Annotated in this window: 46 protein-coding genes; 36 read left to right on the top strand and 10 right to left on the bottom strand. The window is 61.2% G+C overall.

What is annotated here, in order from left to right:
• The first annotated feature begins 114 nt into the window (after positions 1–114).
• From RDN59_RS02925 to RDN59_RS02875, 11 genes are all read left to right on the top strand, one after another.
• Entirely contained in the window at positions 115–546 is a 432-nt protein-coding gene (locus RDN59_RS02925; RefSeq protein WP_308606517.1) for a cytochrome c oxidase subunit 4, read from the top strand.
• 554 nt (positions 547–1100) lie between these two features.
• On the top strand, positions 1101–1712 hold the full coding sequence (locus tag RDN59_RS02920; protein WP_374044572.1) for a heme-copper oxidase subunit III: 612 nt from the start codon (positions 1101–1103) through the stop codon (positions 1710–1712).
• A 67-nt stretch (positions 1713–1779) separates the two neighbouring features.
• Positions 1780–2667 carry a c-type cytochrome gene (locus RDN59_RS02915; protein ID WP_029159009.1) on the top strand — a complete coding sequence of 296 codons (888 nt, stop codon included), beginning with the start codon at positions 1780–1782 and terminating at the stop codon, positions 2665–2667.
• A complete protein-coding gene (locus tag RDN59_RS02910) occupies positions 2664–3884 on the top strand; it encodes a ubiquinol-cytochrome c reductase iron-sulfur subunit (RefSeq protein WP_308606516.1) in 1221 nt (406 codons plus the stop codon). Before RDN59_RS02915 ends, RDN59_RS02910 begins: the two co-directional genes overlap by 4 nt.
• Positions 3884–5506, top strand: coding sequence for a cytochrome bc complex cytochrome b subunit (locus RDN59_RS02905; protein WP_046647943.1), 1623 nt, complete (start codon positions 3884–3886; stop codon positions 5504–5506). Before RDN59_RS02910 ends, RDN59_RS02905 begins: the two co-directional genes overlap by 1 nt.
• Before the next feature lie 1249 nt (positions 5507–6755).
• Positions 6756–7391: a C40 family peptidase gene (locus RDN59_RS02900; protein WP_046648126.1), complete on the top strand. Its 636-nt coding sequence runs from the start codon at positions 6756–6758 to the stop codon at positions 7389–7391.
• Between the two features lie 158 nt (positions 7392–7549).
• The gene (locus tag RDN59_RS02895; RefSeq protein ID WP_308606515.1) at positions 7550–8620 is read left to right on the top strand and encodes an NlpC/P60 family protein; all 1071 of its coding nucleotides are present in this window, start codon (positions 7550–7552) and stop codon (positions 8618–8620) included.
• Between the two features lie 3 nt (positions 8621–8623).
• Positions 8624–9784, top strand: a complete 1161-nt coding sequence (locus RDN59_RS02890) for a glycosyltransferase family 4 protein (RefSeq protein ID WP_308606514.1) — start codon at positions 8624–8626, stop codon at positions 9782–9784.
• Positions 9777–10733 (top strand): ROK family protein, encoded by a 957-nt coding sequence (locus tag RDN59_RS02885; protein WP_308606513.1) that lies wholly within the window; start codon positions 9777–9779, stop codon positions 10731–10733. Before RDN59_RS02890 ends, RDN59_RS02885 begins: the two co-directional genes overlap by 8 nt.
• Positions 10734–10799: 66 nt before the next feature.
• Entirely contained in the window at positions 10800–11546 is a 747-nt protein-coding gene (locus RDN59_RS02880; RefSeq protein ID WP_308606512.1) for a lysophospholipid acyltransferase family protein, read from the top strand.
• A 3-nt stretch (positions 11547–11549) separates the two neighbouring features.
• Positions 11550–12743 (top strand): acyltransferase family protein, encoded by a 1194-nt coding sequence (locus RDN59_RS02875; RefSeq protein ID WP_308606511.1) that lies wholly within the window; start codon positions 11550–11552, stop codon positions 12741–12743.
• Between the two features lie 3 nt (positions 12744–12746).
• Here RDN59_RS02875 and RDN59_RS12280 read toward each other — a convergent pair whose 3' ends face one another.
• On the bottom strand, positions 12747–12917 hold the full coding sequence (locus RDN59_RS12280) for a hypothetical protein (protein ID WP_374044570.1): 171 nt from the start codon (positions 12915–12917) through the stop codon (positions 12747–12749).
• A 126-nt stretch (positions 12918–13043) separates the two neighbouring features.
• Positions 13044–13184 (bottom strand): hypothetical protein, encoded by a 141-nt coding sequence (locus RDN59_RS02870; protein ID WP_308606510.1) that lies wholly within the window; start codon positions 13182–13184, stop codon positions 13044–13046.
• Between the two features lie 61 nt (positions 13185–13245).
• Here RDN59_RS02870 and RDN59_RS02865 point away from each other — a divergent pair, with 61 nt between their 5' ends.
• Positions 13246–13752, top strand: coding sequence for a polyadenylate-specific 3'-exoribonuclease AS (locus tag RDN59_RS02865; RefSeq protein WP_308606509.1), 507 nt, complete (start codon positions 13246–13248; stop codon positions 13750–13752).
• 73 nt (positions 13753–13825) lie between these two features.
• Positions 13826–15214, top strand: a complete 1389-nt coding sequence (locus tag RDN59_RS02860; protein ID WP_158380980.1) for a class II 3-deoxy-7-phosphoheptulonate synthase — start codon at positions 13826–13828, stop codon at positions 15212–15214.
• Here RDN59_RS02860 and RDN59_RS02855 read toward each other — a convergent pair.
• Positions 15211–16449: a protein kinase gene (locus tag RDN59_RS02855; protein ID WP_308606508.1), complete on the bottom strand. Its 1239-nt coding sequence runs from the start codon at positions 16447–16449 to the stop codon at positions 15211–15213. The genes RDN59_RS02860 and RDN59_RS02855 overlap by 4 nt on opposite strands.
• A 50-nt stretch (positions 16450–16499) precedes the next feature.
• Here RDN59_RS02855 and RDN59_RS02850 point away from each other — a divergent pair, with 50 nt between their 5' ends.
• Entirely contained in the window at positions 16500–16898 is a 399-nt protein-coding gene (locus RDN59_RS02850; RefSeq protein WP_308606507.1) for an Rv2175c family DNA-binding protein, read from the top strand.
• Here the strand turns inward: RDN59_RS02850 and RDN59_RS02845 are convergent.
• Genes RDN59_RS02845 through RDN59_RS02835 form a run of 3 tightly spaced genes read right to left on the bottom strand, consistent with a single transcriptional unit; the run spans position 16867 to position 20123 of the window.
• Complete coding sequence (locus tag RDN59_RS02845; protein WP_308606506.1) at positions 16867–18414, bottom strand: alpha-(1->6)-mannopyranosyltransferase A; 1548 nt, start codon at positions 18412–18414, stop codon at positions 16867–16869. The genes RDN59_RS02850 and RDN59_RS02845 overlap by 32 nt on opposite strands.
• A gap of 1 nt (position 18415) precedes the next feature.
• Positions 18416–19507 carry a polyprenyl synthetase family protein gene (locus tag RDN59_RS02840; protein WP_308606505.1) on the bottom strand — a complete coding sequence of 364 codons (1092 nt, stop codon included), beginning with the start codon at positions 19505–19507 and terminating at the stop codon, positions 18416–18418.
• 43 nt (positions 19508–19550) lie between these two features.
• Positions 19551–20123 (bottom strand): GNAT family N-acetyltransferase, encoded by a 573-nt coding sequence (locus RDN59_RS02835; protein ID WP_308606504.1) that lies wholly within the window; start codon positions 20121–20123, stop codon positions 19551–19553.
• Between the two features lie 253 nt (positions 20124–20376).
• On the opposite strand from RDN59_RS02835, the gene RDN59_RS02830 reads away from it, so the two are divergent.
• Entirely contained in the window at positions 20377–20820 is a 444-nt protein-coding gene (locus RDN59_RS02830) for an SAV_6107 family HEPN domain-containing protein (protein ID WP_308606503.1), read from the top strand.
• Positions 20821–20973: 153 nt separating this feature from the next.
• Positions 20974–21381, top strand: coding sequence for a DUF3040 domain-containing protein (locus tag RDN59_RS02825; RefSeq protein WP_308606502.1), 408 nt, complete (start codon positions 20974–20976; stop codon positions 21379–21381).
• Positions 21382–21454: 73 nt separating this feature from the next.
• Here the strand turns inward: RDN59_RS02825 and RDN59_RS02820 are convergent, their stop codons facing one another.
• Genes RDN59_RS02820 through RDN59_RS02810 form a run of 3 tightly spaced genes read right to left on the bottom strand, consistent with a single transcriptional unit; the run spans position 21455 to position 23891 of the window.
• A complete protein-coding gene (locus RDN59_RS02820) occupies positions 21455–22021 on the bottom strand; it encodes a TetR/AcrR family transcriptional regulator (protein WP_308606500.1) in 567 nt (188 codons plus the stop codon).
• Between the two features lie 35 nt (positions 22022–22056).
• A complete protein-coding gene (locus RDN59_RS02815; RefSeq protein WP_308606499.1) occupies positions 22057–22746 on the bottom strand; it encodes an ABC transporter ATP-binding protein in 690 nt (229 codons plus the stop codon).
• Positions 22743–23891, bottom strand: coding sequence for an ABC transporter permease (locus RDN59_RS02810; protein WP_308606498.1), 1149 nt, complete (start codon positions 23889–23891; stop codon positions 22743–22745). The genes RDN59_RS02815 and RDN59_RS02810 overlap by 4 nt, the downstream gene beginning before the upstream one ends.
• A 522-nt stretch (positions 23892–24413) precedes the next feature.
• Between RDN59_RS02810 and mraZ the strand changes: the two genes are divergently transcribed.
• From mraZ to RDN59_RS02715, 19 genes are all read left to right on the top strand, one after another.
• A complete protein-coding gene (gene mraZ, locus RDN59_RS02805) occupies positions 24414–24848 on the top strand; it encodes a division/cell wall cluster transcriptional repressor MraZ (protein ID WP_010190539.1) in 435 nt (144 codons plus the stop codon).
• 174 nt (positions 24849–25022) lie between these two features.
• The gene (gene rsmH / locus RDN59_RS02800) at positions 25023–26066 is read left to right on the top strand and encodes a 16S rRNA (cytosine(1402)-N(4))-methyltransferase RsmH (protein WP_308606497.1); all 1044 of its coding nucleotides are present in this window, start codon (positions 25023–25025) and stop codon (positions 26064–26066) included.
• Positions 26063–26917: a hypothetical protein gene (locus RDN59_RS02795; protein ID WP_308606496.1), complete on the top strand. Its 855-nt coding sequence runs from the start codon at positions 26063–26065 to the stop codon at positions 26915–26917. The genes rsmH and RDN59_RS02795 overlap by 4 nt, the downstream gene beginning before the upstream one ends.
• Positions 26918–27206: 289 nt before the next feature.
• Positions 27207–29075: a penicillin-binding protein 2 gene (locus RDN59_RS02790; protein ID WP_308606518.1), complete on the top strand. Its 1869-nt coding sequence runs from the start codon at positions 27207–27209 to the stop codon at positions 29073–29075.
• Positions 29076–29123: 48 nt separating this feature from the next.
• Positions 29124–30677, top strand: coding sequence for a UDP-N-acetylmuramoyl-L-alanyl-D-glutamate--2,6-diaminopimelate ligase (locus RDN59_RS02785; protein WP_308606495.1), 1554 nt, complete (start codon positions 29124–29126; stop codon positions 30675–30677).
• Positions 30674–32209 (top strand): UDP-N-acetylmuramoyl-tripeptide--D-alanyl-D-alanine ligase, encoded by a 1536-nt coding sequence (murF, locus tag RDN59_RS02780; protein WP_308606494.1) that lies wholly within the window; start codon positions 30674–30676, stop codon positions 32207–32209. The genes RDN59_RS02785 and murF overlap by 4 nt, the downstream gene beginning before the upstream one ends.
• A gap of 23 nt (positions 32210–32232) precedes the next feature.
• Positions 32233–33345: a phospho-N-acetylmuramoyl-pentapeptide-transferase gene (mraY, locus tag RDN59_RS02775; protein ID WP_308606493.1), complete on the top strand. Its 1113-nt coding sequence runs from the start codon at positions 32233–32235 to the stop codon at positions 33343–33345.
• Positions 33342–34733, top strand: a complete 1392-nt coding sequence (gene murD / locus RDN59_RS02770) for a UDP-N-acetylmuramoyl-L-alanine--D-glutamate ligase (protein WP_308606492.1) — start codon at positions 33342–33344, stop codon at positions 34731–34733. The genes mraY and murD overlap by 4 nt, the downstream gene beginning before the upstream one ends.
• Positions 34734–34752: 19 nt before the next feature.
• Entirely contained in the window at positions 34753–36222 is a 1470-nt protein-coding gene (locus RDN59_RS02765; protein ID WP_308606490.1) for a putative peptidoglycan glycosyltransferase FtsW, read from the top strand.
• 29 nt (positions 36223–36251) lie between these two features.
• Positions 36252–37337, top strand: coding sequence for an undecaprenyldiphospho-muramoylpentapeptide beta-N-acetylglucosaminyltransferase (gene murG, locus RDN59_RS02760; protein WP_308606489.1), 1086 nt, complete (start codon positions 36252–36254; stop codon positions 37335–37337).
• Positions 37338–37376: 39 nt separating this feature from the next.
• The gene (gene murC / locus RDN59_RS02755) at positions 37377–38867 is read left to right on the top strand and encodes a UDP-N-acetylmuramate--L-alanine ligase (protein ID WP_308606488.1); all 1491 of its coding nucleotides are present in this window, start codon (positions 37377–37379) and stop codon (positions 38865–38867) included.
• Positions 38860–39519 carry an FtsQ-type POTRA domain-containing protein gene (locus RDN59_RS02750; protein ID WP_308606487.1) on the top strand — a complete coding sequence of 220 codons (660 nt, stop codon included), beginning with the start codon at positions 38860–38862 and terminating at the stop codon, positions 39517–39519. Before murC ends, RDN59_RS02750 begins: the two co-directional genes overlap by 8 nt.
• Before the next feature lie 206 nt (positions 39520–39725).
• The gene (gene ftsZ / locus RDN59_RS02745; RefSeq protein WP_308606486.1) at positions 39726–41090 is read left to right on the top strand and encodes a cell division protein FtsZ; all 1365 of its coding nucleotides are present in this window, start codon (positions 39726–39728) and stop codon (positions 41088–41090) included.
• A 24-nt stretch (positions 41091–41114) separates the two neighbouring features.
• Positions 41115–41855, top strand: a complete 741-nt coding sequence (pgeF, locus tag RDN59_RS02740) for a peptidoglycan editing factor PgeF (protein ID WP_308606485.1) — start codon at positions 41115–41117, stop codon at positions 41853–41855.
• The gene (locus tag RDN59_RS02735) at positions 41855–42565 is read left to right on the top strand and encodes a YggS family pyridoxal phosphate-dependent enzyme (protein WP_308606484.1); all 711 of its coding nucleotides are present in this window, start codon (positions 41855–41857) and stop codon (positions 42563–42565) included. Before pgeF ends, RDN59_RS02735 begins: the two co-directional genes overlap by 1 nt.
• A gap of 69 nt (positions 42566–42634) precedes the next feature.
• The gene (locus tag RDN59_RS02730) at positions 42635–43057 is read left to right on the top strand and encodes a cell division protein SepF (RefSeq protein ID WP_046647975.1); all 423 of its coding nucleotides are present in this window, start codon (positions 42635–42637) and stop codon (positions 43055–43057) included.
• A 220-nt stretch (positions 43058–43277) separates the two neighbouring features.
• On the top strand, positions 43278–43589 hold the full coding sequence (locus RDN59_RS02725) for a YggT family protein (RefSeq protein WP_308606483.1): 312 nt from the start codon (positions 43278–43280) through the stop codon (positions 43587–43589).
• A 168-nt stretch (positions 43590–43757) separates the two neighbouring features.
• Positions 43758–44888 carry a DivIVA domain-containing protein gene (locus RDN59_RS02720; RefSeq protein WP_308606482.1) on the top strand — a complete coding sequence of 377 codons (1131 nt, stop codon included), beginning with the start codon at positions 43758–43760 and terminating at the stop codon, positions 44886–44888.
• Between the two features lie 121 nt (positions 44889–45009).
• A complete protein-coding gene (locus RDN59_RS02715; RefSeq protein ID WP_046647978.1) occupies positions 45010–45180 on the top strand; it encodes a hypothetical protein in 171 nt (56 codons plus the stop codon).
• Between the two features lie 65 nt (positions 45181–45245).
• On the opposite strand, the gene RDN59_RS02710 is transcribed toward RDN59_RS02715, so the two are convergent.
• Positions 45246–46319: an HNH endonuclease signature motif containing protein gene (locus RDN59_RS02710; protein WP_308606481.1), complete on the bottom strand. Its 1074-nt coding sequence runs from the start codon at positions 46317–46319 to the stop codon at positions 45246–45248.
• A gap of 363 nt (positions 46320–46682) precedes the next feature.
• Here RDN59_RS02710 and RDN59_RS02705 point away from each other — a divergent pair.
• Positions 46683–46898: class I tRNA ligase family protein (locus RDN59_RS02705; RefSeq protein WP_308606479.1), on the top strand; the 216-nt coding region annotated here is incomplete at its 3' end.

The raw sequence follows: 46898 nt of genomic DNA, 5'->3' as shown, positions 1-46898 counted from the left end.
GTGATGATCCTTACGCAGTTACCGCCGCTTCTTTCAATTTGTTGCGCTACATCCGCGATGCCGACAACTTTGTTTTCAAGCAGAAGGCGGCATACGAAAAGGAACTGATAGAAAATGCGTGCAACATCTAAGGTCTTTTATTCCATCGCGACCTACCTCTTCGTGTCGCTCATCGTCTACATCATTGGCGTTAACTACGTCAAGGATGATGGCTACATGTACGGCACCGAGTGGGTCGGCATCGTGGGCATGGTGCTCGCTACGCTGCTCTGCCTTATGCTGGGTGGCTACCTGCACTTCACCGATAATCGTTCCGACATCGCTCCGGAAGATTGGGAAGAAGCGGAGACCGAAGACGCAGCCGGTATTCTCGGCTTCTTCTCTCCCAGCTCCATCTGGCCGCTGTGTATGACTGGTTCGATTGCGGTTCTCGGCCTCGGCATCATCTACCTCTACTTCTGGATGATTATCCTGGGCGCAGTCCTGCTCGTCGCCTCCGTGACCGGCCTGTCACTGCAGTATGGTCTTCCGAAGGAAAAGCACTAACGCTGAACCTTTCTGCCGCGCGTCCTAGCGCCACGACTTCTCACACCTCCGCCTCGTATCGGGGCGGAGGTTTTGTCGCGTTTTGGCTTCGTCGTGCCGCGGCGCAGAAAGTTCCCGAAAACGTGAAAAAATTTCTTTAAGGGTGGAGACGTGGGGGAGAGTGCGGTTGCTGAAAGGTGTCGCTGTCGGGCTCTTCTGAGAATTCCAGCACGTTAACGGCTATTTTTACGGGGGTCATCCGAAAGTTGCAGACCTGCACTTTCGCTCGCAATACCGGGTGTGATTTATCTCATGGGGGTCGGTCTGCTCGACTCTGCATCGTGCAGGGCATGCCCTTCTGCTCGGCATGTTGCCGGCTTCACAACGTGCGTTACTAAGTCGCACTACCTGCAGGGATGGGGCGTCGTAAAGCGTGCTAAAAAGTTCCCGATTGTTTACTGAAAGACATGCAGTTCTCACCCCGGGTGAAAACTGTGAAGGTCTAGGTCGGGGACTCAAAAAAATCGGGGGGAAATGAGATGACTTATGCGGTCAGACCAGCCATACTGTTATGCGTGACGAGCGTAGTTTCTAACCAAGGTATGGCAGCACCACGTGTTGCCGCGCTGAACCGACCCAACATGGTCAGCGTCGGCACCATCGTGTTCCTGTCTCAGGAATTGATGTTCTTTGCTGGACTGTTCGCGATGTGGTTCACATCGCGCGCGAACGGCCAGGAGGGTGACTGGGCTGAGCACACGGCGCACATCAACGTGCCCATGGGCTTCCTCATTACGAGTGTCCTGGTCCTTTCTTCCGTGACCTCTCAGTTCGGCGTTTTCGCAGCAGAAAGGGGTGACGTATACAAGCTCCGACTCTGGTACTCGGTAACCATCGCGTTGGGTGTTGTCTTCTTGGGCATCATGGCGTTCGAGTGGGCAGAGTTGATCATGGCAGGTGTCACTGTTCAGGCCAGCGTCTTCGGTTCGGTCTTCTACATCCTGACCGGCTTCCACGCTGCACACGTGACTGCGGGTCTGATCGCTTTCGGAATTATCTTGGCGCGAATTGCTCGCTCCAAGTTCACGCCTGCACAGGCCACCGCGGCAATGGCAGTGTCTTACTACTGGCACTTCGTTGACGTTGTGTGGATTGGCGTGTTCGTAGTCATCTACCTAGTTCAGTAGGCCGTAGTCGCCGGAGAGTAACCGGCCTACAGTCATTCATCTCCATGTACGAGTTATCTAAAGGAAAATGATGGATAACATCCAGCAGCCCGCCGCAGTGGAAGACACCACTGCCGCGGCTAAGAAGACCCGCCGTCGCCGCAAGGCGAAGCGCACGCTTGCTGGCGTCTTTGCACTGAGCATCGGGCTTACCGGCGCAGGTGTCTTGGCTTCCGCCCTGACCCCTGACGCACAGGTGGCTACTGCTGCCAAGGATGACCAGGCACTCGTTCAAGAGGGCAAGGACATCTACGAAGTCGCTTGTATCACCTGCCACGGTGCCAACCTGCAGGGTATCCAGGACCGCGGCCCGTCCCTCGTTGGTATCGGTGCCGGCTCTGTGTACTTCCAGGTGCACTCCGGCCGTATGCCGATGATGTCTAACGACGCACAGGCTGAGCGCAAGACCCCGCGTTACACCGAGCAGCAGACCCTTGCGCTGGCTGCCTATGTTGCTGCCAACGGTGGCGGCGCTGACATCGTCTACGACGAGGATGGCTCCGTAGCGCAGGAGTCCCTGCGTGGTGCCAACTACAACGGCCAGATTCAGGCCGAGGACGTAGCCAAGGGCTCCGAGCTCTTCCGCATGAACTGCGCGTCCTGCCACAACTTCACCGGTAGGGGCGGCGCTCTGTCCTCCGGTAAGTTCGCGCCGCCGCTCGACCCGGCTAACGAGCAGGAGATCTACCAGGCAATGCTGACCGGCCCGCAGAACATGCCGAAGTTCTCCGACCGTCAGCTGACTGCAGATGAGAAGAAGGACATCATCGCCTACCTCAAGTCTGCGAAGGAAACCCCGTCTCCGGCTGGTTGGTCGCTCGGCGGCCTCGGTCCGGTGGCTGAGGGCCTGGCAATGTGGATCATCGGCATCAGCCTTCTGTGCGTTGCCGCTATGTGGATTGGATCTCGCTCATGAGCAACGTAAAGAAGAATTACTCTCGCAAAGAGCTCGATGCTATGAGCAACGACGAGCTCGCAGCCCTCGGTACTGAGCTGGACGATGTTACCGTTGCGTTCCGCAAGGAGCGCTTCCCGGTAGAGGGCGATCCCGCCGAGAAGCGTGCCGTTGCAAACGTCACCTTCTGGCTCATCATCTCCGTCCTGATGGGCATTGCTTTTCTGGCCGTTTACCTCTTCTGGCCGTGGGAGTACAAGATGCTCGGCGAGGACGGCATGTGGTGGCACACCCTCTACACGCCGTTGCTTGGCCTGACCTCTGGTCTGTGCATCTTGGGCTTGGGCTTTGCCATCGTTCAGTACGTCAAGAAGATTCTCCCCGAGGAGATCTCGGTTCAGCGCCGCCATGACGGTCCTTCCGATGAAGTTGATCGCCGCACGCTGACCGCGCTGCTGAATGATTCTTGGAACACTTCGACCCTGGGTCGCCGTTCCACCATCAAGGGCCTGCTCGGCGGTGCCAGCGTGCTGTTCGGCCTGGCGGTGATTGCTCCGCTGGGTGGTGCCATCAACAACCCGTGGAAGAAGCGTCACGAATTGAACTACATGGGTGACGGCACCCTGTGGACCTCCGGCTGGACCATGCACGAGAAGGGCGTCAAGCTCTACCTCGCACGCGACACCGGTACCATCGCCGAAAAGCACGAAGGGGAGTCCGGCTCTCACTACACCACCCGTGGTGTGACCCGCCTGGTGCGTGTGCGCCCGGAGGATCTGGCTGCAGGCGGTATGGAGACTGTCTTCCCGCTGGCTGCTGAGGATGTCAACGACGGTGCAGAGTACTCCGAGGACAAGGACGTCTACGAGAACCACATGCACTCCATCCACGGTAACCGCAACGCTGTGATGCTCATCCGCCTGCGCAACGATGACGCCAAGAAGGCTATCGAGCGCAAGGGTCAGGAAGACTTCCACTACGGCGATTACTACGCCTACTCCAAGATCTGTACCCACATTGGTTGCCCGACCTCGCTGTACGAGGCTCAGACCAACCGCATTCTTTGCCCGTGCCACCAGTCGCAGTTCGATGCGTTGCACTACGGCAAGCCGGTCTTCGGCCCGGCAGCCCGTGCGCTGCCGCAGCTGCCAATTGACGTGGACGATGAGGGCTACCTCATTGCTAAGGGCAACTTCATCGAGCCTGTCGGACCTGCATTCTGGGAGCGTAAGTCATAATGAGTAACAAACTTGCACAGATGGGTAACAACATGGACGAGCGGTACTCCGCTGCCGGCGTCCTGCGTACCCAGCTCAACAAAGTCTTTCCCACTCACTGGTCCTTCATGCTCGGTGAGATGGCACTGTACAGCTTCATCATCTTGTTGCTGACCGGTATCTACCTCGCGCTGTTCTTCGACCCTTCCATTACGAAGGTCATCTACGACGGTGGATACACCCCGCTGAACGGCGTGGAGATGTCTCGCGCCTACGCAACGGCACTCGATATCTCCTTTGAGGTCCGCGGCGGGCTGTTTGTGCGCCAGATGCACCACTGGGCAGCACTCATGTTCATGATGTCCATGATTGCCCACATGCTGCGCATCTTCTTCACGGGCGCGTTCCGTCGCCCGCGTGAGGCCAACTGGATTATCGGTTGCGCGCTTATCCTGCTGGGCATGGTCGAGGGCTTCCTCGGTTACTCCCTTCCGGATGACCTGCTCTCCGGTGTTGGTCTGCGAATCATGTCCGCCATCATCCTGGGTCTGCCGATCATCGGTACCTGGCTGCACTGGGCCATCTTCGGTGGCGACTTCCCGTCCGACCTCATGCTGGACCGCTTCTACATCCTGCACGTGCTGGTTATCCCGGGCATCATCCTGGGCCTTATCGCAGCACACCTCATCATGGTATGGTTCCAGAAGCACACCCAGTTCCCTGGACCGGGTCGCGCTGAGAACAACGTCGTGGGTGTCCGCATTATGCCGGTCTTCGCCACCAAGGCAATCGGCATGGGCATGATGGTCGCCGGCGTTCTGGCGCTCATCTCCGGCCTGATGACGATTAACGCCATCTGGAACCTTGGCCCGTACAACCCATCCCAGGTTTCCGCTGGTTCCCAGCCGGATATCTACATGCTGTGGACTGACGGTGTTGCTCGTGTCATGCCGGCATGGGAGCTCTACATCGGTAACTACACCATCCCGTCTGCGTTCTGGGTTGCACTGCTCTGTGGTCTCATGGTTGTCCTGCTCTTCGCCTACCCCTTCATTGAGAAGAAGCTGACTGGTGACGACGCTCACCACAACCTCCTGCAGCGCCCGCGCGATGTCCCGGTTCGCTCCGCTATCGGTGCAGCTGCCATCGTCTTCTTCCTGCTGGTAACGTTGTCTGGTGGTAACGACCACGTGGCTCACTTCTTCCAGATCTCGCTGAATGCGATGACCTGGGTTGGCCGTATCGGTCTGATTGTGCTGCCGCCGATTGCATACTTCATGACCTACCGCATCTGTGTTGGTCTGCAGCGCTCTGACCGTGAGGTTCTGGAGCACGGTATCGAGACCGGTGTCATCAAGCAGCTGCCGAACGGTGCCTTCATCGAGGTTCACCAGCCGCTTGGTCCGGTGGACGAGCACGGCCACCCGGTGCCGCTCGAGTACGCCGGTGCTCCGGTTCCGAAGCAGCTCAACCAGCTTGGTTTGGCCGACTCCGAGACTCAGGGAATCTTCTCTTCCGATGACTCGGCTATCGTCTCCCGAGTCAACGAGATTCGCCACGAGAACCACGCTGAGGAGGCGGAGATGTTCCGTCAGCTCAACGAGGCTAACCGCCGCGAAGACGAGGAGAATGGCCGCATCTAGCGCCATCACTCGCTGAAACACGCTCACAGAGCCCGTTCCTTTCTCCATCACACAGGAGAATAGGGACGGGCTTTTGCGTTCTCATTTCCTGTTCTCATTTCCTTTTGTAGCGTTGCGGGGAAACGGGCCCTTAGAGCTGTCTAGATTCATGTGTTCTCTTCAGCCCGAGTTGGGTCATGGGTGGGTAAGCAACGGGGCTCTTGACGCTACTAACTCGTGATTTTGGGTGGGGGAGGAATTATTCTGTCTCTGCACTAAATCGGCCGAAGTCAGGTTATGACTGGCTTGGTTGAAGAAGCATGAGATCCCGCCGCGGTCACCATAGGCCTTAAACAGCCGCCACCAGCACGCTGGGTGAGCGCGAAGGGTGCTTCAAAGGAGTTCGCTAGATACAGGGCTCTTTCACGCCCGGGCGTGTAGGGCGGGTGCTCTAGGTCGCTTGCAGCTTGTGTGAGTGCATGCGATGACAGAGGAGCGGCTTGCGGGCACCGAGCTGGCTGGGAAAGCGGGCTCGTGGCCTCCACGTTGTTTACCTGTCGAGGTGTTTACCCACAGTTAACCTCCTTGTAGGTTGTCTGATGTGCGGCGATTGCGGTGCAATGCACCAACGCGGAGGTCTCTCATTTGCTCGGGGGGAGTGACGCGGTCGACATAAAACCGCAGGAGAGAACCACTTTGTTGCATGGTTTCAGGAGGGGGCAGTGGGTCAAATGGGGTCGATGTGACGGCGAGTTACATGAGTGTGATGAAGGTTACACCGTATATTTTCGGGGGCCCTTTGGGCCTTTAGGTCGGGGTAAAGGTCTAGTGGTGTGGAGTGAAAGGCCCTCTGGGTTACTGCAGGTGAGCGCAAGTATCTGCCGGTCACATGTACGTAATGAACTGGAGCCGTTGGGGGCCGTGTCGTTTAGGTTTCCATTTGATAACGGGACGGTAACGAAGCTGGTTTTGCGTTTCTGACTCGACATCGCTCGTGATGATTTCGTAACCTATTCGAGACATTGAGTTACCGCCACGGTGTACACATCACCGGTGCTCAATACGAACTGAAGATTTAAGCGCCGCGTCTGGCCCCTCCTAAACATTCGGGGGCCGAGCGGAGATGGTCCTACAGGAACGGGTCATCGTCGAACGCTAGGCCCGCCCTTGGGTTAGAGCTTTTGTTCGCGTCATGTGGAGAGCGTGCGTATGGAATGCCTTCTCCCAGTGAGCGAAAGTAGGCGCGCAGGAAGATTTGGAGTTTAAATTCGTGGCTAAGCACCGTCGTCAGGGCAACCTGAACACCCGTCGCATCGCATCCACTGCTGCTGTTGCTGCAACCGCAGCTGTTACCGTCCCGGCCGCTGCTAATGCAGCTGAGGTTGTTGTTCCGGAGACTGATATCCGTTTCGAGGTTGCTGGTCTGGAGAACGTCCCGAATATCAAGCAGCTGCCGAACATTGACCGTTACATTCCGGCCTTCAAGGCTGACCAGGGCGCTGGCTATGCCGCTGCTGTGGAGGCTCCAGTAGCTGAGGCTCCGGCACCGGCTCCGGTTCAGTCCGTGGGTGAGAAGGTTCTCGAGGCTGCTCGCTCCGCCGTCGGTTCCCCGTACGTCTATGGCGCCAACGGCCCGAGCGCTTTTGACTGCTCTGGTCTGACCTCGTGGGCTTACCGCCAGGCTGGCGTGTCCATTCCGCGCACTTCGCAGGCGCAGGCTTCCGCGGGTACCCCGGTTTCCCTCGATGCCCTGCAGCCGGGCGACATTATTGTCTACTACTCCGGTGCATCCCACGTTGGTATCTACACCGGCCACGGCACCATCATTGACGCGCTGAACTCCGGCACCCCGGTCGGCGAGCGCTCCCTGAACTACATGCCGATTCACTCCGCTGTTCGCTTCTAAGTGAACCCGGCAGTTTGTCGAACCCCTTCCACTGCTCTTGCCATGTTGATGGCGAGGGTGGGGAAGGGGTTCGGCTATTCTAGAAGCCGTTACGCTTTTGCTTGACTGAGGGTATAGTTCAGTCAGCTATTAACCTTCTCTTAGTTTCGGGGGTATTCATGTCGCGTCGTGGCATTGCGTGTGCCGTCGCTGCAATCGTTGTGGGTGCGGCTCCGGTGGTGGTGTTGTCTCCATCCGCAATCGCTCAAGAGTTCCTCCAAGAGCAACCACAAGAAGCGGCACAGGAGCAGCCATCCGAGGATTTGAACGATCTCATTGAGCGCATGGCGGACGTCGCCCAGCGCGTTTCTGCCAAGGGTGAGGAAGTCAAGGGGCTTGAGGATGAGCTCGCAGAATCGGAGAAGGAGATCGGCCAGCTGGAACGTAAGGCTGAGGAGGCGCAGCGCAAGTTCGAAGGCGCTTCCGTGGTTGTAGCTGAGCAACAGCAGCGGATCGATTCCCTGGCACAGTCGCGCTACCGCCGAAGCGCGGCGACGCCAGTGTCGGCAGCCCTTGATGCCAACGACGTAGCTAGCGCGGTCGAGCGCATGGGGTACCTGGGGGCTTTGACGAAGGCTGCCAAGCGTGAAGAGGAAGCCATGGTGGCTGCCGCCGCCGCGGCCGATGAGGCGCATCAACAGGCAGTCGATGCTACTGAGGAAGCGCGCCTCAAGCGCGACGAATTGCAGGCACAGCGCAATGCAGTTCTCAAGGAGCAGGCTGACCTGGAAGAGCAGCAGAAGGAACTCGAATCCAAGGTTGATGGCTTGAGTCCCGAGGCGCGCCAGGCATGGGTTGAGCACTTCGGTGGCTCTTCCAACCTTGATCTAGCTGCGTTGGCCGATGGTTCGGGGTCCGCCGCTGTCCAAGCAGCACTTACCCGAATTGGCGCCCCGTATGGCTGGGGTGCGACGGGCCCTGATGTGTTCGATTGTTCCGGCCTGATGGTGTGGAGCTATCAACAGATGGGGAAGAGTATCCCGCGCACCTCGCAGGCGCAGATTGCTGGCGGCACCCCAGTACCGATCGATGAACTACAGCCCGGAGACATCGTGGGCTATTACGCCGGCATTACCCACGTGGGAATGTATATCGGCGATGGTCAGGTGGTTCACGCCTCCACCTATGGCGTTCCCGTGGCGGTGGTGCCGCTTCATTCCATGCCCGTTCAAGGCGCCGTTCGCTACTAGACTATGGCGCGCACACTCCTGGTAACGAATGATTTCCCGCCCACCATCGGCGGGATTCAGTCGTACCTTCGAGATTTCTTGACAACCCTCAACTCGGAGGATGTCGTCGTCTTCGCCTCGACCCAAGATACTGACGCTGCCGAGTATGACTCGACGCTGCCGTATACCGTGGTTCGCTGGCCACGCACTATCATGCTTCCGACACCAGCCACCGCGCGCCGGATGCAGAGCCTGATTCGTGAATACGATATCGAGACCGTGTGGTTTGGAGCGGCGGCCCCGCTCGCCCTTATGGCGTCGGCGGCCCGGGCGGCGGGCGCTCGCCGGATCGTTGCCACGACGCACGGTCACGAGGTGGGCTGGTCCATGCTTCCCATAGCCCGGCAGGCCCTGCGTCGCATTGGCCAGAATGCCGATGTCATCACGTATATCTCGGACTACACGCGCACCAGGTTGGAACCCGCGTTTGGTACCCATGCGCGCTGGGTGCACCTGCCTTCCGCGGTTAATCTAGAAGACTTCACTCCGGCCACGGGTGGAGAAAAGCAGAGCGCGCGGGAGCACTTTGGCCTCGGCCCCGGCCCCGTCATCGTGTGCATCTCCCGCTTGGTTCCCCGCAAAGGCCAGGACCAGCTCTTGCGGGCGATGCCGGCTGTACGGGCACGCTTCCCGGATGCCCAGGTACTCATCATCGGCCGCGGACGCTATGAGCAGACATTGCGCGAGCTAGCGCGTCTGTACTGCCCCGACGCAGTGTTGCAGGAGGCACGGGACACCGAAGAGTTGCAGTTGGCTCTTCATGCTGCCGATGTTTTTGCCATGCCGGCGCGCACGCGGGGTGGGGGACTCGACGTCGAGGGCCTTGGCATCGTTTACCTAGAGGCACAAGCGGCGGGGTTGCCGGTCATTGCGGGCGACTCCGGTGGGGCACCGGAAACAGTAATGCCCGAGACTGGCATCGTCGTGCGCGGCTCCTCGGTTCCGGAGCTTGAGCAGGCCCTGTGCACGCTGCTTGGCGACGTCCCCGGGGCCCACCGCATGGGGGTGGCAGGGCGCCGTCACGTGGAGGAGCACTGGACGTGGGAAATCATGGGCGCCCGATTGCGTGAGGTTCTGGAATGTGATCGTGGGCAGGTCGGGGTATATCCTACTAGTCATGCTTGAACACACTTCCTCCGCTGACGGTGGCCACAGTGGCCTCACCATCGGGTTCGATATTGGTGGAACCAACTTGCGGGCCGCGGTGATTAATCCCGCCGGAGAGATTGTGGATTCGACAAGCGTCCCCACGGCCAGGGAAGCGCAGACACTCGAAGATGATATCGTTCGCTGCGTGGACAACTTGGCCGCATCCCATGACATCGAGGCCGTGGGGCTTGCCCTCGCGGGCTTTTTGGATCCCGAGTGCGAAGTTGTACGCTTCGCCCCGCATTTGCCGTGGCGTAACGCTGCAGTACGTGAGATCCTCAGCAGCCGTTTGGACGTACCGGTCCGCCTTGAGCATGACGCCAATTCAGCCGCGTGGGGCGAATGGCGCTTTGGCGCTGGGCGCGGTGCCGAAGAATGGGTCTTCTTTGCCGTGGGAACGGGCATTGGCGCCACGCTTTTTACTGAGGGAAAAATCTACCGTGGAGCTTTCGGCACCGCCCCGGAGTTCGGGCACCTTGTTGTGTCTCCGGGCGGGCGCCTCTGCCCCTGCGGCAAGCGCGGGTGCCTAGAGCGCTACGCTTCCGGAACCGCTCTGCCGGACACCTGCGCAGAGCTGCGCGGCGAGTATGACACCACCTTGCCAGAAAATCCCTCCGGCGAGGAGATCACCGCAGCAGCTAGGCAGGGCGATCCGCTGGGGATAGCTGTCATGGAGAACTTCGGTCAGTGGCTCGGGCAAGGGTTGTCCATGGTGGCAGATGTGCTCGACCCGGAGCTCATCGTGATCGGTGGCGGGGTGTCCAAGGACGCGGATTTGTACCTGGATCGGGCGCGGGATGCCATGGCTCATCAAATCGTCGGAGCCGGTCACAGGCCTCTGGCCCGAGTCGCAACCGCGAAGTTGGGATCGGCGGCAGGTATGATCGGAGTCGCTGATCTCGCACGCCAGGAGCACCGAGGTTAACACCGCACATTTTTCTTTCACCGAGCAGTACCGCTTGCTCGGCACACACAGATAGGACTATAAGCGATGCGAAACAAGTGGTACTGGGCCTTTAAGCACATCTTTTTCGGCCCGGCCCTTCGAGTGTGGAACCGCCCATGGTCCGAAGGTATGGATCGCATCCCGGAGTCTGGTCCGGCAATCTTGGTATCCTCCCATCAAGCGGTGATGGACTCCTTCTACTTTCCGCTGTTGTGCCCGCGGCAGATCACCTTCTTGGCAAAGAGCGAGTACTTCACCACCCCCGGTTTCGTTGGCCGCCTGCAAAAGTGGTTCTTTAGCTCCGTGGGGCAGGTGCCGATCGATCGCGTCAACAAGGATGCCGGGGACGCGATGCTGGTGAGCGCACAAAAAATTATGGGCCGCGGGGATCTCTTCGGTATTTACCCGGAGGGGACTCGTTCGCCCGATGGCCGCATCTACAAGGGGCGCACCGGTATGGCCCGCATCGCGCTAACCACCGGTGAGACAGTAATACCGATCGCCATGATCAACACCCGGAAGGCTAATCCAATCGGTTCGTGGGTTCCGCGTCCGGTGCGCGTCGGCATGCGCGTTGGCGAGCCCATCGACCCCCACGCATGGGCCGCTGAGCGCAACCTTGACCCGCAGGATCACGCCACCGTGCGTGCCTTCACGGACTTCGTGATGAAGCAGTTATCTGAGCTGTCCGGTGAGCCGTACGTCGACGTCTATGCCTCCGACGTGAAGGCGTCCCTGCAAGCTGGGCACGGCTACCCGGAAGGGGCCGAGCCCAGTTCGGAGGCGCGGTAGTCAGTGACTTCCTCCCTGTCTCAACGCTTAGCGTGGCCTGATGTAGCGAAAGGGATTTCCATCCTGGGCGTCGTGCTGTTGCACATCACGCTCACCGTGCCCGAATCTAGTGACACGTGGTTGGCCGCTTTCAACGTGTGGCTCGACCCACTGCGCCTGCCCCTGTTCTTTTTGGTGAGCGGGTTCTTCGCGCAAAAGGTTTTTCGCTTTAGCTTCGCAGAACTCTTCACTCGCCGCCTGTGGTACTTTCTTGTTCCTTATGTGGTGTGGATGCTGGTGGAGCAGCAGACCAAGCGCGTGGAGTACCACTGGGTATTCGGGGATCCCGTGTTCGATTTCAGCCAGATGACGGCCAGCCTCCTCGTGGGCCACTCCATGGCCTGGTTCCTTCACTCACTGATTCTGTTTAATCTTTTTCTGTGGTGCGTACGTAAGCTCCCCGGGTGGGCGGCGCTAGCGCTGAGTTTTAGCCCTATTCTGTTCATCGCATGGCAGGCGCAGTTCACTTCGATTGCGAAGGCCATCATGTTCCTTCCCGTCTTTGTCGCCGCTGCTTATTTCCGGGATGCAATCTCCGCCTTTGCTTCCGCTATCGAGGCTCCCTTCAAAGGCGAGTGGGATTACCGGAGCTTGTGGGCGTATTCCGGCATGCTTGGAGCCTATGCCATCGGCTTCTTTATCCGCCGCGCGTGGGATAATTACGCTGGGGCCGTCGAGGTCGCGTGGTTGTTGCCAGGCACGGAGGCGTTGGTGAGAGATGACGTCCATATTCTCGTGCGCATGGTAGAGCAGTTCTTCGAAGTTCCGGTGGGAATTGCAGCGGCGGTGGCCGTGTCCTATATACCGGTCCTATCCACCGGACTGCGGTTCATCGGCTCCCACACGCTGCCCATCTACCTCGGCCACCCCATTGGCCTTACCGTCCTCTATGGCTACCCCATGGCACTCAACCCACGCGAGGTAAGCCTGGCCGGTCAGTGGCCGTTGGAAAATACCTGGTTCTGGCTCAGCATGTGCTTTGTTTATTGCGCGATTGCGTCGTTGGTGTTGTGGGCCTTGGGCAAGGTGCCCGTTGTGGGCTGGACGCTGAAGCCGCCGCCGATCGGTGCGAGTAGGCGAACCACGGAACCGCCCTCGGCAGGCTTGAGTTTGAGCCAGAAACTCACTGAGACAAGGAACGCCACGACAAAGAAATAGTCGTTACCTGGAGCCTGCTGCCACCAGGACCACTCCAGTTCCAGCTGCTCGCCGTGGGGGACAAGTCAGTGGCCGCGGCCAGGCACAGCCCCGTGAGATAGCGGCATAGAGACATGCCCCGAGCGCACCGAGCGAAGCCACAGTAAGGAGGAGAGACAGTGGCCACAGCGGCATCCACGACACCAAGGCAAAGAGCGCTGCAGCAAAAGGCGGGTAAGTAAAAGGCAGCGATACTCCGTTGCCGAGAATGTAGCTTTGGGCGTAGAGATTCTCCCCACGGAGCAGGGCCTGCCCTCCCTCTCAGTAGACATCGAGGTCAACATGGTAATACGGCACAATGCCGCCGCTGTTCATCGACGCCGCAAGATGGATAGTCCCCGACACCGTTGCCAGCCCCACCAGAAGGAGAGGAAGGAGGGGCGAGGAGAGAGCTTTCTTCACGCAGTTGAGTATAGGCCCCCAGTGGCACGGCTCCTCTAGGCAGCAGACTAGGATACGGGACGTGCGCTACTTCTACGACACCGAGTTTATCGAGGACGGATCGACCATTGAACTGGTCTCCATCGGCGTTGTCGGAGAAGATGGAAGCGAGTATTACGCCGTATCTACTGATTTTGATCCGAGCAAGGCCAACGCGTGGGTACGCGACAATGTGCTGGACAAGCTCCCGAGCCCGGCGGATCCGGTCTGGAAATCACGCGAGACCATCCGCGAGGAACTCCTGGAATTCTTGGGCCGCCACTCCACCCCCATCGAACTGTGGGCCTGGGTAGGGGCTTATGACCACGTGGTTCTCGCGCAGCTGTGGGGAGACATGGCGAGTCTGCCCAAGGGGCTACCGCGCTACACCCGGGAGCTCAAGCAGTACTGGGAATTCGCCGGCCGTCCCAAGCTACCTCCCGTGCCTAACGGTAACCACGACGCGTTGGTCGACGCCCGTCATAACCTGGCCAAGTTTCGCACCTGTGAGCAGCACTTGCCGCTGACTCGGGGCAACCGCGTGAGCTGATCGTGAATTAATACCGTGACCTAAAAGTCCATTAACTAACGCACGACAGGCCCAAGATGGTTAAATACTGGGTGTGAGTTGGACAGTAGATATTCCCAAAGAAGTGCTTCCTGATCTGCCGCCGCTGCCGGAGGGGATCAATGAGAAGTTCCAAGACGCCATTTCCCGTGAGGCCAAGCAGCAGCCGAGCTGGGATCAGCTGCAGGCTGATAACGTGCGAAAGATCCTGGAATCCGTCCCACCAATCGTTGTGGCCCCGGAAATTGAGGAACTCAAGCGCAAGCTTGCCGACGTCGCCTTGGGCAAAGCCTTCCTTCTCCAGGGCGGCGATTGCGCAGAGACTTTCGAGTCCAACACTGAGCCGCACATCCGCGGCAACATCAAGACCCTGCTGCAGATGGCGGTTGTCCTGACGTATGGCGCGTCCACCCCGGTGGTGAAATTGGGTCGTATCGCTGGCCAGTACGCCAAGCCGCGTTCCTCGGATCTGGATGCCAACGGCCTGTACAACTACCGCGGTGACATCGTCAATGGAGTGGAGGCCAACGAGGAGTCCCGCCGCCACGATCCCGCCCGCATGATTCGCGCCTACGCGAACTCCTCGGCGGCTATGAACCTGGTCCGCGCACTGACGCACTCCGGAACCGCGGACCTTTACCGCCTCCACGAGTGGAACCGCGAATTCGTGGCCAACTCCCCGGCGGGTGCTCGCTACCAGGCCTTGGCTGATGAGATTGAAAACGGCTTGGCTTTCATGAACGCCTGTGGGGTGTCGGATGAGACCCTGCGCTCGGCGGAGATCTACTGCTCCCACGAGGCCTTGCTGAAGGATTACGAGCGTTCCATGCTGCGCTTGGGTACGGACTCTAACGGCGAGACCAAGCTTTATGACCTGTCCGCGCACCAGCTGTGGATTGGTGAGCGTACCCGTGGTCTCGACGACTTCCACGTGGCGTTTGCTTCCATCATTGGCAACCCCGTGGGCATCAAGCTCGGTCCTGGCGTGACGCCGGAGCAGGCAGTGGAGTACGCGGAGAAGCTTGACCCGAACCGTGAGCCGGGCCGTCTCACCATGATTGCCCGTATGGGCCACGATAAGGTGCGCTCCGTACTGCCCCCGATCATCAAGGCAGTGGAGGACTCCGGCCACAAGGTGGTGTGGCAGTCCGATCCGATGCACGGAAACACCTTCACGGCGTCGAACGGCTACAAGACCCGCCACTTCGACAAGATTGTCGACGAGGTCCAGGGCTTCTTCGAGGTACACCGCGAGCTGGGCACCCACCCGGGCGGCGTGCACCTGGAGTTCACCGGTGAGGACGTCACCGAGTGCCTCGGTGGCGCTGAAGACATCACGGACGTGGATCTGCCGGGCCGCTACGAATCCGCCGTAGACCCGCGCCTGAACACCCAGCAATCGCTGGAGCTGTCCTTCCTCATCGCAGAAATGCTGCGCAACTAGTACGGTCTCCAGAGAATCGGCCAGGTGCCGTATTCTCCGGAGCCAAACCACCAGGCGGCCACGGCGACAGCCAAGGTGGCTAGGCCGACGAGGACGAGGAACCCGATGAACCCGACTGCGCTGCGGTTGCTCAACGGACGTTCCTCCGGCTCCTCCTCGGCCCCGGCCGCAAATGGTTCTGGAACGGCGGGGGAGGGTGCCGGGGTTTCTACCGGTGCGGCAGGCGGGGGGAAAGCGTCCTCGCGGGTTTCTGCCCGCGTTTCACGCGTGGGGGAATCGGGCGAGGGGATCGCAGAGGTTGCTTCGAAGACACGTGTGTTGTCCGTTCCCGAAAAGTCTGTGGGCACCGCGGCGGTACGCGCGGCAGCCGAGTTCCGCGGGACGGGGACCGTGAATTGCGGCAGTTGCAGTTCACGGGAAACGTCATCCAAAGCATCGAGGAATTCGCCAGCATCTGCGAAGCGTTCGGCTGGGTTACGCGCAGTGGCGGTGGCCACGAGGGCATCGAAAAGCATCGGCACCCCCTCGATGCGGGAGGAGGGTGCCACCACATCCGCGTGCACGCGCGCGGTGGCGTGCGCCAGCGGGGTGTCACCGTGGAAAGGGACCGTGCCCGTCAGCAACTCGAACAGAACGATTCCGGCCGAGTAGACATCGGAGGCCGGGGTGATATCCGCGCCGGTGACTTGCTCGGGGGAGAGGTAGCTTACGGTGCCGACGATCTGGCCGGAGCTATCATGTTCCGCCTTTGCGGAGCGCACCAAGCCGAAGTCACCCACCTTGACCCGGTGGTTATCGGTGATGAGAACGTTATCCGGCTTGATATCGCGGTGCACGAGGCCTGCGTGGTGGACTTCGGTGAGCCCGGCTAGCACGGAGTGCATGACCCCGGCCGCGGCATGCGGCGGCATGGGCCCGCGTTCGGCAAGGAGCTCTCGCAAGGTGCCGCCGGTAATGAGCTCCATGATGAGATAGATGGGTAAACCATCCGCAGAAAAGTCATGCACGGCGACGAGATTGGGGTGGCTCAGCTGCGCCATGGCGCGGGCCTCGCGTTCGAAGCGGGTGACGAAGACAGGGTCATCGTGGTAGCGCTCATCCATGACCTTGGCGGCCACTGCGCGGCCGAGGCGCATGTCGACACAGCGATACACGGTGGACATGCCACCGCGAGCGATCGGCTGATCGATTCGGTAGCGTCCCTCAAGAATGTCGCCCACGTTCAGCCTTGTCATGGATTCCAGTATGGCCGATCGGCGCCCCAAAGTGTGATCCGGCTACAGTTGTGTCCGTGACTAATTCTGAGAACAACTTCGAGAATCCCCACCCAGAACTACCGCAGCTCCTCGCTGGTGAAAAGCTGCTGACGCTAAAAGAAGTTGCTGAAAAGCTCGATCTCCCCATCACGCGCGTCTTCGATCTGCTCAACGCGCGTAAGTTCATCGTGTGGCGAAACGCCGAGGGGGAGCGCCTCGTTCCGGAGGCGTTCTTCAACTCCAAGGGCGTCATTTCCAAGCACGTGTCCGGTGTCATTACAGTTCTTTCGGACAACGGATGGGGCGATAACGAGATCCTGGCGCACCTCTTTACCGAGGATGAGTCTCTACCGGGCCGCCCCATCGACGCACTGCACGGCCATCTCGCGCGGGAGGTTATTCGGCGCGCGCAGGCTTCGGCGTTTTAGGCGCTGTCGTCGCACCTGCTGCATTCGGTTCACCCGTGGTGCGGGGAACACCGTCGAAAATCCATTGCGTGGACAACCAAGCCACGACCACCATCGCAATCACCCAGAACCAGTTGTAGAGCTGGTGATTGCCGTCGCCGGCGAAGGCCACACCAATAAAGAGAGCTGCGCCGGTGGTGAGCTTAATCAGGGGCAGTGGCGGGCGGAAGGTTCCCATGAGCGTGAGTACTGAGGCGTAGTACCACGGCAGCGTCACAGAGTTGAAGACGAACGCCACCTGGTAGGCCGCGGCCGTGGCGGCAATGGCGCGGCGAATGCCCGTGCGCCCCCACCACCACACAAGGGCAAGGCCCAGGAGCATCAGAAGCATCGCGGCCGAGCGCAGTACGGTGAGAACGCCGTTATAGGTGGTGTCGGGGGAGAAGACCTGGATGAGCGGCACGAGAATATCGGCCAGCAGGGTGGGACCAGCCAAGGGGTTGATGACCTTAGAGTTGCCGCTGATTTGTGACAGCCAGCCCCAGGAGCTTCCCGACGCCCACGTGATCGCCGCTACCGCCAACGCGACCTCCGCCACGGCGATAACGCCGGATAACAGGAAGAACCCGAGGCGCTTGAGCGGCTTCGTTCCCTTCGGCGCCCAGCGGTGCAGCATGAGCCACACGATAAACGGCGCGGCGAAGACGGCGGTGGCTTTAAGGGAGACTGCCACGCCAACGAGTATGAGGCTGAGGTGGAACTTGTGGTGCACAGCAGCGAGAAGGCCCAGCGATACCAGCCCCACCATGACTGATTCGTTGTGCATGCCGCCGATCAGATGCAAAATCATCACCGGATTCGCCACTCCCAACCAGAGTGCTAGGGCTGGATCACCGCCAATGCTTCGGGCTAGGCGTGGAATTGACCAGGCGATGGCTGCAAAACCAAGGACGGAAATTGCCTTGTAGACGATGATGCCCGCAGCAACGTTATCGCCCACGAGGTGGGTGACCCCGTTGCCCATCCACAGGTGTAGCGGCCCGTAGGGTGTAGTGGTGTTGCGCCAGTCGTGAGAGACCTCAAGCAGGAAGGGGCCGGGGTTAACGGCTGCGCCCTCGACGTAGGGGTCGAAACCATCGCGCACCATCGCGCCTTGCATGAGGTAGGAGTACACGTCCCGGGAAGCCAGCGGTGCGGCGCACAGCAGCGGGGTGACCCAGCAGATCAACATCCGGCGGATGTCTGCCAGTGCACCGTCTGGCTGCGGGTTCTTGAGCTGTGGGGCGATGAAGTGGCGGCCCGCCAACACCCATGCGGCGACGAGGCCAAACAGTCCGACCCAGTAGAGGACCATGCCGATGTTGCGGCCGTGGCCATAAGCAAGGAAGCTGATGTTGAGTGCCTCAAGAAAACCTCCGCGATTCCGGGTCGCGCCGCCGGAGAAGGAGGCGAGCGCCAAGACGATCGCGGAGACGATGCCCAGTGGCAGGGGATGAGGAATGCGCAGGGGCACACGCGTGGATGCGGAGCGGGCCATGCTACATCCGCCGGGCCGTGGACTTGTGGGCAAGTTCTTCCAAGACCGCCGTGACCTCGGGGTCAACCTGTGCGTTGTGCAGATGATCGAGGCCGGAACGTGTGAGATCGCTGATGCGCTGCTCGACGACATCCGGCGCCCCGGAATCGGCAATGATCTGGGCCATGCGGGCGATATCTGCGGGATCCTCTGTTTGGCCGATGAGGCGGCGAAGCTCCGCAGCAGCAGCGGGATCGGTGGCATCCGCACGTTGCAGAGCCAATGACAAGAGGACCGTGCGCTTGCCTTCGCGCAGATCATCACCGGCGGGTTTGCCGGTAATTGCTGGGTCACCAAAGACTCCCAACAAATCATCGCGCAGCTGGAATGCGACCCCGATGTCTTGTCCATAGCCGCGGAAAGCGGCAACAAGCTTCTCGGGTGCTCCCGCTACTGCTGCACCCAAATGCAGCGGGCGCTCGATGGTGTACGCAGCGGTCTTGAAACGGTTCACTGAGTCAGCCAACGTTGCATCCTCGGAGCCTTCCGCTTCGAGGCAAATATCCAGCATTTGCCCGCCAATAACCTCACGGCGCATCGCCCGCCATGGCGCACGAGCGCGCGCGAGCGCCTCGGGGCTCAGGCCGGAATCCTGGAGCATGTCCTCGGCCCAGACTAAGGCCATGTCGCCCACAAGGATAGCGAGAGACTGCCCGAAGAAGTCAGCGTCACCGCTGAGCCCGAGCTCCCGATGGCGAGCGGCTACGCCACGGTGGACGGTGGGATTGCCGCGGCGTGTATCGGAAGCATCCACGATGTCATCGTGGATGAGGGCGCAAGCCTGGATGAATTCTAGGGAAGAAGCTGCGCGGAGCATCGCCTGTGGGGACTCCGTGCCCTCGAGCCCATGTGCGCCGACAAAACCTGCCCATGCGTAGAGAGGGCGGATGCGTTTTCCACCGTCCAGCACGAAGGATTCCAAATAAGAGATCGCGTTAGTCACCGGCGAACCGATGGACGCGATGGCGTCGCGCTGACTATCTAGGAACAGCGCGAGCTCCTTGCGTACGGCTACGGGAATATCGTCCAGGGAAGGTATTTGCGGAGTAGTCACGCCTGCCACTCTACCTGGGCAGGTGAACGGTTTAGACGCCAGGTTAAGCGGTACCGGCTGGTGCTAGCGGCACTGCTGATTGCAGGATGGCAAAGGGGCGTGAATCGGCGGGGTAATGGAGCTGGCGAAGGAAGTCGCTAAAGCCCATTTTGCGGTAGAGGCCGAAGGCGGAGTTTGCCTCGTTGGGAACTTCCGGAGTGGAAAGCAGGATGTAGCGCGCGGGAAGGTTCCACGCTAAGGCTTCGAGCAGTGCGCGCCCTAGGCCGCGGCCCTGTTCTCCAGGCAGCACGTGGATCTCCGCCAGTTCGAAATAGTTGTGGAGAACCTCTTCTTGCTCCGGGGTTGCGCCGCCGTTGCTGGAGAGCGCTCGGCGGAGTTGCTTGTCCCACCAGGTATCAGGAGAGCCTAGAAAGCCGTAGGCAAAGCCGGTGATGCCGTCTTCGGTGGTGGCCGCCACGCAGGAAAACCCCGGGCGTATGAGATCTCCGCGCCACCGCATGATGGAGCTGTTGCGTACTGAGGGGTCATAGTTCATTGCTGCAATGTAGATATCCACCAAGTGCGGCAGGGCAATGGCGAACTCTTGGGGGCTTAGGCGGCGCAGCGTGTAACTCACATGTCTAATAACAACAGATTCTTGCGGTATGTGAAAGCAGGCGGCGAACCCTTCCCGGGCAAATTTGACGTGCATGTTCGAAAAGTATGGAGAAGTTCGGTAAATCTATTGTCAAAATCGAACAAGTGAACTAAAATTGGGGGTGGATGTAGGAAGGTGGCTTTAAGGTGAATTGCGTCAACAAACAGCGACAGGAAATCAACAACACAGTCTCTATCGACAAGCTCAGGATGAAGCCCAAGGGGGAGAGGTCATGGCACAGGTAATCTCAGCAACAGCAGCGGCGCGGAGCCGTAACCGGGAGGCGTTGCAGTGTGTACGCCGGGATCGTTTCGTGGGGCAAGCGTTGGATTTGTTGGCGGACGCGCGCCAGAGCGCCGCGGAGGGGCGTTTCGCGGATGCTTTAGAAATGGCCTACCGCGCATCGCTGCGCGCTGCCGGTGCTCGCGTGGCGGCGTCTACGGTGTCACGTCGCCGGCGCTTGCCTACCTCCGCTTGGGAGCAAGTGGCGCTCATCGGCCCGGCTGATGCGCAGTGGGCAGCGGAATTTAAGGACTATTCGCGTGTGCGTTCGCGAGTGGCATCCGGACTGGATCCGGTCCCTGATCCTGATACGGTTTATCGCTATGTGGCGCTTGCCGCCCGCTATGTGGATGCGACTGAGTCTGAGCTGGGGTTCGGCGGTCTTGCGGCTTAATGCGGAGCGCAGGCCCTGGCGGTGGGGTGAAGTGCGGTTAAAAACGTGCGGACTGTCTTTGCGGGAACTATCTCGCTATCCTTGACGTTATAGAGGTAGTAATCCTATTTCCCAGTTCCACTACCTAAACCCCAACCCACTACGGAGGACGCTGTGGCCCTTTCTGAGCACGAACAGCAAGCGTTGCGTGAAATTGAGCAGTCGTTGCTGGCCAATGATCCTGATTTTGGTGCGTCGGTGTCCGGTGAAACTTCTTTCGGCGCGAACTCGGGCGCTATCACCCTCCGTGGGGTTGCCTTGATTGTTGTCGGTCTCTGCATGATGGTGGGCGGAATTGCATTGGCCCAGCAATCCCTGTGGTTTGTAATCCTCTCGGTCCTCGGCTTCCTGGTCATGTTTGGATCCGGCGTCTGGATGCTGCGCGGGAACTCGGAAGATTCTCTGGCTGCAGTCGGTGCGCAGTCGTCCATTCGGGGCCGCGGCAAGCAATCCAAGAAGGGGGGTAGTGACGTTGGAAACCGCCTCGAAGACAATTTCCGTCGTCGCTTTGAAGGCCGCTAAGCGCATAAGCGCCTAAAAGCCGGTCCGAAGAGCCCTCCGCTGTAATCCGCGGAGGGCTTTTTGATGCGGTGGCCTAGGGCAGGATGGCTTCGGCCATTGCGTAAAGGGTTTGCGTTGCGCTCTTGAGCTTTTCCGGTGAGCCGTCCGCCAGTTCAGAGGCTCGGACGATGGCCGCATTGAGCAACGAGATATCTACTGAGGAAACGCCGGGGCAGAACTCGTCAACGATGGAGGCGAATCCGCCATGTGACTTCTGCACTGCCTCGTCAGCAAAGGCTTGGGGGAAGTGCTGTGCGGCGGTCATCAAATGGCCGTGCGCACTATGAATAAAGAGCTCGAGCGTAGCGTCGACATAGGCGTGGATACGCTTCTTAGGCTCCGGGGAGGCTACCGCCATGGCAGACTCGAGCTGCTCATTCCACGATTGGGTGGCCTGAATTAGCAGCTGCACCAGTAAATCGTGCTGGGATGATACGTATCGATAGACGCTGGGTCGGGCAAGACCGACCTCCGCGGCGACTTCGGCCAAGGTGGGGACTGCACCATGGCTTGTGATGATCAGCTTTTCGGCAGCCTCGAGCACCGCGCGGTGCTGGACGGCGCGGTGCTCGGCTACTGTCGTTTCAGTGATCTTTGGCATGCGTGTGAGTCTACGTTAAGCTGCGCATTCTTTGCTTATCGCTGGGCGGAGGTGGTGGCCGGTGTTAAGCGGCCGTCGACCATCTCATAGACCTTGTCGCAGTGATCGAGAACCTCGTAGTCGTGAGTGACCATAACGCCCGCGACGTTGAAGTCATGGCACTCTTGTGCCAAGAGCGCAACGATCTCCTGGGAGCGTGCGCGATCCAGGGCTGCGGTGGGTTCGTCGACAAGCAGCACCTGTGGGTCGCCAACGAGTGCGCGCGCGATGCCAACGCGCTGCCGTTCACCGCCGGACAGGCTACCCGGGCGGTGCTTGGCGCGATGTTTCATGCCAACCTTGTCGAGGAGTTCGGTGCTGGAGTAGCGCCCAGTCTTACCAATGACTTTGCTGGCCAGTTCGATCTGTTCCTCCGCAGTCAACGCGGAAGGAAGGTTGCCTGTGGACTGGAATACGAAGCCGATGTGGTTGCGGCGGATCTGCGCCAGGTCGGCGTCGCCAAGCTGCACAATATCTTCGCCCGCAACGAGGACCTGGCCGGAATCGGGCGTCGTCAATGCGCCCGCAACAGCGAGCAGCGTGGACTTGCCGGAACCTGAAGGTCCAACCACAGCAACAAATTCGCCGGGGTTGATACTGAGGTTGACGGAATCGAGTGCCTTAACCTGCGAGTCGCCGTCGCTGTAGCTGACGGTGACGTCTTTTAGTTCCAAAGCTGGGCTCATCGGTTTTCTCCTAGGGCTGCGAGGGGGTTGGTTCGGGTGACACGGACAACGGCGATGAAAGCGCCGAGCAATCCAGCGACGAAGAGGATGAGGCCGCCACTGATGACGGAACTGAATTCGGTGGCATAAGGCATGGCAGTCTGCTCCAGGAGGCTGCCCAGACCCACGGCGACAAGCGCACCTGCCAGGATGGACAAGATAAGGATGACGACTGCCTGTCCGAGGCTATCGCGCAACAAGAAGCCCTTGGTTGCGCCCATCGCGCGGAGGGTGGCGATATTGCCGGCCCGCTGAATGGTCCACACGAGGAAGAAGGCGCCGGTCACGAGCGCGGCAATGACATACAGGAACCACGTGATCATGGACAAGGTCATCATCTCAGCGGTATAGCCGGGGGAGGAGTCGAAGCTCTCCTTGAGGGTTCGAACATCAAGGCCGGACTGTTCCGTGAGGGCGTCGGTGTCCGGCTTGTCTGCCGTGCGGGCGACGATGACGGAGGCTTCGTCATAAGCGTCTGGGTTCACGGCTTCGCCGTGGCGCCCGCCGGCGTGGATTTCTTGCCAGATGTCGAGCGGCAGGTAGGCCACGTCCACGTGTCCGAAGGTGCGCTGGTTATCGGTGAACCCAACGACATTCAGCGGGATGTCCAAGCGATCGAGCGTGATGGTGTCGCCGACCTCGATGCCCTCGTCTTGCAGGGTGGAGGAGACGACGATGTCGTGCTTGGTGTTGCTGGGCTGACCGTCGACCCGGTTGGTGTCAAGTGCGGGCAAGCCTGCCGGTGCCACGAAGGAGTCCGGTTCTACTCCCAGCAGGGTCAGGTCCACTGCCGTGCCGTCTTGGTTATGGGCATTGGCGATGGTCAGTCCAAGAGGAGCGGCTTCCTCCACGCCGTCGTGCTGAGCGAAGGATGTGCTATCAGAGGCGTTGACAACCGAGCGTGTGAAAGCTGAATCTTTCTGGGTGCCGTCGGCGAAAGCGACGACGTCGGCATCCATCGCTTTTAGTCCGGAGACGCCGTCGTTGACCAAACCTGCTGTGAGGCCGGAGATGATGACGACGAGCATGGACATGAGGGCAAGGACCACGCCCATGAGGATGAATCGGGTACGCGCGAAGAGCATCTCGCGCCAAGCTAGATACATAGGGGATCTTCCTAGTGGGTGAAGAAAATTGATGAGGTGCCATCCCATAGTTCGCAAGATGGCAACACTCTGTTTCTATCATAGAAACGGGGCGTTTCTAAAAGGGGGTGGTGGCGACGGTGCTTTTTGACGCCCTCCCTCAATTCCCCACTTTCACCCACCGTGCGCGGGCTAGGGGCTGGAGCCCTGGGGGCCGCTGACGGTTTTGTGGGGATGGGGCGGACAAAGCTGCAGGATTCTGGGGCTGGTGGGGAGATTTAGCTTCTAAGGGGTGGGAGTTGCGTACGTGATTACGCGGGGAAGACCTCTACTTTGGCGGTATGTCAAGGGGGTGCCGGGAAAACTTCCCACCGGAAAAACAGCTTTTTATCTGGGGATTTAGTGTGACACGCGGGCGGGAGGGGTGTTAAAGGTGTTGGTGGTGGGGGAAAGTGGGGTAGAGTGGGGTACAGCGGAGGAGAGTTGTTCTCTTGTCGCGAGAGGAATCCGGAGTTTTCGAGTGACAGGAAGGTGGACCCGGGGATGTTTCTCGGCACCTACACTCCCAAGCTCGATGACAAAGGGCGGCTTACGCTTCCAGCGAAGTTTCGCGAAGAACTGGCCGGTGGCCTCATGGTCACCAAGGGGCAGGACCACTCGCTTGCGGTGTACCCGCGCGAGGAGTTCGCGGCACGAGCCAGGAAGGCTGCGGCTGTGTCTCGTACCAACCCAGACGCGCGTGCGTTCATTCGTAACTTGGCAGCGAGTGCGGACGAACAGCGTCCCGATGGGCACGGGCGTATCACGCTGTCTGCAGGCCACCGTGAGTACGCAAACCTGACGAAGGAATGCGTAGTCGTGGGGTCGGTCGACTTCCTCGAAATCTGGGACGCAGCCGCATGGGCTGAATACCAGGCGCAAACTGAAGACGCTTACTCGGCGGCAGACGCCGATGACGTACTTGCCGGACTGCTTTAGGGCTAGCCCGGTGCACCGAGAGTGCGTGTACGGACTCTGCCCGAGGAGGATGAGCTGGTGTACTTCCCCGACATCAGAACCCTTCCTCGGACAGGGCCCTATACGCACTCGATTTTTTATCGACCAGAGCAGACAGCAGCCTCAGGCGCCTGAACGGAAAGGGGGACAGCAGCTGTGGACCGCAACGGCACCATTACCTACGACGTGAACGACAACCACGGCCATGTCCCCGTCATGCGTGCGCGCATGGCCCAGCTGCTCGCCCCAGCGGTTGAAGCGGCAGGGGAGAACGCAGTGATTGTCGACGGCACCCTAGGCGCCGGCGGCCACAGTGAGTACTTCCTCAACTGCTTTCCGGCCGCACGCATCATTGGCGTGGACCGTGATTCCGCCTCCTTGAGCAATGCTTCTCGACGTCTCAGCCCCTTCGCTGACCGCTTCGTCGCCGTCAACGCGCGTTTCGACGAGGTGGGCAGCGCCATTGCGCAGGGCGAGCACGAAATCTTTTCTATCGCGCGGGAGCACGGCATTGCCGGGGCGCTGTTTGATCTTGGTGTGTCATCCATGCAGCTCGATCAGGTAGACCGCGGATTTGCGTACAAGACCGATGCACCGCTGGATATGCGCATGGACCCACGTCAGGAAATGACGGCCGCCGACATCCTGAATACGTATAGTCACGGCGAGCTTGCGCGCATCCTCAAGACTTATGGCGATGAACGCTTCGCCGGCAAGATTGCATCCGCTGTGGTCAGGGAGAGAGAAAAGGAACCATTCAGCAACTCCGCGCGGTTGGTGGACCTGTTGTACGCCGCTATCCCGGCGGCAACGCGCCGCACTGGCGGCCACCCAGCGAAGCGAACCTTTCAGGCTTTGCGCGTCGAGGTCAACCGCGAGCTTGAAGCGATTGAGCAGGTTATCCCTGTGGTAACGGACGCCCTGGCCGTTGGTGGGCGCGCGGTGTTTATGAGCTACCAGTCGCTCGAAGATCGCATCGTTAAGCATGCCTTCACCAAACTCAGCACCTCGACCACACCGGCGGGCCTGCCCATGGATCTTCCGGGCACCGCTGCGCACTACTCCATTGTGACGCGCGGCGCGGAGAAGGCGAGCGAGGAGGAGATTGCAGAGAACCCGCGGGCAGCGTCCGTCCGGGTACGCGCACTCGAACGCCTCGAGGGCACTCCGTCATTTCATGAACCGGGAGGTAGGCCATGACGCTGAGAGATCGAACCGCACAGGCAATTCACCACCGCGACCACGAGAGGACCCACACCATGGGAGCTAGCCGCGATTTCACCACCGGATCTGATTTCTCCGGTCAGGGAACCGCGCTGCTGGAGCGGGGACGCCGCACCACCCCGTTGCCCAGTCGCACGCCGCATCGCGGTACTGTGCCCGCCCGCCGGGTCGGAACGGGTCTCCGAGGAAACCGTCTTGGTTCGAAGCAGATAGTGAGTAATCGTGGGCGCCGTGTCGTGCAGCCCACTCGGGTTACTGGCCTGTTCGCTCGCCTTTCTTTCATCGCCATTGGCATGCTCATCACTGGTGTGGCAGCGGCGATGTGGCTCTCTGGCCTGTCGACGTCCCAGACCTTTAAAATTCAGGAGCTTACTGCCCACGAATCCACGCTGGATAACCAGCTGGAAACTCTTAACCGAGACTTGGAGAATGTGCGTTCGGCGTCGGACGTCGCCCGCCGCGCCCACGAGGCCAAGATGGGCGTCCCGGTTCAGCCTGGCGTAGTGGAAGTCGATGCAGACGGAAATGTGGAACAGAAGCGCGAAGCCACCCCGGATATGGAATCGGTCATCGACGTAAACGGCGAACCGGTCCGCCCGGGCCAGGCCTCGAGTGACCCGGACGCGACGGCGAACGTGTCCGACAACCTGAACGCCCGTCCGACGCTGAGCGAGAGAAACCGCGAGCGCGAAGGCACCGAGTCGGGTGCGTCTCGTTCGGACAACCACCCAGACGGCGGTGAATCCACCAATGACGGACAGCCGGCCGAAGGGAACGTAGAACTGCCGGACATCCCGGCCCAGGCTCCCTACGCCGCCCGCGGGTAGATTCCATCCCCGCTCCGCGCGTGCCTGCGTGGGCGGGCGGCGATTATAGGGCACAATTCGGGATGTACCACTGATTATTGACCCATCTTCGCTGCAGACAGAAAGGTGACGTGTGACCCCACCACACTCCGGTGGCCCGCGCCCGAGGCGCGCTTCCGCCGCCCGTGCCGCCCAACCACGCGGTACCTCTCACCAACCACGGCAGCGTTACGACGCCGACCGCGTCGTTCCCGCGACCCGTTCACGGAACCCGCGCACCGGCAAGCCCTTCATGAGCCAGCAGAAAACGATGCGCCGTCGCGTGCACGTCATCGCGGCTTTGCTGCTCGTCGTGATGCTGGCGTGGATGGGGCGCCTCGCGTGGGTACAGATCGTGTGGGGTCCCGACTTGGCGGCGAAGGCCGCTGCGCAGAGAACCCGCGTTTACGTCGATACGGCCGGACGCGGCGAGATCCTTGCGCGCGATGGCCAGCGGTTGGCCTACACGATGCGCGCCCGATCCTTGACCGTCTCACCTACTCGCCTGCGAGATGAGCTCCGTGAACAGGAAGAGCAAAAGGCCGTCGGCGAGGCTCACTTTGAGTCGTTGGCACCCGATGCCAAAGAGACTTTCCTCGACGACAAGGTGACAGAGCGGCTCACCGACATGTCGGAGGGCATCCCGAACAAGCTCAAGGAAGCCGGCATCGATGCCGGGGACGTGGATTCGGAGCAAATCATGGACAAGCTCCGTGCCGATACTCAATACGAGGTCCTCGTGCGCAACGTTGATCCGGATGTCGCGGTGGCTATCTCCGAGGACTACCACGGGCTCGCCGCTGATGAGCAGCAGATCCGCCAGTACCCCAACGGTGCTATTGCTGAGAACGTCATAGGCAAAGTGTCCATGGACGGCCAAGGCCAGTTTGGTTTCGAGGCCTCCGGCGATACCACACTGACGGGTATTGACGGCAGCTCCACCGAGGACGTTTCAGCCAGCGGTCAGGTCATTCCCGGCACCTTGCGCGATCAGGTGCCCACCACCGACGGCAAGAACGTCACGTTGACGCTCGATCTGGATCTGCAGACCTACGTGCAGCAGAAGCTGGAAAAGGCAAAGGCTAATTCGAAGGCAAAGAGCGCCGAGGCAGTCGTTCTGGACGCCGCCACGGGTCAGGTTCTGGCCATGGCGAATACCGGCACCATCGACCCGAACAAGGACATCGAAAAGCAGCTGGAGAAGGATAAGACCTTCGATAACCTCGCCGTCTCGCACCCCTTTGAGCCAGGTTCGGTGGCAAAGATCATCACCGCCGCGGCAACCATTGAGGAGGGCCTTACGAATCCCGATGAGGTCCTCCAGGTTCCTGGCTCCATCGACATGGCTGGCGTGAACGTCAGCGATGCCTGGCAGCACGGTGTCGAGCCTTATACCACGACGGGTATTTTTGGTAAGTCGTCGAACGTGGGAACGCTCATGTTGGCCGACCGTCTAGGCCAAGACAAATACGCCGACTACCTCAAGAAGTTCGGTCTCGGTCAGACCTCCGGAATCGAGCTGCCCAACGAGTCGCCGGGCCTGGTGCCCGATCGTTCGCAGTGGTCCGGCGGCACCTTTGCCAACCTCCCCATCGGCCAAGGTCAGGCATGGACAGCGCTGCAGTTGGCCTCCATTTACCAGACGCTGGCCAACGACGGTGAGCGCATTGAACCGCGCATCATTGAGTCGATCACCGCGCCCGACGGGACAAAGGAAGAACTAGAGAGGCCCGAAACCACCCGCGTGGTCAGTCCCGAAACAGCGCGCACTGTCGTGGACATGTTCCGCGCTGTCTTCCAGGAGGATCCGCAGGGGCTGAACAACGGTACAGCCGGCAACGCACAGATCGAGGGCTATCAGCTCTCCGGCAAGACTGGTACCGCGCAAAAGGTCGACGAGGAGACGGGGGCATACTCTAACTCCAAGTACTGGATCACGTTCGCGGGCATCGCGCCTGCCGACGATCCCCGCTTCGTCGTCGCCGTCATGCTCGACGAGCCCGAATCCGGTGTCAACGACGATGGCTCCGGCGGCCAGTCTGCAGCGCCTGTGTTCAGTGACATCGCATCCTGGCTGCTTGATCGCGACAATATTCCGCCTTCGCCGCCAGCCCCGCACCTGACCCTGCGTGCCGAATAGATAGCTCCCGCCGCGAATAACCTACAGAGATAGAGAAGAGGACGCACCGTGACCAGCAGTATCAGCCTTGAGCGCCTAGCAGAAATTTCTTCGGGCACCGTGATCGGGGATGCCTCGACCACCGTGGGCTCCTGCGGACTAAACTCCGCGACCCTGCCACCTGGCGGTCTCTTCGCTGCGCTTCCGGGAACGCGCGTTCATGGCGCACGCTATGCCGCGGACACCGCTGCAGCTGCGATTCTGACCGACCCGGAAGGCCAACGCATCCTTGCCGAAGCAGGAGAAGCACGCCCACTTCTTGTGGTCGAGGATATCCGCGCCATCCTCGGACACGTCTCCGCGGAGATCTATGGGCACCCCACCGAAAAGCTCACCATTCTTGGCGTGACGGGTACGTCCGGTAAAACTACGACGAGTTACCTGCTGGAAGCGGGGCTTTTGCACGCGGGATTGTCTGTGGGCCTTATCGGCACCACGGGCACTCGCATTAACCGCGAGCCAGTGCCTACCTCGCTGACGACTCCCGAGGCTCCCACGTTGCAAGAGCTCTTCGCCCGCATGGTGGACGAGGGGGTAACGCACGTGGTCATGGAGGTGTCCTCCCACGCGCTTTCCCTGGGCCGCGTTCAGGGTACGCGTTTTGCCGTTGGCGGATTCACTAACTTGAGCCAGGACCACCTCGACTTCCACCCAACGATGGAGGACTACTTCGAGGCGAAGGCCATGCTTTTCGACGGTCCCCAAGCCGCCGACCGCTCCGTTGTCTGTATCGACGACGAGTGGGGACGACGCATGGCGCAGCGCGCCGCGGCGCGTCCGGTCATGAAAGTGTCCACGAACGCGGAGGCCACCGAGGTGGAATTCACCGCCCGCCAACTCAGCACCGAGGCCACCGGCGCACAGCAGGTGGAGCTGACGGTGTCCACCGGAGAGCACGCTGGTTCCTATGAATTCCGGCTGCCCATGCCGGGCACTTTCAACATCGCCAATGCGGCCTTGGCCACCGGCATGGCCGCAGCCAGTGGCATCGAGCCGCGCGTCTTCTTGGAAGGCGTAGAAAAGGTGGCGGTCCCGGGCCGCATGGAACGCATCGACCGCGGCCAGCAGTTTGTCGCCGTGGTCGATTATGCACACAAGCCAGCTGCGGTCACCGCGGTCCTCGATACCCTGCGTGCGCAGCTGGAAGGCAGCAGCGGCCGGATCGGAATCGTCGTCGGCGCGGGAGGTGACCGCGACTCTTCCAAGCGCCCGCTCATGGGGGCGGCCGCCGCGAAGGGCGCCGATATGGTCGTGATCACCGATGACAACCCCCGCACCGAAGACCCAGCAGCCATCCGCGCGGCAGTGCTCGCGGGAGCGCGCGAAGCGAACCCGGAGGCCGATATCCGAGAGGTCGGCTCCCGTGCCAAGGCCATCGACGAAGTCGTGGCGTGGGCGCAGCCGGGCGATGCCGTTATCGTCGTCGGCAAGGGCCACGAAGTGGGCCAGCTGATTGGTGATACCGTTCACCACTTCGACGACCGCGAGGAGATGGCGCGTGCACTTGATGCCGCGAAGACAGCGACTACCCTGAGTACCGAAGAATCCAAGGAGCAAGCATGATTGCGTTAAGCCTCGCTGAGATAGCTCAGATCACGGGCGGCCGCCTGGATAGCGTCGACGAGCCAGAGACCCCAGTGACCGGCTTTGTTGAGTTCGATTCTCGCAAGGTCACTCCGGGTGGACTCTTCGTGGCACTGCCCGGAGCCCGCGTCGATGGCCACGATTACGCCCACACCGCGGTGGAGAAGGGAGCCGTCGCCGTCTTGGCTGCCCGGCCGGTAGGTGTACCCGCCATCGTCGTGGAGCCGCGCGGACGCGTAGAAGGTGACGGTGCCAACGCCGATATCTATGCCAACGATGTCGATGGCTCCGCCGCCGCTGTCGTCGAGGCGCTGTCCGCGCTGGCCCGTGCGGTAACGCAGCGGCTGGCGACAGAGCAGGATTTGACCATCGTGGGAGTGACGGGTTCGGCGGGCAAGACCTCCACCAAGGACCTCATCGCCACCATCTTCCGCGAGGTGGGGGAGACCGTCGCCCCGCCCGGCTCCTTCAACAATGAAATTGGGCTTCCGTATACGGCTCTGCGCTGTGATGAGCACACGCGCTACCTCGTGGCGGAGATGTCGGCCCGCGGTATCGGGCACATCCGCCACCTCACCGAAATCACCGCTCCGCGCGTCGGCGTGGTCCTCAACGTCGGCTCCGCGCACCTTGGCGAATTTGGCTCGCGCGAGAATATCGCGCAGGCCAAGGGAGAGCTGGTGGAGGCACTGCCGAGCGCGGAAGCGGGCGGTGTGGCCGTCCTCAACGCCGACGATCCTTTCGTCGCCGCAATGGCGACGCGCACGGGGGCCAAAGTGGTGTACTACTCCACGGCTAACCGCCGCGGCGGCGCGCCGACCGCGCAGTACTATGCCACCAACATCGAGCTCGATGACGTGGCCCGCCCCTCCTTTATCCTCCACAGCCCCAACGCTGAGCCAGTCGCAGTGAAACTGCAGGTATTTGGTTCCCACCAGGTGTCTAATGCATTGGCCGCGGCAGCGGCAGCCATCGAGCTAGGGGTATCGGCGGCCACGGTAGCTGCTGCGCTTTCTGGGCACCGCCTAGCCTCCGAGCACCGCATGGACGTGCGCACGCGCCGCGATGGTGTCACCATCATTGATGATTCCTACAACGCCAACCCGGATTCGATGCGCGCGGCGATTGCCGCCTTGGCCTATACCGCCGCAGCACGCCCCGATGCCCGCTCCATCGCGGTGCTTGGTGAGATGGGAGAGCTCGGCAGCGATGCCGAACAATCGCACCGCCAGCTCGGGGAGATATTGGCCAAATACCACGTGGAGCACCTCGTCGCGGTGGGAGAGAACCCCAACTGCCGGGCAATGATTGAGGCGGCTGCGCAGCAAGGTATAAATACAATGGTGTGCGCCGATGCCGCGGCTGCCGCACGGGCGGTCGACGGCATTCTGCGCGCGGCCCCGGCAGGGGTCGATGATTGGGCTAGCCGTAGCGTTAAGGACGTGGTCTTGATTAAGGCCTCCAATGCCCAGCGCCTCTGGTTGGTCGCGGAGCAGCTGAACCACAGCTAGCCGCTAGAAAGGACTTCAAGCTCGTGACTCAGATCATCATCGCTGGTGCGGTTAGCTTCCTCGTGGCGATCTTTACCACCCCGGTTCTCATCCGGTACTTTTCCGACTCCGGTCGCGGCCAAGAGATCCGCGAGGACGGACCTAAGTCCCACCTGCGCAAGCGGGGTACGCCGACGATGGGTGGCCTGGCCATTCTGGCCGGCATCCTGGTGGCTTATCTCGTGGTCGGCTTCTACGGCATGCTGACGGGCCACGAGGGGTTTACCGCCTCAGGCCTGCTCGTCCTCGGGCTGACGCTGGGCTTGGGCGCGGTGGGCTTTGCGGATGACTTCATCAAACTCTTCCGGAAGCGCAACTTGGGTCTCAACAAGACCGCGAAGCTGGTCAGCCAGCTGGTACTGGCCCTCCTCTTCGGCTTCCTTGTGCTGCGTTTCCCCAATGATGCGGGCCTGACTCCTGGCTCCACCAAACTGTCGTTCATCCGCGATTTGAAAACCTTCGACCTTGCGGTTGGCGGCGCTGTGATCGGAACCATCGTGTTCTTGATCTTCATGTACTTCCTCATCGCGGCGTGGTCGAACGCGGTCAACCTCACCGACGGCCTCGACGGCCTTGCCGCAGGAGTGACGGCGATTGTCATGGGCTCCTACTCGCTGATGGCTTTCTGGCAGTTCCGCTATTCTTGCGCCACCAACTTTGCGGCCGGTTGCTATCAGGTGCGCGATCCCCTCGATCTTGCCGTGCTCGCGGCGGCGGGCCTCGGTGCCTGCCTCGGCTTTTTGTGGTGGAATGCGGCGCCCGCCAAGATCTTCATGGGAGACACCGGCTCCTTGGCGCTCGGCGGATTGGTTGCCGGCATTTCGGTCACCAGCCGTACCGAGCTTCTCATGGTGATTATCGGCGCCCTGTTCGTTATCGAGACGGTGTCCGTTGTCATTCAGATCGTGGTCTTCCATTCCACTGGCAAGCGCTTCTTCCGCATGGCGCCCATCCATCACCACTTTGAAAACGGCGGTTGGGCGGAGACTGCTGTGGTTGTCCGTTTCTGGTTGCTGGCCGCGATGGCGGCGATGGCCGGCGTGGCCATCTTCTACGGTGAATGGCTGACCTCCACAGGCATAGGTGTCGGCGCATGACGCGCCCCAACTTCCTCTCTGGCCGGGTCCTCATCGCCGGTGCCGGCGTTTCCGGCCGCGGCTGTGCTGCGGTCCTGGACCACCTAGGCGTGGACGTCACGGTGGCTGATGGAAACCCGGAATCCCGCGCTCGCCTCGCCGCCGAGCTCGACGTTGCCACCGTGGATACAGCAGCAGTAGACCTGTCGGAATACTCCCTCGTCGTGACCTCGCCGGGGTGGCGCCCGGATTCGCCGTTGCTCGCCGCCGCTGCTTCCCGCGGCCTTGAGGTCATCGGTGACGTGGAGCTGGCCTACCGTCTTGACCAGGCAGAGGCCTTTGGGGCCTCCCGCCGCTGGCTCGCGATCACAGGTACCAACGGCAAGACCACAACCACGGGGATGCTCGCTGCCATCATGGCCGCTGACGAGCAGCGATCCGGCCAGCGCGCCCAAGCTGTGGGCAATATCGGCGTCTCGCCTTTTGATGCCTTGGCCGCAAAGCCCCGCGTGGATATCCTCGTCGCGGAACTGTCCTCGTTCCAGCTGCACTGGTCCTCCCAGCTGCGCCCAGACGTAGGAGCGCTGCTCAACCTCGCCGACGATCACCTCGATTGGCACGGTTCCTTCAAGGCCTACGCGGCGGATAAGGCGAGGATCTTGCGCGGCACGTACGCCGTTTATGGAAAGGACGACGAACACGTTCGCGCGCTTGCCGCCTCTCTATCCGGCGCCACCGCCTTTACCCACGCCGAGCCCGCCCCGGGCGAAGTCGGCGTGAGCGCCGGCAGCCTCGTGATCAATGAGGTCGCCGGACTGCACGCGGCAGTGGTGGAGGATGTCACCACCATCCAGCCCGCAGGTCTTGCTGGGGTGCTGGATGCCGCTGCCGCCGCGGCGGTTGCCGCGCTTGCCGGCGCCCAGCCTGCGTCCATCGCCGAGGGCCTCGACGCCTACGTGGTGGCCGGGCACCGCGGTGAGGTTGTACACCGCCATGGTGGCGTGACCTACATCGACAATTCCAAAGCGACGAATCCCCATGCCGCGGAGGTCGCCATGCGCGGTCTTGACTCCGTGGTGTGGGTCGCCGGCGGTCAGCTTAAAGGCGCTGATGTGTCGGACCTGTTGCGTACTCACGCGGCGCGGCTGAAGGCGGCGGTTCTGGTGGGCGTCGACAAGCATGTGCTAGCCCAAGCCCTCGTCAAGGCGGCACCGCACGTGCCTATCGTCATCGTCGACAGCCACGATCCGCAAACCGCTATGGACCAGGCTGTGAGCGCCGCCGTGCAACACGCCGAAGCCGGCGATACCGTACTTTTGGCGCCGGCTGCGGCATCGTTGGACATGTACACCGGAATGAGCCAGCGCGGTGATATGTTTGCCGCCGCTGCCCGCCGCCTCGCCCGCTAGCTAGGAGCACCCAGAAGCCGTGACTGCCACCAGCACCCAGAAGCCACACCGCACGCTGGGCCACCGCCTGCGTGATCTTCGCGAGCGCCTGCGCGCCTACCCGGGGTTTGACTACCTGATGCTGCGCATCGCGATCTTCTCGCTCATCGGCATCGGCGTACTCATGGCCTTCTCTTCGTCGATGGCGACGTCCCTGTCGGAGACCGATAGCCCGTGGTCGGCAGCCTTGCGCCAGTGCGTATTGGTCGTTGCCGGCCTGATCGTGTTCTGGATCGGCCTGCGCATATCGCCGCGCACGTTGCGGGCGCTCGTGCCGTGGTTCTTGGGGCTATCCATCCTGCTGCTTATCCTCGTGCTTGTGCCCGGTATCGGTACCGGCCGCGCGGAGGTCGGTTCACAGTCGTGGATCCTGTTGCCGGGTGGCGTGGCCTTCCAACCCTCTGAGTTCGCTCGCGTCGCCGTGGGGATGTATGGCGCTTCGGCGCTGGCGGATAAAACACACCGTTCGATGCGCTTGACGGATCCGTTCATGATGTATTCCATCATCGCCGGCATCATGTTCGTGCTCATCGTGGCCCAAGGTGACTTGGGCATGGGCGTATCCTTCGCTCTCATCGTGGTCTTCACCCTCGTATTCGCCGGCGTGAACTGGCGTGTGCCCGTCGTCGTCGGCGTCTTTGGCGCCATCGGCATGATCACTGTTTTCCTGGCGGGTGGATTCCGCTCGCACCGTTTCCACACTTACTTTGATGCGCTGCGCGGCAACATTGAGGACACACAAGGCACCGGTTTCCAGGCTTATCAGGGCTTTCTTTCGCTTGCCGACGGCGGCTTCTGGGGCGTTGGCCTCGGCCAGTCACGCGCCAAGTGGTTCTACCTCCCAGAAGCCAAGAACGACTTTGTCTTCGCCATCATTGGTGAGGAGCTCGGCCTCTGGGGCGGTGCGCTCGTCATCGTGCTTTTCGCCGTGCTGGGCTACTTTGGGTTGCGTACCGCAACCCGCGCGCAGGACCAGTTCCAGTCCTTGCTGGCCGCCACGCTGTCGGTGGGTGTCGTCGTGCAGGCCTTCATCAACATCGGCTACGTCATCGGTGTGCTGCCGGTGACGGGTATTCAGCTCCCGATGATTTCTGCGGGTGGTACGGCTGCGGTCATCACCATCGGCTCGATGGGCCTACTGTGCAATGTGGCACGCCACGAGCCGCTGCAGGTGTCCGCGATGCAGAACTTTGGACGTCCGCTCTTCGACCGTATTTTCTTCATCCCAGAGCCGACCCCGCCCAACGAGCGGCGCGGCGGGGCGCACCGTGCCCCGCGCGAGCGCGCAGATGCTCGCCGTTCCCAGCGCCCACACCGCGAGCGCTCCCAACGCCACGTGGAGCGCAGCCGTGAGGAACGTTTCGGGCGCGCGGTGACGGGGCGCTCTCAGCGGTCGCAGGCGCCGCGCGCGGAGGGGCGGCGGGAGTATCGGCGCGGCGAGCGCCGGTAGCGCAGCGCGGCGCTGGTAGCGTGTAGTGCATGAATGACACGCCGATTTCCGTCGTCATCGCAGGTGGCGGCACCGCCGGACACATTGAGCCCGCGCTTGCGGTGGGGGAGGAGCTACGCCAACGCCACGGGGCGCGGATCACCGCCTTGGGTACGCCGCGGGGTCTGGAAAGCGATATCGTGCCGGCTCGCGGTGTCGATCTGCGCATGATCACTCCGGTCCCTGTCCCGCGAAAGATCAACATTGACGCGGTGAAGCTGCCCTGGCGGATTCTCAAGTCCGTTCGGGAAACTCGCGCGGTGCTTAAGGACGTCGGGGCCAACGCTGTGTTTGGCACCGGTGGTTACGTTGCGGCGCCGGCTTACCTGGCGGCGAAGTCTTTGGGCATTCCGTTCTTCGTTCTCGAGACGAATTCTTTGGCCGGTATGGCTAATAAGCTGGGCGTGCGTCTTGGCGGCACGGGAATCAACGCCCAAGAGGGTTCTGGCATGCCGGGCGAGGTCCTGGGCATTCCGGTACGCCCGGGCTTGGCTGAGGACCCGGATGGTACGAAGGCTGCTGCTGCGCGCCAGAATTGGGACTTGGATGAGGGCCGCCCGACCATCGTGGTTACCGGCGGTTCGCAGGGAGCGGTGAGCATTAACACCGCCGTCGCCGGTGCGCTCGAGGATCTGTGCCGAGACTTCCAGGTGCTGCATGCCTACGGCAAGAAGAACACGGTGCCGACTGAGCACGAGCACTACACGGCCGTGCCCTATATCGATGACATGGCCGGCGCGCTTGCCGTTGCTGATGTGATGATCTGCCGCTCCGGCGCGATGACCGTGGCTGAGGTGTCTGCGGCCGGCCTGCCCGCTATCTTTGTGCCACTGCCGCACGGCAACGGCGAGCAAGCGTTGAACTCCCAGGCGCTGGTGGAAGCGGGGGCCGCGGTCCAGATCGCGGACGCGGAACTTACTCCGGGGCGCCTTGTCGACGAAGTTCGCGCTATCCTTGACCACCCCGACGCTCTTTCGGCCATGCGTGCCGCTGCTGACGCCAGCACTGCCGGCGATGCCGCCGCGGTGATCGCTGACCGGATCGCGCACCGCGTCGCCGCCGACACCCGCGGCTAGGCGCACAGTACAGGTTTATGAAAGAAGGAATTTTTCACCATGACTGATACCCCCGCCACCACGGACCTGTCCCGCGTCCACTTCGTCGGCATCGGCGGCTCCGGAATGTCCGGTCTCGCGCGCATCCTGGTTAGCCGTGGCGCGGTCGTCACCGGCTCGGACGTTAAGAAATCGACGGCCGTTGACGTCCTCCGCGCGATGGGTGCGCACGTCGCCGTCGGCCACGCGGCTGAGAACCTCGATCTGGCCGGCGAGAAGCCGACGGTGGTCGTCACCTCTTTCGCTGCCATCCCGCAGGACAACCCCGAACTGGTGGCGGCACGGGAAGCTGGAATCCCGGTCATTCGCCGTTCAGACCTGCTGGCTGAACTCATGGACGGCCACCGTCAGGTGCTGCTCGCCGGCACACATGGAAAGACCTCGACCACCTCTATGGCGGTCACCGCGCTCCAGCAGGCGGGGATGGATCCTTCCTTTGCCATCGGCGGGCAACTCAACCGAGCTGGGACTAACGCGCACGGCGGCACTGGCGACGCCTTCGTGGCAGAAGCCGACGAATCCGATGCCTCCCTTCTGCGCTACAGCCCCTTCGTGGCAGTCATCACCAACATCGAGCCTGATCACCTCGACTATTTCGGCTCGGCAGAGAGCTACTATCAGGTTTTTGATGATTTCGCCGACCGCGTGGTTGAGGGCGGCTACCTCGTCGTTTGCCTCGAGGATGAGCATGCGGCTGCCACGGGTGAGCGGGCCGCTCAGCGCGGGATTCAGGTGCTGGGCTACGGCACGCGCAGCGAGGTATCCGCGGATTCTCCCGTGCCGCTGGCAGCCGAGATTCTGGAGGAAACCGTCTCCGCCGCAGGCGCGCACGTCCGCGTTCGCCTGACCCTGCCAGGTCAGGCGCCACAGGAGTGGTCCTATGACCTGCACGTCCCAGGTCACCACATGGTGCTCAACTCGGCGGCGGCCCTGCTGGCCGGCGCGCTGGCTGGCGGAGACCCGGCGGAACTGGCTGCAGGCTTGACCGACTTTACGGGTGTGCGCCGCCGCTTCGAGTACCGCGGCAGCGAGCGCGGAATCCGCGTCTTCGATGACTATGCCCACCACCCCACGGAGGTGTCTGCGGTGCTCACCGCGGCGCGCGCAAAGGCGGATGCCGAGGGCGAGGGAGCGCGCGTGATCGCCTGCTTCCAGCCGCACCTGTACTCCCGGACCATGGAATTTGATGCCGAGTTTGCCCAGGCATTGGCGCTTGCCGACGCCGCCGTAGTCCTCGACATCTACGGCGCCCGCGAGAAGCCGGTAGAAGGAATCACCTCCCGCATTATCACCGACAAGATGCCCGAAGACATGCCGGTCATTTTCGAGCCTGATTTCTCTGAGGCTGCTGGCGACGTCATGTCCCTGGCGCAGCCCGGAGATATCGTCCTCACCATCGGCGCGGGAACGATTACCTACGTGGCGGGCGAAATCTTGTCGGCGCTAGAGAATACGAGCGGCGCGGAGGAACCGAAGGAACCGAATGTCTAAAAAGACTGGGGCGATCGCGCTGGGCGCGGTGCTTCTCGTAGTGGTGGTTGCTGCTGCGGTGGTGTGGCTTTTTCCGATCCTGAAGGTGGCATCCTTCGAGGTCGTGGGAAATGATCACGTCGCGGCAGAGGAGGTCGAGCGGGCCAGTGGCGTCGTGAAGGGCTCTAATTTGGTGCGGCTGGATGCGCGCGAAGCTGCGCACGGTGTGGCCTCCCTGCCGTGGGTAGAAAGCGCGACGGTGTCGCGGGCCTTCCCGTCAACCGTCCACATCGAACTCGTCGAGCACGAGGCGGTAGCTTACGTGCGGGAGGGCGATAGGACGATTTTGGTGGACAACCACGGCAAGGAATTCGCGGAGGACGAAGCACCACCCGAAGCCGTGGAGCTGACAGGGCACACCGACTCCGGTTCGCCTGAGATGCAGGGGGCTGTCGACGCCGTCGCTGCGCTCCCCGCGCCGATTCGGGAGAAGGTGACGACCCTCGAGATCAAGGACCGGTATTCGCTGACCTTCCGCACGGAGGATGACAAAACCATCTTTTGGGGTGCGTCGGAGGACAACGCGAACAAGGCCATTGCTTTTGAGGATGTGCTCAAGCTCGAGGGCGAATCCTGGAACATTTCTAACCCGTCGCTGGTGACTCGCCGCTAAGCGCGTCGCAAGTGGGGCGGGTGGGACACCTGTTAAGAAAACCGCATGTCAGCAACCCTAAAGTAGAGGTTGAGGGTACCGACACGCGGCAAAATGTGCGCCGAAATTACCCCGTTGTCGTTAAAGATGGATGTAACCGCCTCTCGCGAAAAGAGGCGCCTCCTCGTTTACATTAAAAGCTTATTCGAAAGGCAAGAGACCCTCGTATGATCTCATCTAGCAACAACCTCGCGGACATCAAGGTCGTCGGCGTCGGCGGCGGCGGTGTCAACGCTGTAAACCGCATGATCGAAGAAGGGCTCAAGGGAGTCCAGTTCGTGGCGATCAACACCGATTCCCAGGCGCTGATTTTCTCCGATGCGGATACCAAGCTCGACATCGGACGCGAGGCCACCCGCGGCCTTGGCGCCGGCGCTAACCCGGAGGTAGGTAAGACCTCCGCGGAGGATCACAAGACCGAAATTGAAGACGCCCTCCAGGGCTCCGACATGGTCTTTGTGACGGCTGGCGAGGGTGGCGGAACCGGTACCGGCGCCGCTCCGGTGGTCGCCTCCATCGCGAAGAAGATGGGTGCTTTGACCGTCGGCGTTGTTACCCGCCCGTTCAAGTTCGAGGGCGCGCGCCGCACCCGTCAGGCCATGGCCGGCATCGAAGAGCTGCGCGAGGTCTGCGATACCCTCATCGTTATCCCGAATGATCGCCTCATGCAGCTGGGCGGCGAGGAGCTGTCCATCGTCGAGGCCTTCCGGGCCGCCGACGAAGTCCTGCACAACGGTGTGCAGGGTATTACCAACCTCATCACCATCCCGGGCATGATCAACGTCGACTTTGCGGACGTTCGCTCCGTCATGTCCGACGCCGGTTCCGCCCTCATGGGCATCGGCTTTGCCCGCGGCGATAACCGCGCGCTCAACGCCGCGGAGCAGGCCATTAACTCCCCGCTGCTGGAGTCGACGATGGAAGGCGCCAAGGGCGTGCTGCTGTCCATCGCCGGTGGCTCCGACCTGGGCCTCCACGAGGTCAACGCGGCTGCCTCCATGGTGGAGGAGCGCGCTGACGAGGATGCCAACATCATTTTCGGCACCATCATCGATGACAACCTTGGAGACGAAGTCCGCGTCACCATCATCGCCACCGGCTTCGATGCCCAGGCCAACATGACCTCCCAGCCGGCGCAGCCTGGCCAGGCGCAGCAGCAAGGTTCGGAGGCTACCCCGGCTGCACGCCCGGGTTCCCTCTTCGAGAATCGTGCTGAAGCACAGCCTGAGAACCCCGCCGCGCCGCGCACCGAGGCTCCGCGCGAGGACTACACCCGCGCAGAACCGCAGCGCGCTGACTCCCAGCGCATTGAGCGTGACGAGTACGCCCCGCGTCACTCCTACGAGCGAGAGCAGCCGGCAGAGCCGGCCCCGTCGAGCGGACTATTTACCACCTCGGATCGCTTCCGCGGTGAGGACTACCGCCGCGGCGGCGATGATGAGTACCGTCTCTCCCGCCCCACGGAGCGTCGTGGCCGTGACTTCGACGATGACGGCGACGACGATCTCGACGTGCCGTCCTTCATGCGCTAGTCCCAGCCCGCTACTCTGGAGTGCATGCCAGTAAACGAGGAAGCACACGCAGCACGACGCCCCGTCCGCATGGTTTTCACAAGCCGTGCCGGCGGGGCGTCGTCGTCGCCTTTTGACTCTTTTAACCTCGGCGATCACGTCGGCGATGACTCCGCCGCCGTGGCCGCCAATCGCGAGCGGCTTCGCCGAGCCACGGGCTTAGAGGACATCGTGTGGATGGAACAGCTCCACACCAACACCGTGACGGTGGTGGGGGCCGAGCGCCGCGGCGTCGAGGAGCCCGTGCCGACCACCGATGCCGTGGTAACCACCGAAAAACGCTTGGGCCTAGGCGTTCTCGTGGCAGACTGTACGCCGGTGCTGCTTGTCGACGTCTCCGCGGGCGTCATCGGCGCCGCACACGCCGGGCGCCTTGGCGCGCGCAACGGAATCGTCCGCAATACCGTCAATACCATGGTTGAGTTAGGGGCTCGCCCCGCCTCGATTCAGGTGCTCATGGGGCCGGCCGCTTCTGGACGTAACTATGAGGTGCCGGAGGCGATGGCGGATGACGTCGAGAAGCATCTGCCTGGCTCCAAGACTCGCACGTCGTCGGGTACCTGGGGCGTCGATGTGCGCGCTGGGCTGATTCGTCAATTGATGGAGATGGGGGTTACGGCTATCGAATCGGACCCGCGCTGCACGATTGAGGACACAGATTTCTTTTCTTATCGCCGCGAGGGCGTCACCGGACGCCAAGCCGGCGTGATTTGGTTGGAGGATTAATGACGAACAACGATACTGCGCGCCGTGAAGAGCTGAGGGCTGGCCTGGAGAGCACCCGCGCTGCTATTCACCGTTTCGCTGAGGCCGCTGGCCGCCCTGCCCCGCAGCTGCTGCCGGTGACGAAGTTTCACCCGGCCGAGGACATCGCGCTGCTAGCGGAGTTGGGGATCACAGATGTGGCGGAAAATCGCGAGCAGGAAGCGCGCGCCAAGGCGGAGGCCCTGCCCGAGATACGTTTCCACATGATTGGCCAGGTTCAGACCAAGAAAGCGAACCACGTGGCCCGGTGGGCGCATAGTGTTCACTCGCTCGACTCAGAAAAACTCGCCAGAGCACTCGACCGCGGTGTGGCTCTTGCCCAGGAACGCGGCCAGCGCGAGGACTCGCTACCGGTCTATATCCAGGTATCCGCCGACGGTGATACCGCGCGTGGCGGCTGCCCGCTAGAGGGTGTATCTGCTCTGGTGGATCTGGTCGAAGATCTGGAGAACCTGCAGCTGTGTGGCTTCATGGTGGTTCCACCGCTGGAGAGCGATCCGGCGGAGGTTTTCACCCAGGTGAGGGCATTGACGGATGAGGCGGCGGCCAAGCTTGGGCGAGACCTGAAAATGTCCGCCGGCATGAGCGCCGACATGGAGGCAGCGATTGCATCTGGAACGGATATCGTGCGTGTCGGAACCGGAATCATGGGAGCCCGCCCGCTAGGTTAAATGTCATTGTAAAACTGCATTACAAGACAGCAAATGAACAGAACACACTAGGTCAGAGGGAGACCCAGAATGTCACTGATTGATAGGACTAAAGAGTTCTTCGGGCTGGGCCCGATGGACATGGACGCCGACGATGCCTACTACGCCGACGAGCGCAGCTACAACGCTCCGGCCTACGCACCTTCCTACGAAAAGCAGGAAGAGGAGTTTGTCCCGACCATCGTGGCTCTCTCCCTCGTCTCCTTTGATGATGCAGCAAAGGTTGGTGGTCCCTTCCGTGACGGTGACGCAGTGGTCTTTGAGCTCACCGACGCCGACCGCGGCTCCGCCAAGCGCTTCGTGGACTTTGCCGCTGGCCTCTGCTTCGCGTTGGAGGGCCGCATGAAGAACCTGACCAAGGGCATGGACACCAGCCGCAAGGTTTTTGCCATTGTGCCGAAGGGCGCTGATATCTCTACCGTGGAGCTGGAGCGAGCAGCGCACCTGCGCTAGAGACGTTCAGGTTTTAACCGCTTCATCGTTAATCTCCTCCGTGTTGGCTTAAGGGAGGAGAAAGACGATGGGGCGGTTTCGTCGTTTTCATTGTGGGGCCTCATCGGAGAGTCATTCTCGGCGCCGGTGAGCTACCGCGGTGCCATCTCTGTTCGCCGAGGGCGAACCATAGGGCAGGGGAGTACCGCTGGCGGGGGTGATTCCGATAGGCTCAGGCATTGTGAGTGCTTTAGGTTCAATTCTCCTCGTCGCCGTGAGTCTTTACTCGTGGATTTTGTTGGCGCGCATCGTCATTGAAATGATTCAGTCTTTTTCGCGCCAATTCAACCCGCCCCGCTGGTTCATGATGGTTGCTGAGGTGCTTTTCGTGGTCACTGATCCGCCGGTCAAGGCGCTGCGAAAGGTGATTCCGCCGCTGCAATTGGGTGGCATCGCGCTCGATGTTTCCATCATTATTTTGTTCCTGCTTTTGTCCGTTCTTTCGCAACTTATTGCGTGGCTATTTTTTGGTACCAACGGACTTGCGGTGTAACTAACGGGTGTATTAAACCCTCCTGTTAACGTTGAGACTCGCGCCCGCGTTAGATAATGTGTTGATTCGGATACAATGAGTTACCACAATCCGTATTATTAACCGCATATGTACCCGGCCTCTGGACCCTCTAGAGGTTTGACCGATTCGTAAGGGGAAGAGAAGTCAATGCCACTGTCACCAGCTGATGTACACAACGTCGCTTTCAGCAAGCCGCCAATTGGCAAGCGTGGCTACAACGAGGATGAGGTCGATCAGTTCCTCGACCTCGTTGAGGATGCTCTTGCTCAGCTGCAGGATGAGAACGATGATCTCCACGCCCAGGTTGAGGAGCTGAAGTCTCAGGCTCCGGCCGGCGCTGCCGGCGGTGCCGCTGCCGCTAAGGTCGACGAGGCCGCTGTGCGCAAGGAAGTCGAATCCAAGCTTCGCGCTGAGTATGAGGCAAAGCTGGCTGACTCCAAGAACGAGATTGCCAAGGCCAAGGAAGAAACCAAGCGCGCCCAGGAACAGGCGAAGGCCGCTCAGGCGCAGTCTTCCCAGGCACCGGCCGCTCAGGCACAGGACAATTCCGCAGAGCTCAAGGCCGCACGCGAGGAAGCTGCTGCTGCCAAGCGCGAGCTCGAGGCCTCCAAGAAGGAACTGGAGAGCACCAAGAAGGAGCTGGAGTCCGCAAAGAAGAACTCCGCAACCTCCACCACCGCATCTTCCGCTGCTGCCGTGGCTGGTGCAGGTGCTGCACAGTCCAACGCACAGGGCCTCGCCACCCCGGACACGCATATGCAGGCAGCCCGCGTTCTGGGCCTGGCGCAGGAGATGGCAGACCGCCTTACCAACGAGGCCAAGGCCGATTCCGAGTCCATGCTGGCGGAGGCCCGCACGGCTGCAGAGAAGCAGCTTGCCGACGCTGACTCTCACTCCAAGGCTCAGCTTGCTGACGCCCAGAAGCGCTACGACGCGCAGCTGCAGGAAGCCGATACCCGCTCCAAGAAGCTGGTGGCTGACGCCGAAAACAAGGCAAAGCAGACTGAGGCCGATGCTACGTCCCGCGCCGAGGCACAGATTCGCCAGGCTGAGGAGAAGGCAGCTGCCCTGCAGGCAGATGCTGAGAAGAAGCACACCGAGGTCATGAACACAGTCAAGCAGCAGCAGACCGCTCTGGAGGCCCGCATCTCCGAGCTGCGCACCTTCGAGCGCGAGTACCGTACCCGCCTCAAGACGCTGCTGCAGTCCCAGCTTGAGGAGTTGGAGTCCCGCGGCACCGCTGCCCCTAACGGTGAGGCTGGAAAGTCCAACAATTAATCTCTGAATGAGCGGCGTCCCTGCGGGGGCGCCGTTATTCTTTTCTGTAGGTATACGTCCGTAGGTATACATTCTTTGTAAGCACAGAGCCCTTAGTCATTGGTGGGAGAGGAGAACGCACATGCTCATCGGCGCATTGCTTCTGGCCTTTGTTGCTTTCTTGGCGTTCGTGAACTACATCCTCACCGCTGCTGAGTGGTCCTTGTACGTGCTCTTCGCTTCGGCTGGGGTGGGTATTGTTCTGTTCATCGCAGACACCGTGATCAAGCTGCGTCGCAAGCACGACGAGTAGCCCTCGGCCCAGTGATAATTCTGGGTGGAGGGCTACTTTTGTGAAGACTCCTAGCTGTGTAGCTCCTAGTCGTTTCTCTCCGGGGTGCCGAATAACCCGGGAGGCGCTTGCAACGGGGTGGGCGGTGGGGGAGGGCCGTGTGTCCTTTTCGCTTTACCCCCGACCCGGGCCATGCGGCCGCGACCCGGCGGCGCATTCGGATCGTCCTGGTTCACCCCATTGTGATACGGGCAGAGCATCACCAAGTTTTCCTGGTTGGTGTACCCGCCGTTCTTCCACGCGATGAGGTGATGAACTTGGCATTCATCGGCCGGCTTCAGGCAGTCATCCCAAGCACAGACCGGGAATTCGGCCATAGCCATGATGCGCTGCTTGATGCTGGCCGAGCGCTCCTCGTAGTAGAGGTTGACCGGCCCGTGATAGGGATGAAAAAGAGTTGCGAGCGCGCCGTCTTTATCGATTTCACCGGCGATGACCTTGTTGAGGTACTCTGCCCCGGTCATCGTGGCGCCATTGGTCATCTGGAGGGTGATTTCTTCGCCGTCACCGTCGAGAATTTTCGTCATTGCATCCAGCGGAACAAGGATATTGCTCTGCAAGCCGCGGCGCGGAGCAGCGCCTTTGAAGAAGGCCTCGCGGATGGACTCGAGGGGGCGTGCTGGGTCGACGGCGTCGTTAAGCTCTGCAATCAGTTGCGAGGGGCCCGTGATCGCCATCGTCCATGGTGCATTGCGGCGGCGGTAGACAGTCACGCCCTCCTTCGGCGTGGGTGGTGCTGAGTGTTCCTTGAGCTTCTTCTTCGCCAGCGCCTCCATGGCGAGGGTGTCAGCGCTTGTTCGGCAGAGTTCTAGGCGTAGTTTCCAACCCAACGCTTGTGTTGTGGCTTTGCGGGCATAGCGGTCGATGACCTCCAAGGTAGGCAAAGAATGCTTGCGTTGGCGCGCTGCCTTCACTGCGTCACGTTGCATCCGCGTCATGGCGGTTTTGCCAAAGAAGCTCGTATGGAGCCGTACCAACTCCGCGGCGGTTTTGTCTGGGGAACCGGCGGCGATGAGGTCTGCTTCAGACATGCCTTCGCACTCGGCGACGACATCGATGCCGGCCCCGAGTGCGTTAAGGAAAGTCTGCAGTGCGCTCATGACAGTGGAGCTTAAAACACCTTATGACCTGCGCGCATTAGAAAAAATGTTCCTGTGGAAAACCTTATCCCAGGTGCCTCTTTTGTGTACTGGCGTTTCTAATTTGGGGTTCACGGGAACCTGCGCCTGTGAAAACTTGACCGCCTCGCTATACTTTTAGGCGTATCCAGTGAGCCGGCCATCACCGGGGAGCATTCCGGAAGAACGTGCTTCGCTTTCAGTGGAGCATTATTAGAACCGGGCGGGTAGGGACCGTCATCTCCTTCACATCAACGAAGCGGGGCGCCTCGGCGCCCAAGCGGGGTGGTACCGCGAGCCGTAAGGCGCGTCCCCGTCACAGCGAATGAGTGAAGGAATTTTTAGATGAGCAACGACCCCGCGAACGTCGGCAGTGTTTATCCCAAAGTCGATATGACTGCTGGGTCTTCTCGCTTCCCCGATATGGAGCAGGAAGTCCAGAAGTACTGGAAGGCCGACGACACCTTTAAAGCCAGCCTCAAGCAGACCGAAGGCTGCCCAGAGTACGTCTTTTATGATGGCCCTCCTTTTGCCAACGGTCTGCCGCACTACGGCCACCTG

This window comes from uncultured Corynebacterium sp. (assembly GCF_902489365.1).
GTDB lineage: Bacteria > Actinomycetota > Actinomycetes > Mycobacteriales > Mycobacteriaceae > Corynebacterium.
The sequence above is the reverse complement of the archived record's forward strand: the minus strand, read 5'-3'. Positions and strand labels throughout refer to the sequence as shown.

What these genes read in the sequence shown, in the direction of transcription:
- RDN59_RS02820 (WP_308606500.1), bottom strand. Translation starts at nt 22,021, where the DNA reads ATGCCAAAGATCACTGAAACGACAGTAGCCGAGCACCGCGCCGTCCAG.
- RDN59_RS02915 (WP_029159009.1), top strand. Translation starts at nt 1,780, where the DNA reads ATGATGGATAACATCCAGCAGCCCGCCGCAGTGGAAGACACCACTGCC.
- RDN59_RS02750 (WP_308606487.1), top strand. Translation starts at nt 38,860, where the DNA reads ATGTCTAAAAAGACTGGGGCGATCGCGCTGGGCGCGGTGCTTCTCGTA.
- RDN59_RS02720 (WP_308606482.1), top strand. Translation starts at nt 43,758, where the DNA reads ATGCCACTGTCACCAGCTGATGTACACAACGTCGCTTTCAGCAAGCCG.
- RDN59_RS02845 (WP_308606506.1), bottom strand. Translation starts at nt 18,414, where the DNA reads ATGGCCCGCTCCGCATCCACGCGTGTGCCCCTGCGCATTCCTCATCCC.
- RDN59_RS02710 (WP_308606481.1), bottom strand. Translation starts at nt 46,319, where the DNA reads ATGAGCGCACTGCAGACTTTCCTTAACGCACTCGGGGCCGGCATCGAT.
- murF (WP_308606494.1), top strand. Translation starts at nt 30,674, where the DNA reads ATGATTGCGTTAAGCCTCGCTGAGATAGCTCAGATCACGGGCGGCCGC.
- RDN59_RS02855 (WP_308606508.1), bottom strand. Translation starts at nt 16,449, where the DNA reads ATGACAAGGCTGAACGTGGGCGACATTCTTGAGGGACGCTACCGAATC.
- RDN59_RS02790 (WP_308606518.1), top strand. Translation starts at nt 27,207, where the DNA reads ATGCGCCGTCGCGTGCACGTCATCGCGGCTTTGCTGCTCGTCGTGATG.
- mraZ (WP_010190539.1), top strand. Translation starts at nt 24,414, where the DNA reads ATGTTTCTCGGCACCTACACTCCCAAGCTCGATGACAAAGGGCGGCTT.
- RDN59_RS02885 (WP_308606513.1), top strand. Translation starts at nt 9,777, where the DNA reads ATGCTTGAACACACTTCCTCCGCTGACGGTGGCCACAGTGGCCTCACC.
- RDN59_RS02905 (WP_046647943.1), top strand. Translation starts at nt 3,884, where the DNA reads ATGAGTAACAAACTTGCACAGATGGGTAACAACATGGACGAGCGGTAC.
- ftsZ (WP_308606486.1), top strand. Translation starts at nt 39,726, where the DNA reads ATGATCTCATCTAGCAACAACCTCGCGGACATCAAGGTCGTCGGCGTC.
- RDN59_RS12280 (WP_374044570.1), bottom strand. Translation starts at nt 12,917, where the DNA reads ATGCCGCTGTGGCCACTGTCTCTCCTCCTTACTGTGGCTTCGCTCGGT.
- RDN59_RS02735 (WP_308606484.1), top strand. Translation starts at nt 41,855, where the DNA reads ATGACGAACAACGATACTGCGCGCCGTGAAGAGCTGAGGGCTGGCCTG.
- RDN59_RS02890 (WP_308606514.1), top strand. Translation starts at nt 8,624, where the DNA reads ATGGCGCGCACACTCCTGGTAACGAATGATTTCCCGCCCACCATCGGC.
- RDN59_RS02715 (WP_046647978.1), top strand. Translation starts at nt 45,010, where the DNA reads ATGCTCATCGGCGCATTGCTTCTGGCCTTTGTTGCTTTCTTGGCGTTC.
- RDN59_RS02830 (WP_308606503.1), top strand. Translation starts at nt 20,377, where the DNA reads ATGGCACAGGTAATCTCAGCAACAGCAGCGGCGCGGAGCCGTAACCGG.
- RDN59_RS02925 (WP_308606517.1), top strand. Translation starts at nt 115, where the DNA reads ATGCGTGCAACATCTAAGGTCTTTTATTCCATCGCGACCTACCTCTTC.
- murC (WP_308606488.1), top strand. Translation starts at nt 37,377, where the DNA reads ATGACTGATACCCCCGCCACCACGGACCTGTCCCGCGTCCACTTCGTC.
- RDN59_RS02910 (WP_308606516.1), top strand. Translation starts at nt 2,664, where the DNA reads ATGAGCAACGTAAAGAAGAATTACTCTCGCAAAGAGCTCGATGCTATG.
- RDN59_RS02880 (WP_308606512.1), top strand. Translation starts at nt 10,800, where the DNA reads ATGCGAAACAAGTGGTACTGGGCCTTTAAGCACATCTTTTTCGGCCCG.
- RDN59_RS02895 (WP_308606515.1), top strand. Translation starts at nt 7,550, where the DNA reads ATGTCGCGTCGTGGCATTGCGTGTGCCGTCGCTGCAATCGTTGTGGGT.
- RDN59_RS02810 (WP_308606498.1), bottom strand. Translation starts at nt 23,891, where the DNA reads ATGTATCTAGCTTGGCGCGAGATGCTCTTCGCGCGTACCCGATTCATC.
- RDN59_RS02815 (WP_308606499.1), bottom strand. Translation starts at nt 22,746, where the DNA reads ATGAGCCCAGCTTTGGAACTAAAAGACGTCACCGTCAGCTACAGCGAC.
- RDN59_RS02795 (WP_308606496.1), top strand. Translation starts at nt 26,063, where the DNA reads ATGACGCTGAGAGATCGAACCGCACAGGCAATTCACCACCGCGACCAC.
- murD (WP_308606492.1), top strand. Translation starts at nt 33,342, where the DNA reads ATGACGCGCCCCAACTTCCTCTCTGGCCGGGTCCTCATCGCCGGTGCC.
- murG (WP_308606489.1), top strand. Translation starts at nt 36,252, where the DNA reads ATGAATGACACGCCGATTTCCGTCGTCATCGCAGGTGGCGGCACCGCC.
- RDN59_RS02730 (WP_046647975.1), top strand. Translation starts at nt 42,635, where the DNA reads ATGTCACTGATTGATAGGACTAAAGAGTTCTTCGGGCTGGGCCCGATG.
- pgeF (WP_308606485.1), top strand. Translation starts at nt 41,115, where the DNA reads ATGCCAGTAAACGAGGAAGCACACGCAGCACGACGCCCCGTCCGCATG.